The 56,781-nt window shown below is 66.1% G+C and carries 49 protein-coding genes, 3 tRNA genes and 1 pseudogene (1 of these 53 only partly in view); 17 read left to right on the top strand and 36 right to left on the bottom strand.

The genetic code is table 11. From position 1 onward, the window contains the following. The 3 genes from AC07Q9_RS28035 to AC07Q9_RS28025 form a co-directional block, all read right to left on the bottom strand. On the bottom strand, positions 1-141 hold the start of the coding sequence (locus tag AC07Q9_RS28035; RefSeq protein WP_495312550.1) for a long-chain-fatty-acid--CoA ligase. Its footprint begins 1,572 nt before the window's first position; the window shows 141 of its 1,713 coding nt (coding positions 1-141); its start codon is at positions 139-141; its stop codon lies off the left edge, out of view. A gap of 40 nt (positions 142-181) precedes the next feature. Then, complete coding sequence (locus AC07Q9_RS28030) at positions 182-961, bottom strand: esterase/lipase family protein (protein ID WP_489057757.1); 780 nt, start codon at positions 959-961, stop codon at positions 182-184. A 536-nt stretch (positions 962-1,497) separates the two neighbouring features. Then, positions 1,498-2,538: an AraC family transcriptional regulator gene (locus AC07Q9_RS28025; protein ID WP_495312549.1), complete on the bottom strand. Its 1,041-nt coding sequence runs from the start codon at positions 2,536-2,538 to the stop codon at positions 1,498-1,500. Positions 2,539-2,835: 297 nt separating this feature from the next. Between AC07Q9_RS28025 and AC07Q9_RS28020 the strand changes: the two genes are divergently transcribed. Together AC07Q9_RS28020 and AC07Q9_RS28015 are read left to right on the top strand one after the other, a co-directional pair. Continuing rightward, entirely contained in the window at positions 2,836-3,750 is a 915-nt protein-coding gene (locus tag AC07Q9_RS28020) for an alpha/beta fold hydrolase (RefSeq protein WP_495312548.1), read from the top strand. Between the two features lie 120 nt (positions 3,751-3,870). Continuing rightward, a complete protein-coding gene (locus AC07Q9_RS28015; protein WP_495312547.1) occupies positions 3,871-4,281 on the top strand; it encodes a hypothetical protein in 411 nt (136 codons plus the stop codon). Positions 4,282-4,302: 21 nt separating this feature from the next. Here the strand turns inward: AC07Q9_RS28015 and AC07Q9_RS28010 are convergent, their stop codons facing one another. The 13 genes from AC07Q9_RS28010 to AC07Q9_RS27950 all read right to left on the bottom strand — a co-directional run bounded on the left by AC07Q9_RS28010 (position 4,303) and on the right by AC07Q9_RS27950 (position 19,338). Then, positions 4,303-4,998: an HAD family hydrolase gene (locus tag AC07Q9_RS28010; protein WP_495312546.1), complete on the bottom strand. Its 696-nt coding sequence runs from the start codon at positions 4,996-4,998 to the stop codon at positions 4,303-4,305. 31 nt (positions 4,999-5,029) lie between these two features. Beyond that, the gene (gene dhaL / locus AC07Q9_RS28005; protein WP_495312623.1) at positions 5,030-6,793 is read right to left on the bottom strand and encodes a dihydroxyacetone kinase subunit DhaL; all 1,764 of its coding nucleotides are present in this window, start codon (positions 6,791-6,793) and stop codon (positions 5,030-5,032) included. A gap of 71 nt (positions 6,794-6,864) precedes the next feature. Next, a complete protein-coding gene (locus tag AC07Q9_RS28000; protein ID WP_495312545.1) occupies positions 6,865-8,610 on the bottom strand; it encodes a glycerol-3-phosphate dehydrogenase/oxidase in 1,746 nt (581 codons plus the stop codon). Next, positions 8,607-10,211 (bottom strand): FGGY family carbohydrate kinase, encoded by a 1,605-nt coding sequence (locus AC07Q9_RS27995; protein WP_495312544.1) that lies wholly within the window; start codon positions 10,209-10,211, stop codon positions 8,607-8,609. Before AC07Q9_RS27995 ends, AC07Q9_RS28000 begins: the two co-directional genes overlap by 4 nt. Before the next feature lie 40 nt (positions 10,212-10,251). Beyond that, entirely contained in the window at positions 10,252-10,716 is a 465-nt protein-coding gene (derI, locus tag AC07Q9_RS27990; RefSeq protein WP_489057743.1) for a D-erythrulose-4-phosphate isomerase, read from the bottom strand. Positions 10,717-10,782: 66 nt separating this feature from the next. Then, a complete protein-coding gene (locus tag AC07Q9_RS27985; RefSeq protein WP_495312543.1) occupies positions 10,783-11,736 on the bottom strand; it encodes a D-ribose ABC transporter substrate-binding protein in 954 nt (317 codons plus the stop codon). An 86-nt stretch (positions 11,737-11,822) separates the two neighbouring features. After that, positions 11,823-12,938, bottom strand: a complete 1,116-nt coding sequence (locus AC07Q9_RS27980; protein WP_495312542.1) for an ABC transporter permease — start codon at positions 12,936-12,938, stop codon at positions 11,823-11,825. Between the two features lie 21 nt (positions 12,939-12,959). Continuing rightward, positions 12,960-14,495, bottom strand: coding sequence for a sugar ABC transporter ATP-binding protein (locus AC07Q9_RS27975; protein WP_495312541.1), 1,536 nt, complete (start codon positions 14,493-14,495; stop codon positions 12,960-12,962). Continuing rightward, a complete protein-coding gene (locus AC07Q9_RS27970; RefSeq protein ID WP_495312540.1) occupies positions 14,492-15,148 on the bottom strand; it encodes a DUF2291 family protein in 657 nt (218 codons plus the stop codon). The genes AC07Q9_RS27975 and AC07Q9_RS27970 overlap by 4 nt, the downstream gene beginning before the upstream one ends. A gap of 102 nt (positions 15,149-15,250) precedes the next feature. Next, the gene (locus AC07Q9_RS27965; RefSeq protein ID WP_495312539.1) at positions 15,251-16,216 is read right to left on the bottom strand and encodes a sugar-binding transcriptional regulator; all 966 of its coding nucleotides are present in this window, start codon (positions 16,214-16,216) and stop codon (positions 15,251-15,253) included. Positions 16,217-16,440: 224 nt separating this feature from the next. Further along, entirely contained in the window at positions 16,441-18,312 is a 1,872-nt protein-coding gene (locus AC07Q9_RS27960) for an ATP-binding response regulator (RefSeq protein WP_495312538.1), read from the bottom strand. Position 18,313: 1 nt separating this feature from the next. Further along, positions 18,314-18,922, bottom strand: coding sequence for a response regulator transcription factor (locus tag AC07Q9_RS27955; RefSeq protein ID WP_495312537.1), 609 nt, complete (start codon positions 18,920-18,922; stop codon positions 18,314-18,316). A 104-nt stretch (positions 18,923-19,026) separates the two neighbouring features. Continuing rightward, positions 19,027-19,338, bottom strand: coding sequence for a hypothetical protein (locus AC07Q9_RS27950; protein ID WP_495312536.1), 312 nt, complete (start codon positions 19,336-19,338; stop codon positions 19,027-19,029). Positions 19,339-19,586: 248 nt separating this feature from the next. On the opposite strand from AC07Q9_RS27950, the gene AC07Q9_RS27945 reads away from it, so the two are divergent. Then, complete coding sequence (locus AC07Q9_RS27945) at positions 19,587-21,272, top strand: InlB B-repeat-containing protein (RefSeq protein ID WP_495312535.1); 1,686 nt, start codon at positions 19,587-19,589, stop codon at positions 21,270-21,272. Positions 21,273-21,332: 60 nt separating this feature from the next. Here AC07Q9_RS27945 and AC07Q9_RS27940 read toward each other — a convergent pair. From AC07Q9_RS27940 to AC07Q9_RS27915, 6 genes are all read right to left on the bottom strand, one after another. Next, a tRNA-Ser gene (locus AC07Q9_RS27940) sits at positions 21,333-21,420 on the bottom strand. A gap of 32 nt (positions 21,421-21,452) precedes the next feature. Next, positions 21,453-22,715 carry a radical SAM family heme chaperone HemW gene (gene hemW / locus AC07Q9_RS27935; RefSeq protein WP_495312534.1) on the bottom strand — a complete coding sequence of 421 codons (1,263 nt, stop codon included), beginning with the start codon at positions 22,713-22,715 and terminating at the stop codon, positions 21,453-21,455. Between the two features lie 3 nt (positions 22,716-22,718). Beyond that, positions 22,719-23,318 (bottom strand): non-canonical purine NTP pyrophosphatase, encoded by a 600-nt coding sequence (locus AC07Q9_RS27930; RefSeq protein ID WP_070062009.1) that lies wholly within the window; start codon positions 23,316-23,318, stop codon positions 22,719-22,721. A gap of 74 nt (positions 23,319-23,392) precedes the next feature. Then, positions 23,393-24,124, bottom strand: a complete 732-nt coding sequence (gene rph / locus AC07Q9_RS27925) for a ribonuclease PH (RefSeq protein WP_369629988.1) — start codon at positions 24,122-24,124, stop codon at positions 23,393-23,395. A gap of 56 nt (positions 24,125-24,180) precedes the next feature. Next, positions 24,181-25,089, bottom strand: coding sequence for a PP2C family protein-serine/threonine phosphatase (locus tag AC07Q9_RS27920; RefSeq protein WP_062476311.1), 909 nt, complete (start codon positions 25,087-25,089; stop codon positions 24,181-24,183). Positions 25,090-25,094: 5 nt separating this feature from the next. Further along, positions 25,095-26,102 carry a serine/threonine protein kinase gene (locus AC07Q9_RS27915; RefSeq protein WP_056573330.1) on the bottom strand — a complete coding sequence of 336 codons (1,008 nt, stop codon included), beginning with the start codon at positions 26,100-26,102 and terminating at the stop codon, positions 25,095-25,097. Positions 26,103-26,193: 91 nt separating this feature from the next. Between AC07Q9_RS27915 and AC07Q9_RS27910 the strand changes: the two genes are divergently transcribed. The 4 genes from AC07Q9_RS27910 to AC07Q9_RS27895 all read left to right on the top strand — a co-directional run bounded on the left by AC07Q9_RS27910 (position 26,194) and on the right by AC07Q9_RS27895 (position 30,327). After that, positions 26,194-27,117, top strand: coding sequence for a YicC/YloC family endoribonuclease (locus tag AC07Q9_RS27910; protein ID WP_489057731.1), 924 nt, complete (start codon positions 26,194-26,196; stop codon positions 27,115-27,117). 14 nt (positions 27,118-27,131) lie between these two features. Further along, positions 27,132-27,752: a guanylate kinase gene (gmk, locus tag AC07Q9_RS27905; protein ID WP_056573336.1), complete on the top strand. Its 621-nt coding sequence runs from the start codon at positions 27,132-27,134 to the stop codon at positions 27,750-27,752. Between the two features lie 31 nt (positions 27,753-27,783). Then, entirely contained in the window at positions 27,784-27,987 is a 204-nt protein-coding gene (gene rpoZ, locus AC07Q9_RS27900) for a DNA-directed RNA polymerase subunit omega (RefSeq protein ID WP_013543330.1), read from the top strand. 96 nt (positions 27,988-28,083) lie between these two features. Beyond that, positions 28,084-30,327: a RelA/SpoT family protein gene (locus AC07Q9_RS27895; RefSeq protein WP_495305083.1), complete on the top strand. Its 2,244-nt coding sequence runs from the start codon at positions 28,084-28,086 to the stop codon at positions 30,325-30,327. Between the two features lie 9 nt (positions 30,328-30,336). Here AC07Q9_RS27895 and greB read toward each other — a convergent pair whose 3' ends face one another. Continuing rightward, complete coding sequence (greB, locus tag AC07Q9_RS27890; RefSeq protein ID WP_495312533.1) at positions 30,337-30,918, bottom strand: transcription elongation factor GreB; 582 nt, start codon at positions 30,916-30,918, stop codon at positions 30,337-30,339. Between the two features lie 98 nt (positions 30,919-31,016). On the opposite strand from greB, the gene AC07Q9_RS27885 reads away from it, so the two are divergent. After that, on the top strand, positions 31,017-31,577 hold the full coding sequence (locus AC07Q9_RS27885) for a thermonuclease family protein (protein ID WP_495312532.1): 561 nt from the start codon (positions 31,017-31,019) through the stop codon (positions 31,575-31,577). Between the two features lie 69 nt (positions 31,578-31,646). On the opposite strand, the gene AC07Q9_RS27880 is transcribed toward AC07Q9_RS27885, so the two are convergent. After that, positions 31,647-31,723: transfer RNA gene (locus AC07Q9_RS27880), tRNA-Arg, on the bottom strand. Between the two features lie 216 nt (positions 31,724-31,939). Between AC07Q9_RS27880 and AC07Q9_RS27875 the strand changes: the two genes are divergently transcribed. Continuing rightward, entirely contained in the window at positions 31,940-32,365 is a 426-nt protein-coding gene (locus AC07Q9_RS27875) for an HU family DNA-binding protein (RefSeq protein WP_062476298.1), read from the top strand. 189 nt (positions 32,366-32,554) lie between these two features. Here the strand turns inward: AC07Q9_RS27875 and AC07Q9_RS27870 are convergent. The 3 genes from AC07Q9_RS27870 to AC07Q9_RS27860 form a co-directional block, all read right to left on the bottom strand. Next, positions 32,555-32,631: transfer RNA gene (locus AC07Q9_RS27870), tRNA-Arg, on the bottom strand. Positions 32,632-32,713: 82 nt separating this feature from the next. Beyond that, entirely contained in the window at positions 32,714-35,848 is a 3,135-nt protein-coding gene (locus AC07Q9_RS27865) for an efflux RND transporter permease subunit (protein WP_495312531.1), read from the bottom strand. 19 nt (positions 35,849-35,867) lie between these two features. Further along, the gene (locus AC07Q9_RS27860; RefSeq protein ID WP_495312530.1) at positions 35,868-37,031 is read right to left on the bottom strand and encodes an efflux RND transporter periplasmic adaptor subunit; all 1,164 of its coding nucleotides are present in this window, start codon (positions 37,029-37,031) and stop codon (positions 35,868-35,870) included. A 458-nt stretch (positions 37,032-37,489) separates the two neighbouring features. Between AC07Q9_RS27860 and AC07Q9_RS27855 the strand changes: the two genes are divergently transcribed. Both AC07Q9_RS27855 and AC07Q9_RS27850 read left to right on the top strand, forming a co-directional pair. Further along, positions 37,490-37,744, top strand: coding sequence for an Arm DNA-binding domain-containing protein (locus AC07Q9_RS27855; RefSeq protein ID WP_495312529.1), 255 nt, complete (start codon positions 37,490-37,492; stop codon positions 37,742-37,744). Between the two features lie 100 nt (positions 37,745-37,844). Further along, positions 37,845-38,102: pseudogene (locus AC07Q9_RS27850) on the top strand (helix-turn-helix domain-containing protein); the annotation flags it as partial. Positions 38,103-38,212: 110 nt separating this feature from the next. Here the strand turns inward: AC07Q9_RS27850 and AC07Q9_RS27845 are convergent. The 8 genes from AC07Q9_RS27845 to AC07Q9_RS27810 form a co-directional block, all read right to left on the bottom strand. Continuing rightward, the gene (locus AC07Q9_RS27845; RefSeq protein ID WP_495312528.1) at positions 38,213-38,800 is read right to left on the bottom strand and encodes a helix-turn-helix domain-containing protein; all 588 of its coding nucleotides are present in this window, start codon (positions 38,798-38,800) and stop codon (positions 38,213-38,215) included. 478 nt (positions 38,801-39,278) lie between these two features. After that, positions 39,279-40,280 carry a formylglycine-generating enzyme family protein gene (locus AC07Q9_RS27840; protein WP_495312527.1) on the bottom strand — a complete coding sequence of 334 codons (1,002 nt, stop codon included), beginning with the start codon at positions 40,278-40,280 and terminating at the stop codon, positions 39,279-39,281. A gap of 207 nt (positions 40,281-40,487) precedes the next feature. After that, entirely contained in the window at positions 40,488-41,885 is a 1,398-nt protein-coding gene (locus AC07Q9_RS27835; RefSeq protein ID WP_495312526.1) for a cytidine/deoxycytidylate deaminase family protein, read from the bottom strand. Positions 41,886-41,928: 43 nt separating this feature from the next. Next, a complete protein-coding gene (locus tag AC07Q9_RS27830; protein ID WP_495312525.1) occupies positions 41,929-43,059 on the bottom strand; it encodes a porin in 1,131 nt (376 codons plus the stop codon). A 72-nt stretch (positions 43,060-43,131) separates the two neighbouring features. Further along, positions 43,132-44,196 carry a nucleoside hydrolase gene (locus AC07Q9_RS27825; RefSeq protein ID WP_495312524.1) on the bottom strand — a complete coding sequence of 355 codons (1,065 nt, stop codon included), beginning with the start codon at positions 44,194-44,196 and terminating at the stop codon, positions 43,132-43,134. Between the two features lie 8 nt (positions 44,197-44,204). Beyond that, the gene (locus tag AC07Q9_RS27820; RefSeq protein ID WP_495312523.1) at positions 44,205-46,445 is read right to left on the bottom strand and encodes a sulfatase-like hydrolase/transferase; all 2,241 of its coding nucleotides are present in this window, start codon (positions 46,443-46,445) and stop codon (positions 44,205-44,207) included. A 57-nt stretch (positions 46,446-46,502) separates the two neighbouring features. Then, on the bottom strand, positions 46,503-47,501 hold the full coding sequence (locus AC07Q9_RS27815) for a Bug family tripartite tricarboxylate transporter substrate binding protein (protein ID WP_495312522.1): 999 nt from the start codon (positions 47,499-47,501) through the stop codon (positions 46,503-46,505). 81 nt (positions 47,502-47,582) lie between these two features. Beyond that, complete coding sequence (locus AC07Q9_RS27810) at positions 47,583-48,464, bottom strand: ribokinase (protein WP_495312521.1); 882 nt, start codon at positions 48,462-48,464, stop codon at positions 47,583-47,585. A 254-nt stretch (positions 48,465-48,718) separates the two neighbouring features. Between AC07Q9_RS27810 and AC07Q9_RS27805 the strand changes: the two genes are divergently transcribed. Together AC07Q9_RS27805 and AC07Q9_RS27800 are read left to right on the top strand one after the other, a co-directional pair. After that, the gene (locus AC07Q9_RS27805; protein WP_495312520.1) at positions 48,719-50,200 is read left to right on the top strand and encodes a sulfatase family protein; all 1,482 of its coding nucleotides are present in this window, start codon (positions 48,719-48,721) and stop codon (positions 50,198-50,200) included. A gap of 130 nt (positions 50,201-50,330) precedes the next feature. Continuing rightward, positions 50,331-51,074: a GntR family transcriptional regulator gene (locus AC07Q9_RS27800; protein WP_495312519.1), complete on the top strand. Its 744-nt coding sequence runs from the start codon at positions 50,331-50,333 to the stop codon at positions 51,072-51,074. A gap of 536 nt (positions 51,075-51,610) precedes the next feature. Here the strand turns inward: AC07Q9_RS27800 and AC07Q9_RS27795 are convergent. Continuing rightward, positions 51,611-52,540, bottom strand: a complete 930-nt coding sequence (locus tag AC07Q9_RS27795; protein WP_495312518.1) for a helix-turn-helix transcriptional regulator — start codon at positions 52,538-52,540, stop codon at positions 51,611-51,613. 235 nt (positions 52,541-52,775) lie between these two features. On the opposite strand from AC07Q9_RS27795, the gene AC07Q9_RS27790 reads away from it, so the two are divergent. From AC07Q9_RS27790 to AC07Q9_RS27775, 4 genes are all read left to right on the top strand, one after another. Next, entirely contained in the window at positions 52,776-54,083 is a 1,308-nt protein-coding gene (locus tag AC07Q9_RS27790) for a porin (protein WP_495312517.1), read from the top strand. Between the two features lie 190 nt (positions 54,084-54,273). Then, entirely contained in the window at positions 54,274-55,476 is a 1,203-nt protein-coding gene (locus tag AC07Q9_RS27785) for a cytochrome P450 (protein WP_495312516.1), read from the top strand. A gap of 12 nt (positions 55,477-55,488) precedes the next feature. Next, a complete protein-coding gene (locus tag AC07Q9_RS27780; RefSeq protein ID WP_495312515.1) occupies positions 55,489-55,701 on the top strand; it encodes a ferredoxin in 213 nt (70 codons plus the stop codon). Further along, entirely contained in the window at positions 55,694-56,698 is a 1,005-nt protein-coding gene (locus tag AC07Q9_RS27775) for a PDR/VanB family oxidoreductase (RefSeq protein WP_495312514.1), read from the top strand. The genes AC07Q9_RS27780 and AC07Q9_RS27775 overlap by 8 nt, the downstream gene beginning before the upstream one ends. Positions 56,699-56,781: the final 83 nt, after the last annotated feature.

The raw sequence follows: 56,781 nt of genomic DNA, 5'->3' as shown, positions 1-56,781 counted from the left end.
CTTGCCCATGAAGTCGATGGCCGGCCGGTCGGGAAAACCGGCCACGGCATCGGCCAGGATCTGCTGGACCGAGGTGGGCGTGATCGCGTGGTCCCACGCCACGCCTTCGGGGTAGGAAGCCAGCCAGGGCTTGCTGTTCATGTGCGTCTCCAGGAAGTGAACGGGTGGGTGAAGCGGCGCGTCAGGCGGCCTTGCGCACGTCGCGGTGCGGATCGAGGTACAGCAGGCGGCGCAGGCCTTCGCGGCGGAACGGCTTCCACTGGCCTTCGGGCTGCGCGAGCCGGTCGGCAATGGCGTAGAGCACCACCGGGTTGTGGCCGAGGCCGCAGTGGCTGCCCTCGACCTCGATGTTTTCCGAGGTCGCGGTCTCGCGTTCGCGGCAGCCCTGCCAGGCCACGATGCCGTCGCTGCGGCTGTAGATGGCGCTGGCCGGCACGGGTGGCGGCGTGCGCATGCGTTCGCGCTCGGGCCAGTCCTCGACCTTGCGCTCGCTCACCCTCTCGTACAGCCGCCACGCGTTGCTCGCGCGCGGCTCGCCGGCGAACGGGCTGCCCAGCGTGATGACACTGCGCACCTGCGACGGTGCGCGGCGCGCCAGCTCGCGTGCGAACACACCGCCCAGGCTCCAACCGACGATGCTCACCTTGCGCTGGTAGCGCTCGTGCAGCTCGGCCAGGCGCTCCTGCATCTGGTCTTCCACGCCGGGGCGCGGGCCGAAGTTGGGACCGAGCTTCCATCCGTGCGCTCGGTAGCCGCGGTCGCGCAGGAAGGCGCGCAGCGGCTGCGTCGAGGCGTCGCTCGCCGAGAGGCCGGGCAGCACGAGCACGGGATGCCCGTCGCCCGCGGGCGCCATGCGCAGCATCGGGGCCATGGTGAAGAACGCGGACAGCTCCGCCACGGCGCGCCACTCGAGCATCAGCAGGCGGCGGGACGGCGGGGCCATCGAAGAAGATTCGGTCATGGTCATCTCGGGAGTGGAGGGAAAGAGAAAGAGAAAAAAAGTGAGGCGAAGAAAAAGCCCGACGTGCAGACGCGATGCACACGGCTACCCGGTCGGGCGGTCGTTCGAGAGAGGATCGAGATCGGGGAAAAGGGGTGAAGGCGCCGCGCAACGGCGGCGCCCGGCCTGTGAGTCGGCTCGCATGCATGGTGTGAACCCGCCGCGTACGTCCAGTCCGTGCCGGGCATGCCGGCACGCGCGAGGTGCATCCATGTGTTGTCTCCTGTCGGCCTCGTCCGGGCCTTCAGCGAGGCTCGGATCGGGCACTTTGTTGTCGTTGCTCTGGGCGCCATCTTTTCGCGGCGACGTCGACAAGAAAAGGTGCGATGCGACCACTTCGCGGTGATTTCGGGACGCGTGTGGAAACGACGCGCAGGCGCGGCTCTCAACTGCGAACAGCGGTGTGGATCGACAGCCACGCGAACGCTGCGCGACGGCGCGCGCACGTGGTTCAGCAGTGATTCACGATGCCCGATGCGGTATCGCGCAGGCGTGGCTCAGGCCTTCGCCGCGCGGTAGTCCTGCGGGCTGCGACCGGTCCAGCGCACGAAGGCGTGGCGGAAGTTCGAGGCGTCGCTGTAGCCCAGTCGCTCGGCGATTTCCTCGGTGGTCATGCGCGTGGTGCGCAGGTACTCGATGGCCAGCACGCGGCGCACATCGGCCAGGATGCCGCGGTAGGTCGTGCCTTCGGTCTCGAGGCGTCGGCGCAAGGTGCGCGGATGGATCGACAGCTCCGAGGCCATCGGCTCGATGGTCGGAAAGCGCCACGGCATGTGGTCGATCAGCGTGCGCCGCACCACCGACGAGACACCGCCCGAGCGCGGCAGGTCGGCCAGCACCTGCTGGCACATCTCGCTCACCATCGCATGCGTGACCGAGTCGGGCAGCCGCGACGGATGGCCCACCCACGGCGAGCCCACATGCAGTTCGTCGCGCGGCTGGCCGAACGCCACGGGGCAGCCGAACAGCGTGCGGTAGGCGCTCAAATCTTCGGGCTCGGCGAAGCGCACATGCAGTGCGGAAAGACCGAACGACGGACCGAAGAGATCGCGGCCCAGCCGCAGGTGCACCGCAAACGCGAACTCGAGCGCGAAGCGGTACAGCGGGTCTTGCGGGTCGGACGACAGCAGCACCTCGTAGGGCAGCACCGCGGTGCCGCCGCTGCAGGTGTACGACACCGGCCCGGCCACGGGGCCCATGACGCGGTTGTACTTGATGGTGAAGTCCATCAGGTCGGCATGCGTGGGGCTGCTCAGCAGCCCGTAGCCGTACATGCCGTAGGCCGTGAGGTGCATGCGGATGCCCGCGCGAAAGGCGATGCTGGGACCGGGTGCCAGACGCACCGCGTTGCGGAAGACCACGGCCGCCTGCTCGTAGGAGATCCGCGTTGCCGGTGCGCGCAGCTGGTCTTCCGTCAGGCCACTTCCGCTCAGGGTGTGTTCCGGTGCGATGCCTTCTTCGACCAGGGTGGCGACGATGGCTGCGACGCGCTGGGGTCCGTAGACGCGTGACGCGAAGTCGGGTGGCGAACGATGCACGACGATTCAATCCCTTCAGAACACGTGCCTTCGATTGCGAGCCGCCACGGGCTTCGCACTCCAAGGTCGTCGCAGGATATCGAAGCGTTCTGCAGGCGCAGACTCGGAGTTTCCCGATAGTGCCAAATTGTCCCGAAGTCACTCGCGGTTGGTCTGAACGAACCTTTCTCGCTGCGGGGCCCCACGGAAAGATCGTCCACGAAACACCGTCCCGGCCGCAGGGCACAAAGCGCAACGCGCGACGGTTGCCTTTCGCTTCTCTTCCTTTCTCTCCCCTTCCTTTCACCTCCACGCACCATGCATCGCGACCCCGCCTCCACCCTGTTCGCTTCGTCCAATGGCATCGAGCTGGCGTATGACTGCTTCGGCGATCCGGCCGCGCCACCGCTGCTGTTGATCATGGGCCTGGGCACGCAGATGATTGCGTGGGACGAGGCCTTTTGTGAACGCCTCGCCGCGCGCGGCTACCGCGTCATCCGTTTCGACAACCGCGACATCGGGCTGTCCACGCGCCTGACCATCGCGGGTATTCCCGATGTGGCGAAGCTGCTGGGGCAGGCGCTGGCCGGCGTGCCCGTGAGCGCATCGCAGGTGCCGTACACACTGGCCCACATGGCCGACGATGCCGTCGGCCTGCTCGATGCGCTCGATATCGAGAGTGCCCACATCGTCGGCGCCTCGATGGGCGGGGCCATCGGCCAGGAGATCGCGTTGCGCCACCCGGCACGCGTGCGCACGCTGGTGTCGATCATGGCGACCAGCGGCGCCCCCGACCTGCCGCCGCCCCAACCCCAGGCGCTGCAGGTGCTGCTCACGCCCACGCCGCTGGACCGCGCCGGCTACATCGCGCGCCAGCAGCAGGTGATGAAGGTGCTGCGCGCCGGCTCGCATCCCGAGGAAGAAGCACTCGACGCCGCGCGCGCGGAACGCACGTTCGAACGCGGCCTGCACCCGGCCGGCTACGCGCGCCAGCTCGCGGCGATCATCGCCTCGGGCAGCCGCAGGGAGCGGCTGGCGTCGCTGAAGGTGCCGACGCTGGTGATCCACGGCGATGTCGATCCGCTGGTGCCGATCGAGTGCGGGAAGGATGTGGCGCGCCACGTGCCCGGTGCCCGGATGGTGACCATCGAGGGCATGGGCCACGCGCTGCCGAAGGTGACGTGGACGCCGGTGATCGATGCGATTGCGGGGCACGCAGTCGCGGGCCGCTGATCAACTCCATCGCCGCAGGAGCGCCAGTTTGCGCGAGCGACTTCTGCGCAGGACGCGGCGCGCCATGGAATGCCCAGCCGCATACCCGACTGGCGCGGCCGGAATTCGCACGCATCGGCCATGGCGCATGAGAAGCTGGTGGCGCTTCATCCCTTCGAGAGCGCAATGGCCAAAAAGACACCTGAACAGAAAGCGGCAGAGGAGCTTCGCTACATCGCTGCCAGTGGCGCGGCCCATGCGGCTGAACTCGAGCCCTTCTTGACGGACCCCAATCAGTCCATCCGCGCCGTGGCGGCCATGAACCCGGATGCAGACGCAGAGATCCTGGATCGTTTTGCGAATGACAAATTCTGGGGCGTGCGCGTGGAAGTGGTGCGCCATGCCAACGTCAGCGAGGCCACGCTGCGCAGGCTGCTGGAGTCCGACACCCGCAAACGCGGCGTGGTGCATCACGCCGCGCGCGAGAAGCTGGAAGCGCGCGGTGTGGCGTTTGGTGCGGATGGCATGCCGCACGCCTTCGCGGCCGGCTGAGCCCCGCGCGTTGGCAGCCCCTCAGCGCTGCCTTGCCAACTGGGCGGCGCCCGCGCGCGCCACGAGGTCGAGGTTGAATTCCGTCATCTCGGCAATGCGCACATCGGCCAGGGCAAGCACCTCGTCGGTGAGCGGAAACTCCGGCCCCGGCGCCGCGATGATGCCCATGCCGGCCGCATGCAGCGAACGGATGCCGTTGCCGGAGTCTTCAACGCCGACGGCCTGCGCGGGCGCCACGCCGATCTTCTTCAGCACGTCGAGGTAGATGTCGGGGGCGGGCTTGCCGTGCGCCACGTCGTCGCCATAGGTCGCGGCCAGAAAGACCTGGTCCAGGCCGGTCACCTTCATCACATGCGCGGCCAGTTCGTTCGGCGAACCGGAGGCCAGCGCGACCTTGTAGCGGGTCGCGGCCAGACGCACTGCAGCGATGGCGCCTTCGCGCTCGGGCAGGTGCGCTTCGTACTTCGCCAGCAGCCGGCCCTTGATCTCGCCGGCGATCGCCGCCTCGTCCATGCCGAGCCTGGCGCGCAGGTCGAGTCGCTCGACCATGAGGCGCGACCACATGCGGGTGTTGCAGCCCATGGTCGATTCCTGGTCTTCGGCACTCCAGGTCATGCCGTGGTCGGCGGCGAATTCTTCGCGGGCCTGGCGCCAGAGCACTTCGGAGTCGATGAGGATGCCGTCCATGTCGAAAACGACGGCCTGGATGGAAGTCATGAGAAGGGGTTCCTCGTTGCGGTGATGGGGTTCAATGGGCCAGCTGGCGCTGCAGCGACGTCGCCAGCGTCTGCAGGATCAGGCAGCACGAGGTGGCGCCCGCGTCGAGCACGCCGATCGACCGTGCGCCCAGCCGCGCCGAGCGGCCGATGCGGGCCTGCAGGTCCTTGGTGGCGTCGCGCCCCTGCTGGGCTGCGGCGCTCATCACCGACAGGCAGGCCGCAAAGCCACCGCCCCCGGCGAGCGCGGTGCGGTAGGCATCGCGCGCCGGCACGAGCGTGTCGATCAGGGTCTTGTCGCCGACCTGCGCATGGCCCATGGCCTGCACGTTGGCGACGGCCACTGCCAGCGCATCGCCGAACAGCGCCGCATCGAGGCGCTCATGCGTTGCCAGCGTGTCGACGAAGCCGAGAAAGAAGTGGCCGTACAGCGGCCCCATCGAACCGCCGATGTCGTCCATCAGCGCCTGCGAGAGCTGCTCGAACGCGAGCGGCAGCGACTGGGCCTTGGGCCCGAGCGCATCGAGCCGCGTGCCGCAGCCGGTGAAGCCCTTGGCCATGTTGATGCCGTGGTCGCCGTCGCCGATCAGGCCGTCGATCTCGCTCAGGTACTGCCGGTTCGCCACGATGGCGTCGATCAGGTCGCGCACCACGCCGCCGGCGTCTGCGAGGACCACCGCCGGGCCATGGACCGTTCGCGGAGCCGCGCCGGCGACGGAAGGCTCGACGGCCGATGCGATGGCCGCTGTGGCCGCATGAAGGCTCCCGCTGTAGGTGCGGGCGTTGGCGGCATCGCCGGGCACGCTCAGGCCGACGCTGCGGCACGGGTGCTTCAGGCAGACCTCGAGTTCGTCGTCGAGCTTCATGACGGTGAGCGTCACACCCATCATCTCCAGCGAGGTGAACAGGTTGCCGACCTGGTTGAACGCGACCGTGATGCCCTGGGCCGAGAGGCGCCGCGCCACCTCGCCATAGAGGATGTACTGCTCCATCACCGGCGTCGCGCCCAGCCCCGAGATCAGCACCGCGACCCGGTCGCCCGCGCCGAACGGCAGGTCGGGCAGCACGACGTCGAGCATGAGCTGCGCCATCTCGGCGGCGCTGGCCGTCGCGCGCACGTCGATGCCGGGTTCGCCGTGGTGGCCGATGCCGACCTCCATCGTGCCCGGCTCGATGTGGAAATTGGCCTTGCCGACCGCCGGGATCACACAGGCCGACAAGCCCACGCCGATGCTGCGCGTGTTGGCGATGGCCTTTTGCGCCGCGGCGATCACCTCGTCGAGCGAGCCGCCGAGCGCGGCCTTGGCGGCGCCGACCTTCCACATGAAGATTTCCCCGGCCACGCCGCGCCGCCGCGCCTCGTCGCCCTTGGCAGCCGAGGGCACGTCGTCGTTGGCGACCACGGTCTTGACCACGATGCCCTCGCGCTCGGCCATCTGGCGGGCCATGCCGACGTTCATGTTGTCGCCGGCGTAGTTGCCGTAGAGGCAGGCCACGCCCGCACCGCCGTCCGCGGCGCGGATCGCGTCGAGAAAGCTCCGGGCCGTGGGAGAAGAGAAGATTTCGCCGACCGCGACGGCATCGACCATGCCGTCGCCCACGTAGCCGAGAAAGCCCGGCTCGTGCCCCGATCCGCCCCCGGTCACGACACCCACCTTGCCGCGCTCGGGCGCCAGGGTGCGCTTGACGACGCGCGCGTTGCCGGGCAGCGCCGCCACGCTGTCGGGATGGGCCAGAAGCCAGCCCCCGAGCATGTCTTCGACGACGAGGTCGGGGTTGTTGATGACGCGGTTCATGCTCACGGGACGGGTCTCCTCAGAGGGATGGGGCCGGGTGCGGCCCGAGCGGGTGGGCCGGACGGATGGTTTCAAAGGGGCACGGCAGCCGCCGCGGCAGGCACTGCGGTCGCCACAGGCTCGGCACTGGTGCCGCGCAGCGCGGCGCGCTCTGCCGCGATGAGTTCGCCATAGGCGGCAATCTGCCGGCCTGTTTCGTCGGCCGACCAGCCCAGGTGCGGCGCGATGCGAACGGCGACCCAGGGCGCCAATGCCAAGGCGCCGTCGGCGAGTTCGATCGACAGATGGGTGCGTCGCGTCATCACGTCGGTGAGCGTCTGTGCGCCCTCCGCAACGACGGCATGCACGAGTTCAGCGACCAGGTAGTGCGGCGCACCGGGCAGGGTCGTGCCCAACGCGGGGTCGGACGCGGCCAGTGCCATGAGGTCGCGCACCCGGTCGCCATGACGCTGCAGCAGGCGGCCCGCATCGCCAAGGGTCATGCCGAAGTGCCGCGCCAGGTCGCCCGCGCTGTCGCGCACCGCCAGCCAGTTCGCGGCCCCGACCAGCGGCAGCGTGGCGGTCGACGACGCGGTGCGCACGCCCAGGGGCCTCACGGCGGCATCGACCGCATCGGCCGCCATGCGACGGTAGGTCGTGTACTTGCCGCCGACGACGGTGGTGAGGCCGGGCGGCCCGTCGATCACCGCGTGGTCGCGCAGCAGCGCCGAGGTCGCGTCGCTGGTGCCGACCGACTTCAGCAGCGGACGCAGGCCCGCGAAGGTGCCCAGCACATCGGCGCGGCTGACCTTGCGCTCGAGGTAGGCGTTGAGGTTGTCGAGCAGGTAGTCGACATCGGCCGCTTCGGCGACCGGGCGCGACTTGTCGCCGTTCCACGGGGTGTCGGTGGTGCCGACGAGCCAGTAGCCGTACCAGCGGCGCGCGATGATGACGGAATCGGTGGCGCGGGCGAGGATGCCGGTGTCGGACTGCAGCGCCTGCGGTCGCAGCAGGATGTGCACGCCCTTGGCGGGTTGCACGCGGAAGGTGTTGGCACCCGCGCGTTGCTGGATGTCGTCCGCCCAGATGCCGGTGGCGCTGATCACCGCACGCGCCGCCAGTCGATGCCGCTCGCCGGTCAGCCGGTCTTGCACGACGACGCCCGCGACGCGCTCGCCCTCCTTGATGAAGTCGACCATGGGCGCGCGGGTGATCACCTTGGCGCCGCGGCCGGCCGCGGTGCGCACGACGGCGAGGGTGTGGCGCGCGTCGTCCATGAGCGCGTCGTAGTACTGGACACCGCCGACCACGCGCTGTGCGTCGATCGACGGAATGTGCCGCTTGAGTGCTGCCCGGCCGAAGTGGCGCTGGCGCGGGACGGCGCCGCCCTTCAGGCCGAAGAGGTCGTAGAGCAGCACGCCGGCGCCGACATAGGGCCGCTCCCACCAGGCGTGCGTGAGCGGATAGAGGAACGACTCCGGGCGCGCAATGTGCGGGCACAGGACCTTGACCATCAGGTCGCGCTCCTCGATGGCGTGCGCGACCAGCTTGAAGTTGAGCTGCTCCAGGTAGCGCAGGCCCCCGTGAAAGGTCTTGCCCGATCGCGACGAGGTGCCGACGGCAATGTCGCCCGCATCGACCAGCACCACCGAGAGGCCGCGTGCGACGGCGTCGAGTGCCGCGCCCGCGCCGGTCACGCCGGCGCCGATCACGAGCACGTCGGCGACGCTGCGCGAGGCCTCGGCCAGGTCGCGCTGCCGCTGCGCGGGATGCAGCCAGGTCGCGTCGGCCTGCGCGAAGGCCCGCGCCAGGACGGCGGGCGAGACGAAGTCATTCATTGGGTTTCCTGGACAGGGACGGCAAGGTGGGCACGCCGGATTTCGGCCAAGGCTTGCCATGGCGCGCCCGCCCGCTGTGCGGTTTCGTGGTACTGCCGGTAGATCTGGTCGTAGAGACCGGTCTGGCCCGGGTCCGGCAGGGTGACGGCCTCGTCGAGGTAGGCATCGACCCACTGCGGCAGCATCTGGTGAATGCTCGCGTGGCTGTCGATCGACAGGGCGGCCATGATGGCCGCGCCCGCGGCGCCGCACTCTTCGCGGTTCGACACCCGCACCGGGCGCCCCGTGACCGACGCGACCATCTGCCGCAAGGCCAGGCTGCGCGCAGCACCGCCGGACAGCCGGATTTCTTCGGGCAGCGCGCCGAGCGCGGCATAACAGTCGCGGGTGGCCATCGCGATGCCCTCGAAGACCGCCCGCGCCAGCCCCGCCACGCCCAGCGTGGCGCTGAAGCCGCTGAGCTGCGCACGCGCATTCGCATCGACAAAAGGCCCGCGCTCGCCGCTTTCCGCAATGTAGGGGTGATAGACGGCCTGCGCCGGCGCGGTGGACAGCACCAGCGCGTCGAGCCGTTCGAGCATGCGGGCGCGTGGCAGGGCCGTACCGCCCGCGAGTTCGGCGGCGCTGCCGAGCAGGCCGACCAGCCAGTCGATGTTCAGCGTGGCCGCCATGTGCGAGACGAGCCGCACGCGCAGGCCCGGCGACGGCATGGCGATGGTGTAGCCGGCCTCGGCACTGGGCACGATCGCCGCCACGTTGTCGGTCACCCAGCCGTGCATGCCGGTGCTGCCCAGCACCGAGCAGCCGACATGCCGCAACGCCCCCTGCGCATCGAACGCCACGCCGCCGGCACCGAGCACGCACAAGGGCACATCCATCAGCGGGAGCACCACGGGCAGGCCTTCGGGCAGCCCGGTTTCAGCGGCGGCGCTGCGGCTCAGGGGCGCATGGCTGCGGGTGCCGTCGACGATCGGGGGCAAGAGGTGCTTCAGGTCGGCCAGGCCGAGCCAGGCCAGCGCCTCGTCGTCATAGGCCAGGCTTCTGAAGTCGCCGAAGGTGTAGACGCCTTCGCAGGGGCTGGTCGCCCGCACACCGGTGGCCTTGAAGAAGAGCCAGTCCTTGCAATGCATCGCCGATGCGGCCCGCGCCAGACGTTCGGGCTGATGCGCGCGCAACCACAGCAACTGACCGCTTTGCATCGACAGGCTGAGCGCGTTGCCGGTGCGCGCGGCGAGCCGACGCGACGCTGGTGTCTCGCGCAGCGCCTGCACCTCCCGGCTGGCGCGCGCGTCGAGCCACAGCATCGCGGGGCCGACAGGCCGCCCTTCTGCGTCGATCAGCCAGGTGCCGTCGCCCTGGCCGGTGGCAGCCAACGCCACCGCACGCGCGGCCAGGTCGGGCACGCGCTCGGCGAGTGCGCGCAGGGTGGCGGCGGTGTGGGCCCATGTGCCATCGAGGTCCTGTTCGGCCGCGCCGTCGGGGCCGAGCAGCACCTGGTTCGGCACGCTGGCCATCGCCACCTGGCGCCCTTCGAGATCGAAAGCCACGGCCTTGATGACGGAGGTGCCGGCATCCACGCCGATGATGAGGTCGCGTTTCATCGATGCCCGGTCTGCCGGTCGAACGCTGCGGCCATGTCGGTCAGCATTTCGCGTGGTACTTCGCGTCCAGGGCATCGATCGCCCGGACGTTGCTCGCCGACTTGCCGTTCGGGTCGAAGCTGGACGCCAGGTAGGCCTCGGCCACGGACTTGGCCAGTTCGGGCCCGATCACCCGCGCACCCATCGTGATGACCTGCGCGTTGTTCGAGAGCGCGGCGCGTTCGGCGGAGTAGGTGTCGTGCGTCTGCGCCGCACGGATGCCGGGCACCTTGTTGGCCGAGAGGCACACGCCGATGCCGGTCCCGCACACCAGGATGGCGCGGTCGTAGGTGCCCGTGAGAATGCCCTGGCACACCCGGTCCGAGAGGTCGGCATAGAAGAACTCGGTGCCCTCCTCCGGCAATCCGATGTGGGTCACTTCGAGACCGTCCCGGCCTGCGAAGTGCCTGGCGAGGATCTCGGCAAGGGGCGCGCCGGCGGTGTCCGCGGCAATGGCGAGTTTCATGTGCGTTCCGTTTCTTCGCGCCGACGTGGCCGTCGGGGCGTCTCGTGGCGGGTGGCCCGGCCTTGCTTACTTGGCCAGGACGAACGGTGCCGTGTACTTGGCAGCGTTGCTCTTGGTGATCAGCAGGCAATCGAACAGCTGCTTCTCGGTCTTCGCGCCGGTCTTGCCGGTGCGGATGAACGAATCGGCCTGTTGCACGGCGGCGGCAGCGAACACGGCGACCGGTTGCAGCACCGTGTAGGCCAGCTCGCCGGCCTTGATGGAGGCCACCGAATCGGGCGACCCGTCGAAGCCGCCAACGACGACGCCGCTGAACTTGCCCGCTTTCTTCAGCGCCGCGATGGCGCCGAGGGCCATTTCGTCGTTGCCGCTGATGACGCCCTTGACGTCGGGGTTCGCCTGCATCAGCGACTGCATCTTGTTGTGCCCTTGCGTCCGGTTCCAGTTGGCGACTTCCGAGCCGGCCTTGGCCAGGTCGGGGTACTGGCTCAGCACGGTCTTGAACCCATTCGAGCGGGTCGCGGCGTTGTTGTCGGACGGCGCGCCGACGAGTTCGACGTACTTGCCCTTGTTGCCCATCAACTCGGCCCAATGCTGCGCGCCGAGTGCGGCGCCCTGGGCGTTGTTCGACACCAGCTGCGCCTGTGCCAGGCCTTCCTTGTTGATCTCGGCGTTCACGAGGATCACGGGAATCTTGGCGGCCACGGCCTTCTGCACGGCACCGACGGAGCCACTGGCATTCGCCGGGTCGAGGATGATGGCGACCGACTTGTTGGTGATGGCCGTGTCGACGAGCCGGCTTTCGTTGTTGGTGTCGCCGGTGTGCGCCACGACGACCGCGGTGTAGCCCATCTTCTGCGCCGTGGCCTTCGCCACCTCGCCCTCGGTGAGCCAGTACGGATTGGCCGGGTCGTTCACGATGATCGTGATCAGGCCCTTGCCCTGGCCCCATGCCGGAACGGTCATGAGCGGTGTGAGCGAGAGTGCGGCGAGCAGCGTGCGACGGGTGGTTTTCAACATGACTTCATCTCCCTTGGGTTGGCTTTTCTTCAACAGATGCCGCGGATGCGGCGGACGGAACAGGTCTTCATTCCTCGCAGAGCGCGTCAGGCTTTGGTGGCCGCGGGCCGGGGAGGATGAGATGCAGCAGCAGCAGCGGCAGGGACTGCGGAACGCGCGGGCCGACGGCCGTACCGGATGGAATTCAGCAGCACCGCGAGCACGATCACCGCGCCCGTGAAGACGGTCTGCCAGTACGAGGACACGCCGATGATCACGAGCCCGTCCGACAGGAAGCCGATGACGAAGGCACCGAGCAGCGTGCCCTGCACGTTGCCACGTCCGCCAGTCAGTGCCGCGCCGCCGACCACGACCGCAGCGATCGCGGTGAGTTCGTAGGTGGTGCCTGCCGTCGGGCCGGCCGAGGTCAGTTGCGACGACAGGACCAGCCCCGCAATGGCGGCGCACACGCCCGACAGCACGTAGACGGTGATGGTCGTGAATCGCACCGGCACGCCCGACAGCTCGGCGGCGCGCGCGTTGCCGCCGGTCGAATACACCCAGCGCCCGAAGGCCGTGCGCTTGAGCAGAACGACGGCCACCAGAGCGACCATGGTGAGCACCAGCACGCCCACCGGCATGCCGAAGACCTGATCGAAGCCGAGCCAGTTGAAACCCGTGTTGCCGAGCTCGGGACGGCCGCCCAGGTCGTTGAAGGTCAGGCCGTTGGTGATCAACAGCGCCACGCCGCGCGCAACATAGAGCACACCCAGCGTCGCCACGAAGGCCGGCACCTTGAAGCAGGCGATCAGCACGCCGTTGACGGCCCCGACGAAAGCGCCCAGTGCGCAGGTCAGCAGCACCACGGCCCAGACCGGCAGGTAGAGCACCAGGCCGAGCGCGTCGATGGTCACGCCCTGCATCAGGTAGCCGGCCACGACCCCGCACAGGCCGAGGGTCGAGCCGACCGACAGGTCGATGCCGCCGGTCAGGATCACGATCATCATGCCGATCGCCAGCAGCCCGAAGATGGCGACGTGCGAGGACATGATGAGGAAGTTGCCCGTCGAGAAGTACACCGGCGACAGCAACGAGAACACGGCCACGATCGCGATCAGCGCGAAGAAGGCGCGCCCTTCGAGCAGCAGGCGGACGATGTCGAAGCCGCCGCCCTCCACGTTGGCAGGACGGGAAGGCAGGGCTGTGGATGTGGCTTCGCTCATGGGGATGTCCGCTCGAGGGCTTCAGGCAACCATGGCTTCGCCGGAGGCGGCCATGATCATTTCTTTGGTGGCGTCGGCGCCGAACTGGGCCGAGATCCGCCCCCGTCGCATGACGACGATCCGATGCGCGACGCCCAGGCATTCGCTCACCTCCGAGGTCGAGAAGACGACGGCGAGCCCTTGTCGCGCGCGCTCGGCGAGCAGGCGGAACACCTCGGCCTTGGCACCGATGTCGATGCCCCGGCTGGGCTCGTCGAGCAGCAAGACCTTCGGGTGCGTGGCCAGCATCTTTCCGATGACCACCTTCTGCTGGTTGCCGCCGGACAGCGACCCGATGTCCGCCTGGCCGCTACTGGTCTTGACCGTGACGCGACGGATCGACTCGTCGACCAGTGCACGTTCCCGGAACTTCGACGTGAACAACCCGCGCACGAATGCGCCGATGCTGGCCAGTGAGAGGTTCTGGCCGACGCTCATCGTCTGCACGAGGCCGTCGCGCTGGCGGTCTTCGGGCACCAGGGCGAGGCCCTTTGCGATGCGCTGCGCGATGCTCAGGTGCGACACGTCCTGACCTTCGAGCAGCACGCGACCGCCATCGAGTGCGGACCGGCCGGCCGCGGCCTCCAGCAGCTCGGTGCGGCCCGCGCCCATCAGGCCGTAGATGCAGACGATTTCGCCCGCGCGCACATCGAGCGACACGTGGTCGACCACGTCGACCCCGGCGCTTTCGGTGAGGACGGCGTTCTCGATCGCCAGCGCCACCGGGCCGAAGGGGTAGCCTGTCGGCGGACTGCCGAGATCGAAGTTCTCGCCGACCATGTGACGCACGATCCATTCGAGATCGATCTCGTCGCGCGGCGCCTTCGCCGTCATGGCACCGTCGCGCAGCACCACCGCATGGTCGGTGATCTGCAGCGCCTCCTCCAGGTGGTGCGAGATGTAGACGATGGACACGCCGCGCGAGGTGAGGTCGCGGATCACCTTGAACAGCGCTTCCACCTCCACCGCCGAGAGCGCCGACGTGGGCTCGTCCATGATCAGGATGCGGCTGTTGACGGACAGCGCACGCGCGATCTCGACGATCTGCTGTTGTCCCAGGCGCAGGTCTTCGACGAGCGTCAGCGGATCGATCACCTCTTCGAGCTCGGCCATCAGTGCCTGCGTGCGCCGCGCCTCTTCGGCAAAGTCGACCCCGGTGAGGGTGCGCAGCTCGCGCCCCATGAAGACGTTGTCGCGCACCGAAAGGTTCGGTGCCAGGCTCAGCTCCTGGTGAATGATCGAGATGCCGCGTTCGCGTGCGTCCGCGGCCGAAGCCAGGACGACCGGCACGCCGTCAAGCACGATCTCGCCCGACGTGGGCGTGACCACCCCCGAGAGAATTTTCATCAGCGTGGACTTGCCGGCGCCGTTCTCGCCGAACAGCGTTGTGACCTGCCCGCGGTGGATGTCGAAGTTCACGCCCTTGAGCGCCTGCACGCTGCCGTACGACTTGGCGATGTTTCGCGCCGACAGCACGATCCCGTGGCCGGGATGCGGGGTGACGCAAGCGGCGCTCATTGCACGCTCAGCCGCACGGGCGTGACAAGCCAGCCCGACGGATTGATGAGTTGGAACACACCGACGACCTCGACCTTCTTGCCGGTGAGTGCGTTGCGGTCGAGCGTGCCGAGCACCTGCGTCTTGACCTCGTTGTTCAGCGCCGAGCCCGCGTCCTGGTAGTCGATCTGGTTGGTGAACTGGCCGAAGGCGACGGTGCCCGTCGCGTCGCGCACGTCGGTGCCGTTGATGGCCGGCCCGGTTTGCACGCGCAGTTGCAGGCCTTCAGGCAGGCCGTCGACCGCCACGGTGAAGATGCCTGCACGCCCCTCGCCGACCGTCCCGATGAACCGGACCGGAAAGATCGGTCCGACGCTCCCCGGCTTGCCGTACGTTTCGCCCGCGGCCGCCTTGTCCGCCGCGAGGGCCCGCGCCAGCACCTGGGCGTCGACGGCTGCCTTCTCGATCAGCGACTGGATGGGCGCAAACGCCTTCTTGCCGTAGGCCTCGGCCGAAAACGCGTCGGCCCGTGCGTCTTCTTTGGAGCCGATGCGGACCGCCTTGGTGTCCAGTGCCATCGCCACGAGCAACAGCAGAAGCACCGCCGTCCACACGCAGGCCGACGTGCGCAAACGGAACGGTTGGCGCGCGGGAATTCCGAGCTGAGCACCCATGTGAACCTCCTGCCTGTTGATCTTGTGGACTTGTCTGTGTGTTCCGGTCGGCGTTGGCGCGCTACGGGCACCGACTCCGACGGCCGGAAGATGCGGGCGCGGTCACTGGGCCGGCCCCGCCTGAAGGCGCAGGCACAGCTGCGCGGTCGCCTCGTCGACGATCAGTTCGGTGATCAGGCCGGTGTTGAGCACCGCGCAGATCGCCTCGGCCTTGTACGTGCCGCCGGCCACCGCGAGCACGTCGCGCCCGCGCAAGTCGTCCAGGGAGGCACCGACCGCGCGTTCGTTCATTTCGCACGTCACCGGCTTGCCGTTCGACGCCACGAAACAGCCGGCGAGTTCGCCGACAGCCCCCGCCTTGCGCAGCGCCGCCAGCTCGTCGGCCGTGACCGACTGGGTGCGCAGCAGATGGGTGTCGGGGCCCAGGTCGCCGACGCCGACAACGCAGAGCTGGCACTCGCGCACGAGCTCGAGCACGTGCTGCACGCCGCGCTGGGCGCGCAGCACCTGTGCATCCGCCCGGCTGTCGGCCAGGAACGGCACCGGCATGAAGTAGCACTCGCCGCCTGTGCGCTCGGCCAGCTTGGCGATCAGGTCGAAGGGGTTGGCCGCCGAGCGGCGCGTGAGGCTGCCCAGCAGCGAGACGAAACGGGTGTCGCGGCGAATCGCTGCGGGCATCCGCTCCACCATGGCCGCCAGCGTGCGGCCATGGCCGACGCCGAGGGTGCGCACCTCGCCGGCATCGAGCACACGGGTCAACTGGCGGGCCGCAGCCACCGCCAGTGCGGGGATTGCGTCGGTCGCGTCGTCCAGCGCGACCTGCGTGTCGGGAACGACCACGCAGCGCTTGAGGCCGAAGGCCTGCACCAGCTTGTCTTCGAGCGCCATGCACTCGGCCGGCACACCTTCCACGAAGAACTTGATCAATCCGCTTTGCATGGCCGAGGCGATCAGCCGTTGCACCTTGACGCGAGAGACACCCAGGCGCTCGGCGATTTGCTCCTGCGTGTGGCCGCCCACGTAGGCCAGCCATGCGGCGCGGATGGAAAGGCTCAGTTCGGGGTCCATGTCGTGTATTTTGTGAACATTTGATCTTCAACTGCTCAATTGATCAGTCGATCGAACTTTAGGGATTGCGAGTTGCGCAGTCAATGAACGCGACGTCGGTGTTTTCCCGCGTCATCGCAAGCGCGGAACCTTGCCCAGGCGAGGCATCTGATGGGGTCGCGTGACGCAGCGCGAAGTCGCCGCGTATGTCCGAGGGGCGGAGTGAATCGCGCCGAGGCTTTCAGCTAATCGTTCGAGACACCCGCTCGTGCCCAGGCCTGCGCATGGCCCAGGAAGGCGCGCAGCTGCGAAGGCCGCACCGGCTTGACGAGCACCGGCAGGCCGGCCTCGCGTGCCGCCGCCAGGTAGTCGCCTCCCACATCGCCGGTCACGATCAACGCGGGCAGTTCCGCCTCGTTCAATGCGAGGCGCAGGTCTGCGATGGCCTGGATGCCGCTGGCCTGCGCGCCGAGCCGCAAATCGACCACGAGCGCATCGGGCCGGAAGCCCGCCTGCAGGCAGCCCAGCGCACCCGCCATGTCGCTCGCGGCGCGGACCTCCGCGCCCCAGGAGGCCAGCAGCCCTTGCAGCGCCTGCAACGAACTCTGGTCGTCGTCGAGCACGAGCACGCGCGCGGCCAATGCGGCGGTCGATGACGCGACGAGCCGTTCGGCGTCATCCGTCCGGCCGCCCTCGCTCGCATCGGCCAACGGTACCTGCACGTCGAACACGCTGCCCTGCCCCGGCTGCGAGCGCACGGTCACGCCCAGGTCGAGCAGCTCGCTCAATCGCTTGACAGTTGCGAGGCCGAGGCCGTAGCCCAGGCGGCGGTCGCGCGCCGGGTTATCGATTTGATAGAACTCGTCGAAGATGTGCGGCAGGTGCTCGGGCGTGATGCCGATGCCCGTGTCTTCGATGGCCAGGCGCAGCCGGCCGTTGTCGACCGAGCCGCCGATGCGCACCGTGCCCTTGCGGGTGTAGCGGATGGCGTTCGCCAGCAGGTTGGTGAGCACGCGCGTGAGCAAGGCGCGGTCGCTGCGGACGGTGGCAGGGTCGATCGCCATCTCGAACTTCAGCCCCTTGGCTGCGGCCACCGCCTGGTGCGGCCGGCAGCAGTCGCGCAGCAACTCGTCGATGGCGAAGAGCGACCACTGCGGGCTGATCGATCCGGCATCGGCGCGCGTGATGTCGAGCAGGTCGTCGACCACGTCGGTCATGCCGTCGGCGCAAGCTACCAGCTGCTCCGAGAGCTGTTGCACCTGCGGTTGCGTGCTGACCGTGTGCAGGGTCTGCGCCAGCAGCGCCATCGCGTTGAGTGGCTGGCGAAGGTCGTGGTTGGCCGAGGCGAAGAAGCGCATGCGTGCCGCCACGGCCTCTTCGGCGGTCTGGCGGGCCGAGCGGCTGCGTTCGTTTTCGGCGCTCAGCGCGGTCACCAGTTCGGCATTGCGCCGGCGCTGCGCCTGTATCTCGTGCAGCGCGCGCGAGAGCTCCCTGGAACTCAGCAGCGTGTAGACGCCGATGAGCGTCACGATCAACGCCATGGCCAGGTGGTAGCTGCCGCCGAACCAGATGTCGCGCAGCACCAGCGGGCCGAGGATGAGCACCACATAGGCCATGGCCGCCCGCCCGATCGTCGAGAGGCGGATCGCCCCGCCGAGCGACACCGTCACCATCGCGATGTGAAGAATGGCCTCGGCCTGCGCCGGCCCTTCGTGCCACAGCAGCGCACTGAGCACGCCCCAGAGCAAGGCCAGCAGCTGGTTGCTGGCCATGACGGGCCACACCATCGCCGCCAGGTTCGCGCGCAGCCCGGGCCGCACCGCCCAGGCCAGCCAGAGGCCCATCCGCGCGGCGATGACCAGGCCATAGACGACGACCCACGCCCGCACCCGCGGGCCATCGGGCCCCGCTGCGTATTCGAGGTAGCAGAGCAACCCGCCGACCGCGGCCAGCATCCACGACCACGGCGTGGAGCGGATCATCTGCGTCAGCTGCTCAAGTTGCAGGTCCGACAGGGCCGACCACGCGCGGAGGCGTGCGTGCGGGGCGGGTGCCACGGCCTCCTCCGCCACCACGTCGGCGTTGGAAGGCGCCTGCACCGGGGACGACGCGCTCATCTCATTCCTGCGCCAGCCACAGCCCCGCGCGCCGCGCCTGGACCAGCAGGTGGGTGCGGTTGCGCGCGTCCATCGTGTCGAGCAGCGCCGTGATGTGGAGCTTGACCGTGCGCTCCGCGATCGCCAGCTCGGCGGCGATCTGCTTGTTCTGACGGCCTTGGGCCACCAGCAGCAGCACTTCGAGCTGGCGCGGCGTAAGGCTCGCGACCGGCAGGCCGGTGCGCGAGGTCAGCACGTCGAAAGACTCGCCGCCCGCGGCCACCTCGTCTAGCGCCGCTGCGATGTGCGCCACCGAGCGCGACTTGCCGATGAAGCCGGCCGCACCCGCGGCGCGTGCGCGTGCGGCGAGTGCCGGTTCCTCGTCGCCCGAGATCATCAGACGCGACACGAGGGGATGCCGGGCACCGAAGAGGCGCAGGCCTTCGAGGCCATCTTCACCGCCCAGGCGGTAGTCGATCAGCACGATGTCGGGCGCGCATTGCGAGGCCCGCGCTACGCCCTCGGCCAGCGAGAGCGCGGTCTGCACGTCGAAGTCGGGACGGGCGTGCGTCAGCGCATGCGCAAAGCCGACACCGAACAGCGGGTGATCGTCGACAAGCAGGAGTTTCATGGTGCCGTGATCCTCGGGTGCGGGCCCGGCCCGCGCCCTCTCCTCGTAGGGCGCCATTGTTGTCTACGCCGGCGCATCGGTGCCGCACCGGCTGTCGCGAAGCCTCAGTTGCAACGACCGGCCGCGCGCAGCAGCGCATTGCAGGCCGGTGCGGGGCCCGTCGCCGGCCGCGTGGCGGGGCGGCGCGCGGACGCGGGGGCGTCGCTCTGGCGCATCTCCTGGCAGATGGCATCGCTGACCACCCGGCCCGCGACCGACACCGAACCCTCCACGTAGCAGCTGTAGACCCGTCCACCGTCGGTGCGCGCCTGGAAGGTCGTCTGCACACCGCTGTCGGCCCGGTTCGAAATCGTGAACGCCTGCGGCGGCAGGCCCAGCGCCCGAGAGGTGTTCGTGACGATGGCGTCGTCGGTCACGGCCTGCGAAGCGCATCCAGCTGCCAGAGCGGCAGCGATGAGAAGCAAGGGCGAGCAGAGGCGCGTTCGTGAAGAGGTCATGTAGCGAGCCTATCGGGACACCTTGCACCGGCCCATAGCACCTTCGGGCAGGTGCCCGAAGGTGCTATGGGCCGCACGCGCAGCCGTCCCTACGATCCGGCCCTCTTGAACGAACAAGCACAGAAGGCGCCGGGCCCCGGTGCCAGCGGACGAGGAGGAACACGGACATGACGAAGACGAACAGCTACGGACGGTGGATGGTGTGGACGGGCGCACTGGCCCTGCTGGCGGCCTGTGGTGGTGGTGGCGGATCAGGCGGCGGCACGTTGCCACCCCTGGGCCTCTTTCCGCCCGCGCCCCCGCCGGCGACAGTGACGCATCGCCTGGAGGTCGGCATCACCGGCAACGGCCGCGTCGGATCGCAGCCTGCGGGCATCGACTGCACCGATCGCTGCAGTGCCGATTTCAACGCGGGCACCGAGATCGTCCTCGCGGCCACGCCAGCGGCAGGACAGGTGCTCGGCAGTTGGGGCGGCGCCTGCAGCGGCAACGCCGGCACCTGCACCGTGCGGATGGACGCCGCGCTCGGCGTGACGGCCACCTTCGTGGCCGCGCCGCCCGTGATCGGCTGGGGCGATGCGTCGGCGCTGTCGGCCGGCGGCGCCAGCCTGCCGAAGACCGCGATCGATGCGCAGGGGCGCGCGCTGGTCGTGTGGCGCCAGATCGAAGGCAACCCCCAGGTGGATCGCCTGTGGGGCAGTCGCTACCTGCCCGGCAGCGGCTGGACCGCGCCGCAGCGCCTCGAGGCCAACGCCGGCGGCGTGCGCGACATCCGCGTCGCCATCGACAAGCCCAGCGGCCGCGCCGTCGTGCTGTGGACCCAGCTGAGCTCCGTGACCGGCTACGACCTGTGGGCGCTGCCCGTCGACCCCGCGGGCGGCTGGGGCAGCCCCGCACTGCTGGAGACCGGCACCGGCATCGTCGGCAACGCCAGCGTGGGCATCGACGCCAACGGCAACGCCGTCGCCGTGTGGTCGCAGATCGGGCCGGCCACGCGCTTCAGCATCTACGCCAACCGCTACACCCCGGCCGGCGGCTGGGGCACCGCTGCGCTCATCGAGACCAACGAAGTCGTGGGCAGCGTCGACGGTGACCCGGCCGTCGTGGTCGCGGGGTCCGGCGAATCGGTCGCCGTGTGGAAGCGCTCCGACGGCGGCAGCGCCTCGCTCTGGACCAACCGCACCAACGCAAGCGGCACCTGGACCACGGCCACCGAACTCGTGCCCGACACCGGCACCGGCCACTCCATCGGCGCCCACGACCTGGTGATCGACGCCGCCGGCAACGCACTGCTCGCCTGGGGCCAGGCCGACCTGCCCGGCGGCAGCAACCAGTGGGAGAGCGCCGTGTGGTTCAAGCGCTTCTCGGCGGGGGCATGGCAGAGCGGCACCGCGCGGGTGGGTGCTCCGTTCGTCGCCACGCAAGCATTGCTGAGCACGCCCGTGCTGCGCATGAATGCAGCGGGTGCGGCGGTCGTGAGCTGGGGGCGGCTGGACAACGCGCTCATGGCGGCGACGGCGGCGCCGGGGGCTGCGTTCGGCGCGGACCGTGCGGTGCGGGCGGCGGCTTCGCAGGCGTTGGCGAGCTTGCCTGCATTGGGTGTGGACGATGCGACCAATGCGCTGGTGGCGTGGGCGCAGGGCAATGGGGTGGGGACGAGCGATCTCTATGCGGCTCGGCACACGCTGGCGGATGGCTGGGGGGCGCCGGTGGCTCAGGAGGGCACGGACGAAATTGCGGTTTCGCCGGATCTGGCGATGAATGAAGTGGGGAATGCGGTGCTGGCTTGGCAGCAGTTTGAGGCTGCGGCAGGGACGCGCATTTTGGTGCGGCGGTACGGGTCGGGGAGGTAGGTTGCGTGAAGGGGCAAATGGCTTGCCCCCGATCGCGAGCCTGCATGAACAGCGGGCTGATGGCGGAGAGTGTGAGATTCGAACTCACGGACGCTTTCACGTCGGCAGTTTTCAAGACTGCTGGTTTAAACCACTCACCCAACTCTCCGGAACCGTCGATTTTAAGCTGACGGCGCAGCCTTACTCGTCGTCGGGCAGGAACAGCGTCTGCAGGTCGCTCAGGAAGTCGAGGCCGCGCTCGGTCGGCCACACGCGAAACAGGTCACGTGCGACGAGCCCCTTGCGTTCGGCCTCTTCCATGCCGCGCTGGATCGACGTCATCGCCAGGCCCGTGCGCTCGCTGAACTGGGGCAGCGTGAAGCCCTGCCTCAGCCGCAGCGCGTTGAGCATGAACTCGAACGGCAGGTCGGCCAGCGCCACTTCGTCGCTCTGCGACACGGCCATGCCGGCACGCGCGTTCTCCATGTACAGGCGCGGTTCGCGATAACGCACCTGCCGCACGATGCGGTGCGCGAAGCTCAGCTTGCTGTGCGCACCGGCGCCGATGCCGAGGTAGTCGCCGAACTGCCAGTAGTTGAGGTTGTGCGCGCACTGGTGCCCGTCGCGTGCATAGGCCGAGACCTCGTAGCGCGACATGCCGCTCGCGCCCGTGCGCTCGGTGATGCGGTCGAGCATGGCGTAGGCGATGTCGTCCTCGGGCAGCGTAGGCGGGAACTTGGCGAACCAGGTGTTGGGCTCGATGGTGAGGTGGTAGATCGAGATGTGCGGCGGCGCAAGCGCCAAAGCCTGGGTCAGGTCGGCGTCGAGGCCTTCCATGGTCTGGCCCGGCAGGGCGTACATCAGGTCGAGGTTGAAGGTGTCGAAGGCGCTCGCGGCCTCTTCCACCGCGGCGATGGCCTGGGCGCGGTCGTGCACGCGGCCCAGCGCCGTGAGGTGCTCGTCGTTGAAGCTCTGCACGCCCACCGACAGGCGCGTGACGCCGGCTGCACGGTAGGCGCGGAAGCGGTTGCGCTCGAAGGTGCCGGGGTTGGCCTCGAGCGTGATCTCGCACTCGGGCGCGAGCTTGAGGCGTGCGCGCACGTCGCCCAGCAACCGGTCGATGGCTTGTGGCGAGAACAGGCTGGGCGTGCCGCCGCCGATGAAGATGGTGTGGACGGTGCGGCCCCAGATCAGCGGCAGCGCGGCGTCGAGGTCGGCGATCAGCGCGTCGATGTAGGCGGCTTCGGGAAGGCCGTCGATGTCGGCCTCGCTCGTGGCGCGCCACTCGTGCGAGTTGAAGTCGCAGTAAGGGCACTTGCGCAGGCACCACGGCAGGTGGATGTACAGCGACAGCGGCGGCAGCGCGGCGAGTTGCAGCGGGCCGGGGCGCATCCAGTGCAGCACGTCATTGGCCTGGGGGGCGCCGCCGGCTTGGGCGGGCTGGATCGGGAAGACGGTGGCCATGGGTCAGAACCAGCGCTCGCGCATCAGGGCGAGCATGGCCTGCGCGGCGCGGCCGCGGTGGCTGTTGGCGTTCTTCACGTCGGGCGGCAGCTGGGCGAAGGTCTTGCCGAAGGTCGGCAGGTACATGACGGGGTCGAAGCCGAAGCCGTTGTCGCCGATGGGCGCAGGCGCGATCTCGCCGACCACGCGGCCGACGGCAATGAGCGGCTCGGGGTCGTCGTGGCGGCGCAGCGCGACCAGCGTGCTGACCAGCGCGGCGCGGCGGTTGACCACGCCGTCGAGCTGTTCGAGCAGCGCCTTCACGTTGTTGGCGTCGCCCTTGGCGTAGCCGAACTGCGTGGCGTAGTAGGCGGTGTCGACGCCCGGCAGGCCGCCGAAGGCGTCGACGCACAGGCCGGCGTCGTCGGCGATGGCCGGCAGGCCGGTGGCGGCGCTGGCGTGGCGCGCCTTGGTCAGCGCGTTCTCGACGAAGGTGCGGAAGGGTTCTTCAGCCTCGCCCACGCCCAGTGCCGACTGCGGCACCAGGGTGACGGACAGCTCGGCAAACAGCTGCTGGAGTTCGGCGAGCTTGCCCGCGTTGTTGGAAGCCAGAACCAGTTTCATGGAAAGTCAAAGATGGCTGTGATGCCCGATGAATGAACGGGCGCCAGTAGCTCGTGGTTGTGGTCGTCGGTCGTTCAGTTCGAAAGCAGGGCCTGCTGCTGCAGGCTCACGAGTTCGCCGATGCCCTTCTCGGCCAGGCCGAGCAGGAGGTTCATTTCGTCGCGCGTGAAGGCCACGCCTTCGGCCGTGCCCTGCACTTCGACGAAGTGGCCGGCGCCGGTCATGACGACGTTCATGTCGGTGTCGCAGGCCGAGTCTTCGGTGTATTCGAGGTCGAGCAGCGGCGTGCCGTCGACGATGCCCACCGAGATGGCGGCCACCTGACCCTTGATGGGCGAGGTCTTGAGCGCCCCCGAGGCCAGCAGCTTGTCGACGGCGTCCTGTGCGGCCACGAAGGCGCCGGTGATGGCCGCGGTGCGCGTGCCGCCGTCGGCCTGCAGCACGTCGCAGTCGAGGTGGATGGTGCGTTCGCCGAGCGCGGCGAGGTCGAACACGGCGCGCATCGAGCGGCCGATGAGGCGCTGGATTTCCTGCGTGCGACCGGTCTGCTTGCCCTTGGCGGCTTCGCGGCTGCTGCGGGTGTGGGTGGCGCGCGGCAGCATGCCGTATTCGGCCGTCACCCAGCCTTCGCCGCTGCCCTTCTTGTGCGGCGGCACTTTTTCTTCGACCGAGGCGGTGCACAGCACGCGGGTCTGGCCGAACTCGATGAGCACGGAGCCCTCGGCGTGGATGGTGAAGCCGCGGGTGATGCGCACGGGGCGCAGCTGGTCGGCGGCGCGGCCGCCGCTTCGTGTGAAAGCAGTCATGTGTCTGGAGGAAACCGAAAAAGAAAAAAGAAAAACCGCGAGACCCGATCAGGAGATCAGGTCTTGCGGGCGGCAGAGCGGCGAATGGCTTCGTTGATCTCGGCGATGGAGCGCTCGATGGCGTCTTCGTCGAGGTCGTCGATCTCGCTGTCGGACGGCATGCCGGCCTGGATGGTCGAGGCGAACACGCCGTCGTCGATGGTTTCGGTGGACACGCCGCGGTCGTCGCCGGGCGTCTCGGGCATTTCCCATTCGAGCGCGATCAGCGTCACGTTGTCGCTGTGGGCGCCGCCCTTGCGCAGCGCCATTTCGGCCAGGTCGGGCGCGGCGTCGGACACGGGCTTGCCGGACGAGAGGGTGTGCACGATGACGGCGTCGTCGAGCACGCCCCAGACGCCGTCGGAGCACAGCATGAGGCGGTCGCCGCGCTGCAGCGGCAACGGCGCCGACACGTCGAACAGCGGCGTGGTGGGCGAGCCCAGGCAGGTCAGCAGCAGGTTGCGGTTGACGGGCGCGTCGGTCGCGCCGTGGGGCTTGGGGCGCTCGGCATGCGAGTGGTCGCGCGTGCGGGTCAGCAGGCGGCCGTCGCGCACGACGTACAGGCGCGAGTCGCCGCAATGCAGCCAGGTGGCGGTGGCGTTCTGCAGCACGGCCGCGACCACGGTGGTGCGGGGCGTGTCGAGCATCGCCTTGTGGCTCGCGTAGCGCATGATCTGTTGGTGCGCCGACATGGCCGACTCGGCCAGGAAGGCCTTCACGTCCTTCACGGTGGGGCGGGCCTCGCGCTGGTACAGCGCGGCGATGGTCTGCAGCGCCAGCTGGGCCGCCACTTCGCCTTCAGGATGGCCGCCCATGCCGTCGGCGAGCACGAACAGACCCGACTCCCGCGTGTAGCAATAGCCCATGCGGTCTTCGTTCTTGAGACGGCCGCCCTTGCGGCTGACCTGGAACACGGAGAACTTCATGTCGATCAGGCCGGACGGGTGGTGGGCGCGGCGGCGCGCGGCAGGCTCTTCTTGTCGAAGGAGCGGATGTTGTCGATCGACAGGCGCACCTTTTCGCCGACCGTGAGCTTGGTGTAGCGGCGCTCGCCTTCGCGGCTGAGTTCCTTTTGCAGCGCGAAGACCGACTGCGGGCGCGAGAGCGGGTCGAGCGACATGCACCACTCGACCACCTCGATGAGGTTGTCGGAGTACACGCCGCGCAGGCGCGAGAGCGACAGGCTCAGGCGGTCTTTCTCGATGCGCCGGGGCGCGTCGTTGGGCGGATAGCCCTGCATGCAGGCGTAGATGCAGGCGCCGATGGCGTAGATGTCGGTCCAGGGGCCCATCGACGAGTCGCGCCGGTACATCTCGGGGGCGGCGAAGCCGGGCGTGTACATGGGGCGGATGAAGATGCCCTCTTTGCTGAGCACTTCGCGCGCGGCGCCGAAGTCGATCAGCACGGCGCGGTCGTCGTCGGTGACGAAGATGTTGGCGGGCTTGATGTCCAGGTGCAGCATCTTGTACTGGTGGACGATGCGCAGGCCGCGCAGGATTTCGTCGAACAGCGAACGGATGGTCGATTCGCGGAACACCTTCTGTCGCTTCAGGTCGCGCGCCGTGACCACGAAATCCTGCAGGGTCGCGCCCTCCAGGTAGTTCATGACCATGTAGACGGTTTCGTTCTCGCGGAAGAAATTGAGCACGCTGACCACCGACGCATGCGAAATTTGCGCGAGCGAACGGCCTTCTTCGAAGAAGCTCTTGAGCCCCAGGCGGTACAGCGACAGCTTCTCGGGCGGCACCTGCGGCGCCAGCTCGCCGGGGCCCCGCGTGGCGAGCGACGAAGGCAGGTATTCCTTGACGGCCACCTGCTGGCCGTTCGGGTCGATGGCGAGGTAGACCACGCCGAAACCGCCCGCGGAAAGCCGGCGAACAACGCGATATCCGCCAATGACCGTATCGGGCAACAGGGGCGTAGGCTTGACCTTTGACATAATCCGGGAGTTTCGCCCGAAGGCGATGGTGCGGCAAGCGAACGCTGTACCGACGCCTCGGTGCTTGCAAGCAAAACCACAGTGAGGCGCAATGCCAGTTTACAGCATGACCGGCTATGCCAGCGGCCAGAACGGCCCCGCAGGCAGCCACTCCGAAGCCGATGCACGGCCCTCCGCCGCGGGCCGACTCGGGGTCGAAATCCGCTCGGTCAACAGCCGCTTTCTCGACCTCACCTTCAAGCTCCCCGAGGAGCTGCGCCAGCATGAGACCGCGCTGCGCGAGCTGCTCACGGCCAAGCTCAAGCGCGGCAAGGTCGAGGTGCGCGCGGCCATCGAGAACACGGCCCAGGCGGGCGTGGTCGAGCCCTCCGTCAAGCTGCTTCAGCGGCTGAACGGCGTGCAGGACGGCATCCGTGCCTGGCTGCCCGGCGCCCGCGAGCTCAGCGTGGCCGACGTGCTGCGGCTGGCCGGCGGCGACGGCGCCACGCGTGGCGACTGGGGCCCCGACCTGCTCGACGTGGCAGGCAAGGCGCTGGAGGCGCTGATGTCCGCCCGCCAGCGCGAAGGCGCCCGGCTGGCCAAGATGCTCGAGGCCCATCTGGCCCAGCTGCGCACTCTGGTGCAGCAGGCCGGCCCGCTGGTGCCACAGCTGGTCGAACAGCAACGCAACCGCTTCCTGGAGCGCTGGCAGGAGGCCATGGGCCTGACCGCCGGCACGGGTGGCACGCTGCCCGAAGCCGCCCAGGACCGTGCCCTCACCGAAGCCACGGCCTTCGCGATCCGCATCGACGTGGCGGAAGAGCTCACGCGGCTGAATTCGCACCTCGACGAGATCGAGCGGCTGCTCAAGAAGGGCGGCGACATCGGCAAGCGGCTGGACTTCCTGATCCAGGAACTGCACCGCGAAGCCAACACCCTGGGCTCCAAGTCGGCGGCCCTGGAGCTCACGCGCATCGGCGTGGACATGAAGGTCCTCATCGAACAGATGCGCGAGCAGGTGCAGAACATCGAATGACGACGAGCCTACCCATGGACTACCCCGGCAATATCTTCGTGGTCGCCGCACCCAGCGGCGCTGGCAAATCGAGCCTGGTCAAGGCGCTCATGGAGCTCGACTCGGCCGTTCAACCCTCGGTGTCCCACACCACGCGCCCCCCGCGCGGGCAGGAAAAGCACGGCCGGGAGTACTTTTTCGCCTCCCCGACCGAGTTCGACGCCCTGATTGCGGCCGATGGCTTCGTGGAATGGGCCCACGTGCACGGCCACCGCTACGGCACGTCGAAGAAGGCGGTCGAGGAACGGGTGGCCCTGGGCACCGACGTGATCCTCGAAATCGACTTCCAGGGCGCGCTGCAGATCCGCAAGACCTTTGCCAATGCGGTCATGATCTTCATCCTCCCGCCCAGCTGGGAAGAGCTGCGCTCCCGGCTGGAGCGGCGCGGCGAAGACAGCGCGGCGGTGATCGAACTGCGCCTGAAGAACGCGGCCGAAGAGATGGCCCAGGCCGGAAAATTCGATTTCGTTATAATCAACGAGTTATTTGAGCGCGCACTTTTCGATCTCAAGGCGATCGTCCACGCGCAGCGGCTCCGGTATTCCGCACAGCGCAGAGCACGTGCCGATACGTTCGCCGCACTGAACATCCCTTGAAATCCCCGCTCACCGACCGAAAGAATTCATCATGGCCCGCATCACCGTCGAAGATTGTCTCGTTCAGATCCCGAACCGTTTCCAGCTCGTTCTCGCCGCCACGTACCGTGCGCGCATGCTGAGCCAAGGCCACGCCCCCAAGATCGAGAGCAAGAACAAGCCCGCCGTCACGGCCCTGCGCGAAATCGCCGAAGGCAAGATCGGCATCGAGATGCTCAAGAAAGTGCCGGGCTGATCTTCTGACGCAGCCCTGCAACGAAAAGGCACCGCATTGCGGTGCTTTTTTTACGTCTGGACGCGCCCACAGAGCGGTCACGCTAAAGTGGTAGCCATGAGCGCGGTCGCCAAACCTACGTCCCCTACGCCGAAACCGAGTCCGGCGGCGTTGAACGCGGCCGCCGCGAGTTTTGCCGCGCTGACGGCCCGCCTCGACTACCTGAGCCCCGAAGACACCGAGCTGGTTCGCCGGGCCTACCGCTTCGCCGACGAGGCCCACCTCGGGCAGCTGCGCAACAGCGGCGAGCCGTACATCACCCATCCCATCGCCGTGGCGGCGCAGTGCGCCGAATGGAAGCTCGACGCCCAGGCGCTCATGGCCGCGCTGCTGCACGACGCCATCGAGGACTGCGGGGTCACCAAGCCGGAACTCATCGAGCGCTTCGGCGCCCCGGTTGCCGAGCTGGTCGACGGGCTCACCAAGCTCGACAAGCTGCAGTTCAACACGCGCGAAGAAAACCAGGCCGAGTCCTTCCGCAAGATGCTGCTGGCCATGGCGCGCGACGTGCGCGTCATCCTGGTCAAGCTGGCCGACCGCACGCACAACATGCGCACGCTGGCCGATGCGCCGCGCGAAAAGTGGGCCCGCATCTCGCGTGAAACGCTCGAGATCTACGCCCCCATCGCGCACCGGCTGGGCCTGAACCAGACCTACCGCGAGCTGCAGGACCTGTCGTTCCGGCACCTCAAGCCCTGGCGCTACGCCACGCTGGCCAAGGCCGTCGCCAAGGCGCGCGGACGACGACGCGACCTGATCCAGAAGGTGCAGAAAGAGGTCGAGACGGCCTTCTCCGCCGCCAGCATGACGCTGCGCATCGCGGGCCGCGAGAAAACGCTCTATTCCATCTACCGCAAGATGGAAGAAAAACACCTGAGCTTCGCGCAGGTCACCGACATCTACGGCTTCCGGCTCATCGTGCCGAACGTGATCGCCTGCTACACCGGCCTGGGCATCCTGCACCAGATGTACAAGCCGCTGCCGGGCAAGTTCAAGGACCACATCGCGATCGCCAAGCTCAACGGCTACCAGTCGCTGCACACCACGCTGGTGGGCCCGGCCGGCGTGAGCGTGGAGTTCCAGCTGCGCACCGAGGCCATGCACGTCGTGGCCGAATCGGGCGTGGCGGCGCACTGGCTCTACAAGGCCGCCGAGCCCAATGCCGCGAGCAACGACCGGCTGGGCACCAAGTGGCTGCAGTCGCTGCTCGACATCCAGGACGAGACACGCGACGCCGCCGAGTTCTGGGACCACGTCAAGGTCGACCTGTTCCCCGACGCGGTCTACGTCTTCACGCCCAAGAGCCAGATCATGGCGCTGCCGCGTGGCGCCACGGTGGTCGACTTCGCGTATGCCATCCACAGCAACATCGGTGACCACACCTCGGCCGCGCGCATCAACGGCGACCAGGTCCCGCTGCGCACCGAGCTGAAGAACGGCGACGTGGTCGAAGTGATCACGGCGCCGGTGTCCACACCCAACCCCGCGTGGCTGGGCTTCGTGCGCACCGGCCGGGCACGCTCCAAGATCCGCCACTACCTGAAGACGCTGGCGCATGCCGAGTCCGAAGGCCTGGGCGAGAAGCTGCTGGCGCAGGCGCTGCGCGCCGAAGGCCTGGGCAAGCTGCCCGAGGAAGACGACGAACACCAGGCGCTGTGGGAGAAGCTGCTGCGCTTCACCGGCAACCGCACCCGCGCCGAGCTGCTGACCGACATCGGCCTGGGCAAGCGCATCGCGAGCATCGTCGCCAAGCGGCTCATGGCGCTGCTGGCCGAGATCGGCGAGCGCCCCGACGCCCTCCTCCTGAGCCGCGAGCGCTTCACCTCGCACGAGGCCGTGTCGCAAGGCGCGGTGACGCTCGACGGCAGCGAGAACTCCTCCGTGCGCTTCGCGCAGTGCTGCCGGCCCATTCCCGGCGACCAGATCGTCGGCTACCTCGGGCACGGCGAAGGACTTGTAGTGCACACCGACGACTGCGGCGTGGGCCAACGCCTGCGCAACAAGGACAGCGAGCGCTTCTTCGCGGTCGAATGGGCTGACGAACCCACGCGTGCCTTCGAAACCGGCGTGGTCATCACGGTGCGCAACGACAAGGGCGTGCTGGCACGCGTGGCGGCCACCCTGGCCGACGCCGAGGCCGACATCACGCACGTGGAAATGGCCGACGAGACCCCGCAGGACTCGACCGACCTGCGCTTCGTGATCGCCGTGCGCGACCGCACGCACCTCGATGCCGTGCTGCGCGCCGCGCGCCGGACCGCGTCGGTGCTGACCGCGGCGCGGACGATTCCGGCGCCCTGACCTTCTTCGTCAGTTCGCCGGTGTGCGCGGCGTCGGGTAGCTCACCGACAGGATCTCCACCTCGTGCGCCCCGCCCGGCGTCACGAGCTTCACCACGTCGCCTTCGCGCGCCTTGAGCAGTGCGCGCGCGATGGGAGAGATCCAGCTGACCTCCGACTTGGCGCTCTCGGCCTCGTCGATGCCGAGGATCGTGACGCTGCGCTCCTCGCCGGTCTCGTCGACATAGCGGACCGTGGCGCCGAAGAAGACCTGATCACGCCCGTGGTGCACCGACGGATCGGTGATCTCCGCAATCTCGAGCCGCTTGCCGAGGAAGCGGATGCGCCGGTCGATCTCTCGCAGGCGCTTCTTGCCGTAGAGATAGTCGCCGTTCTCGGAGCGGTCGCCGTTCTTCGCGGCCCAGTGCACGGCCTCGACGACCTTGGGGCGCTCCTCGTCCATCAGCTGCAGCAGCTCGTCGCGCAGGCGCGCGTAGCCCTCGGGCGTGATGTAGTTCTTGCTGCCCGCAGGCAGCGGGGGCGCCGCGCCGCCTGCGCCGTCATCGTCGTCGTCCGCATCGGCGTCCGACTCCTTGGTGAATGCCTTGTTCAATGCAGAGCCCTTCAAATCGGAAATACTGGGCGCCCTTGCCGCGCCGCACGAGCCGGTGAGTTTGCCGCAACCGCCATGCCCAGGAGACAGGAGCCCCCGTGACCGCCACCGGACATTTCCCCTGCCGTCGCCATGCCTCGGCGGGGCTTCATTTGTACGCTCTCGCGGTCCTTGCTGCCGCACTGGGCTTTCCTCCCTTCGACACCCACGCCAGAACGCAGACCTGCTTCGTCGTGAGCATCCACAGCGGCGACACCATGACCGCCCGATGCGGCGACGCGGCCAGTGCCAATGCGTGGCGTCGCGTGCGCCTGCAGGGCATCGAGGCGCCAAAGTCCGGGCAGCCCTTCGCAGAGCAAGCTCGGCAGAAGATGCACGACATGGTTCGCCTGAAGCCGGCGGACGTCGACTGCGACGATCCCACATCCCACGCCCACGAACGCGTCTGCCGCGTGATGGTGCCGCCGGATTCAGCCCCCAATGGCCCGAGGACGCTCGACGCAGGCTTGGCACTACTGACCGTCGGATTGGCACGCTGGCAACCCGCGCAGGCGCAGCGCCTGTCGCCCCAGGAGCGCGGGCAGTACGAATTCGCGGAGGAAGAAGCCAGGGCCAAGCGGGCCGGCCTCTGGAAGGACGCACGACCGGCGCGTCCTTGATACGGGCTCGGTGCAATGACCAGCCAAAGAAAAAGGGTTAGCTCGAAAAACGAGCTAACCCTTGAAGAGTGGTGCGGCTGGCAGGAATTGAACCCACGACCCCTTGGTTCGTAGCCAAGTACTCTATCCAACTGAGCTACAGCCGCACAGCTTTCGATTATAGCGTGTTTTTTCGCCCGTCCCAACCTTTGTGATCGAAAGCTGAAAATACGGACGACGACCGCCCGCAATGAGGCTTGTTGCAACGCATCCGGCCCGTGCCGTTCCAAAGAGGCCCTTCCGACCCGGTACACTCCGCCCCGCCCGGAATAAGCCTGGGCCGCCGTAGGCAACACGGCGCCATACCATCCAAGGAATACTGAATGAACCGCATCGAACTGGTCGAGAAGATCGCCACCACCCACAACCTGAGCAAGGCCGAGGCCGCACGCGTCCTCGAAACGATCACCAGCAGCGTCGTCGCTGCCGTGAAGAAGGGCGATTCGGTCCAGCTGGTCGGCTTCGGTACTTTCAAGCAAGTCGCACGCGCTGCACGCTCGGGCTTCAACCCCCAGGCCGGCACCAAGATCAAGATCGCCGCCACCAAGGTGCCGAAGTTCGTCGCCGGCGCTGCCTTCAAGGCCGCCATCGACCCCAAGGCCGCCAAGCGCAAGGCTGAAAAGGCCGCTGCTGCACCCGCTGCCAAGAAGGCCGCCGCTCCGAAGAAGGCAGCTGTCACCAAGGCTGCTGTCACGAAGGCAGTCGTCGCCAAGGCTCCCGCCAAGAAGGCCGTCGCCAAGAAGAAGTAAGACCGACGGTGCAACGACAGTTGCACAGGCTTGGCCTGGCAGTTGTCTGTATCGACGTCAAAAAGCCGCCCTCGGGCGGCTTTTTTGTGGGCGCTTGCCGCGCAGCGAATGCGGGCAGCGAAACCCTCCCTGCGAGGGCCCCAAACGAAAATAGCCTGGAAGAGAAACTCTTCCAGGCTATTCGAGAGATGGTGCGGCTGGCAGGAATTGAACCCACGACCCCTTGGTTCGTAGCCAAGTACTCTATCCAACTGAGCTACAGCCGCGCAGCCTTGAATTCTACCCTGCCGAAAGCGCTGTTCCGGCGAGGCCTCCAAAAAAGCTTCACGGCCCTGCGATGCGACGGCCTCAGGCCACCTGTTCGCCGCCCTCCTCCACCTTGCGCCCCATCAGCCTTGCGGCCACGCGCTTCACCAGCAGGTAGAACAGCGGCACGAAGAAGATGCCCAGTGCCGTCGCCGCGAGCACGCCGCCGAACACCCCGGTGCCGATCGCGACCTGGCTGCCCGAGCCCGCGCCGGTGGCCACCGCCAGCGGGATCACGCCTGCCAGGAAGGCCAGCGAGGTCATCAGGATCGGCCGCAGCCGCAGGCGTGCGCCCTCGGCCACCGCTTCCAGCAGCGGCACGCCACGGCGCAGCGCGGCCTCCGCGAACTCGATGATCAGGATCGCGTTCTTGGCCGACAGCCCGATGGTCGCGAGCAGCCCCACCTGGAAGTAGATGTCGTTCGACAACCCGCGCAGCGCCGCCGCGATCACCGCGCCGAGCACGCCCAGCGGAATCACCAGCATCACCGACACCGGCACCGACCAGCTCTCGTACAGCGCCGCCAGGCACAGGAAGACCACGAGGATCGACAGTGCGAACAGCAGCGGCGCCTGCCCGCCCGACAGCCGCTCCTGGTACGACAGGCCACTCCAGGCCTGGCCCGTGCCGCTCTGCTTCTTGGCGAGGGTCTCGATGGCCGCCATGGCCGTGCCCGAGCTGGTGCCCTGTGCGGCCGCGCCCTGGATCTGCACCGCGGGCAGGCCGTTGTAGCGCTCCAGCTGCGACGCGCCCTGCGACCAGTGCGTGGTCGCAAAGGCAGAGAACGGCGTCATCGCGCCCGTGCTGCCGCGCACGAACCACTGACTGATGTCGTCCGGTGCCGAGCGGTACGGCGCATCGGCCTGCACGTACACGCGCTTCACGCGGCCGCGGTCGATGAAGTCGTTGACGTAGCTGCCGCCCCAGGCGATGCCCAGCGTGGTGTTCACGTCGTCCAGCGACAGCCGCAGCGCCGAGGCCTTCAGCTGGTCGATGTCGACCTGCAGCTGCGGCGTGCCGGCCACGCTGTTGGCGCGCACCGACTGCAAGCGCGGGTCCTTGTTCGCGTCGCGCACCAGCTTTTCGCGCGCCTGCAGCAGCCGCTCGGCGCCCATGCCCGAGGTGTCCTGCAGCCAGAACTCGAAGCCGTTGGATTCGCCCAGCCCCTCGATGGGCGGCGGCACCATGCCGAAGACCTCGGCGTCGCGCTGCTGCTTGGCCAGCGCCTTGCCGGCACGCTCGACGATGGCGTGCGCGCGCTTGTCGGCGCTGGCGCGTTCGGACCAGTCCTTCAGCGAGACAAACGCCATGCCCATGTTCTGCCCCGAGCCGCTGTAGCTCCATCCGGTGAGCGTGAAGATGGTGTCGGTCGTGTCCTTCTCGGTCTCGAGAAAGTGCTTTTCGATGGCGCGGTTCACTTCGTCGGTGCGGCCCGAGGTGGCGCCGGCCGGCAGCGTCGCGATCACCATCACGCTGCCCTGGTCCTCTTCCGGCAGGAAGCCGCCGGGCAGGCTCAGGTACAGCAGGCCCATGCCGGCCACGATGGCGACATACACCGCCGTGAAGCGCAGCGGCTTGCGCAGGATGCGGCCCAGCGTGCTCACATAGCGGCCTTGCGCGGCATCGAAACGACGATTGAAGGCCCCCAGGAAGCCACGCGTGCGCGGTGGCACGCCAGGCTTCAGGAAGCGTGCGCACAGCGCCGGGATGAGCACGATGGCCACCACCACCGACAGCGCCATCGACGCGATGATGGTCACCGAGAACTGCCGGTAGATCACGCCCACCGAGCCGCCGAAGAAGGCCATGGGCAGGAACACCGCCGACACCACCACCGCGATGCCGACCAGCGCACCGGTGATCTCTTGCATCGACTTGATCGTGGCCGCCTTCGCATCGAGCCCCTCTTCGTGCATGACCCGCTCGACGTTCTCCACCACCACGATCGCGTCGTCCACCAGCAGGCCGATGGCCAGCACCATGCCGAACAGCGTGAGCACGTTGATCGAATAGCCGAAAGCCGCCAGCACGCCGAAGGTGCCCAGCAGCACCACCGGCACGGTGATCGCGGGGATCACCGTGGCGCGCCAGTTCTGCAGGAAGAGGAACATCACGACCACCACCAGCGCGATGGCCTCCAGCAGCGTCCGGATGACCGACTGGATCGAGATCTTGACGAAGCGCGTCGTGTCCTCCGCGTAGGCCACGCGCAGGCCCGCGGGCAGCGAGCGCTCGAGCTCGGCGATGCGCGCCTTCACCGCGCTGGCGGTGGTCAGCGCGTTGGCGCCGGGCGCCAGCATCACGGCCGAGCCCGCGGCCGGGTGGCCGTTCAGGCGCGTGGTCTCGGCATACGACTCGCTGCCGATCTCCACGCGCGCCACGTCGCCCAGCCGCACCACGGCGCCGTCGGCCTGCGTCTTGAGCACGATGGCCTTGAACTGGTCGGGCGTCTGCAGCCGCGACATCGCGGTGACGGTGGCGTTCAGGTGCTGCGTCGGCGCCGACGGCCGCGCGCCGATCTCGCCCACCGACACCTGCGTGTTCTGCGCGGTGATGGCGGCCGTGACGTCGGACGGCATCAGCTGGTAGCTGGCCAGGCGGTGCGGATCGAGCCAGATGCGCATGGCGTACGCCGCGCCGAAGGCCTGCACCGAGCCCACGCCGTCCACGCGGCTGATCGGGTCGCGCAGGTTGCTGGCCATCCAGTCGGCGATGTCGGTGTCGGTGCGCTGGCCGGTCTCGTCGTAGAGCGCCACGATCAGCAGGAAGTTGTTCTGCGACTTCGCGACCGTCACGCCCTGCTGCTGCACCGCCTGCGGCAGCCGGCTGGTGGCCTGGCTGACCTTGTTCTGCACCTGCACCTGCGCGGTGTCGGGGTCGATGCCCTGGCGGAAGGTGACGTTGATCTCGGCCCAGCCGGCGGCGCTGCTGGTCGACTTGAAATACATCAGGCCGTCGATGCCCTTGAGCTGCTGCTCGAGCACCTGCGTCACGCTGTTTTCCACCGCCTGCGCCGAGGCGCCGGGGTAGTTGGCCGACACGACCACGGTCGGCGGCGCGATGTCCGGGTACTGCGACACCGGCAGCGTGCGAATGGCCACGCCGCCGGCCAGCATGATGAGGATGGCGATGACCCAGGCGAAGACGGGCCGCTGGATGAAGAAATGAGCGATCACGGGAGGTTGTCGCTTCTCATCAATCGGCCGGCGAAGGCGCGACGGCGGACGATGCGCCCGCCGTGGACACCGGCACCGGCTTCACTTTTTCGCCGGGGCGCGCGCGTTGCAGGCCGTCGACCACGAGGCGGTCGCCTTCGCGCAGGCCCCGGGTCACGACCCAGTGCTCGCCCTCGGTGCTGCGCACTTCAAGCGCGCGCAGCTCGACCTTGTTGTCGGCCGCCACCACCAGCGCGGTCGGCTCGCCCTTCTCGTTGCGGGCCACGCCGCGCTGCGGCGCCAGGATGGCCTGGCGCTCCACGCCGGACTCGACCTGCGCGCGCACGTACATGCCCGGCAGCAGCAGCCCTTGCGGGTTCGGGAATTCCGCGCGCAGCGTGACCGAGCCGGTGGCCTCGTCGACGGCCACTTCGGAGAACTTCAGCGTGCCGGCATGCGGGTAAGGCAGGCCATCCTCCATGCGCAGGCTCACCTTGGTGCTGGCCGGCGCCATGTCGCCCGAGATGAAGCGGCGCTTGAGTTTCGTGAGCTCCAGGCTCGACTGCACCACGTCGACGTAGATCGGGTCGAGCCGCTGGATCGTGGCCAGCGCCATCGCCTGGCCCGGCGCCACGAGCGCGCCTTCGGTCACGGCGGAACGGCCGATGCGTCCCGCGATGGGTGCGGTGATGCGCGTGAAGTCGAGGTTGATGCGCGCCGCCTTCACGGCCGCCTGCGCGGCCTTCACGCCGGCTTGCGCCTGCACCAGCGCGGCCTGCGCCTCTTCGTGTTCCTGCCTGCTCACGGCGTTGGCCTTGACCAGTTCGCCGAAGCGATCGGCCTTGCCGCGCAGGCTGGCAATGGTGGCCTGCGAAGTGGCCAGCGCGGCCTGCGCCTGCTCGTGCGCGGCCTCGAACGGGCCGGGCTCGATCTCGTACAGCACCTGGCCCGCGCGGACCATGCCGCCCTCTTCGAACAGCCGCTTGCGCACGATGCCGTTGACCTGTGGCCTCACCTCGGAGACGCGGTAGGCGGCCGTGCGGCCCGCGAGCTCGGTGTGCACAGCCACGTCGCTGGCGTGCAGCGCCACCACGCCGACTTCGGGCGGCGCGTCGTCGGTGGTGGAGGCCTGCTTGGCGCCGCATGCAGCGAGCGCGAGCAGGGACAACGGAAGCAGGAGCTTGAAAAGCGGGGTCATGGCCATCGGGAATCGCAGTGCGGCGCGCGCAGGGATCACCCGGCTCGTTACATTTGCACTCAAATGGTGCATTTTGCCTTCGATGTTGCATTGCAACCTGAAGGAATCCTGTGTTTGCCGTAGGTGAAATCGGCGGCGGCCGCTGGCCTCGCTCGCGCCCCCGCAGCTGCAAAGAAAAAGGCCGCGCAATGCGGCCTTCGTCGGAGTGTCTACAGAGGGGGAATGTGTGGTGGTAGGCCGTGAGTGGCTTGAACACTCGACCAACGGATTATGAGTCGGGAAAAATTGAAGTTGATCGACAGTGATCCAAGTTGCCCTTACCAATGAAAATCAACGATTTTTCCCTCTGAAACTCGCCATCTGAGCGAACGAAGGGTTGAGTAGAATTGATCAACATTCCAAAAATTTCCTTACATCGGCCAGTACATCGGCCTCGGATGTAAGACAGTCCTATCCGCTTACCGATGGCACGAGTCAACTTCACTACCGGCCGACTTGCCGCATTCGCTTGCCCGCCCGACAAGGCGCAAGCATTCCTCTGGGACAGCGGCGTCACAGGGCTCGGCATTCGTGCGACGCCGCGCGGTGCGCCCAGCTACATCTTCCAGCGCGAGTTCCAAGGGAAAACACCCCGAATCACGATCGGGGCAGTGGCTGACTGGTCGATCCCAGGCGCACGGGAACGCGCACGGGAGATGCAGCGAGACATTGATTGTTGATTGCCGCCGAAAATTGACCCAGCTAACGCAGTAATTTCCGTCTAAGACTGACCCACGTAAAACCCTACCCTGCTCATTTTTAAAGCAGGGGATCCTAGGAGTGATAGACGTGGCGACATTGAGTGTCATCAGACGCTGGGCCCTGCGTGAGCAGATGTCCATTCGCGAGATTGCAAGGCGTACAGGCCTGTCTCGCAACACCGTAAAGAAGTACCTGCGAGCCGGCGATGAAGAGCCGCGCTACGCCAAGCGGGCGAGTTCAAGCAAGCTCGATCCCTATGCCGAGAAGCTCGCGACCTGGCTCGCGATCGAGGCAACCAAATCGCGCAAACAGCGGCGCAATCTGCGGCAGATCCACACAGCGTCTAGTCAGGCGCGGGTTAACCTCTGGTACGAGTTCTACTTTGGTCGACCTTACGAGATCTTGCGAAGTGCGCGCGAAGGAGTTGTTCGATTCCTCATGCCAATCTACAAAGCAGGCGCTCCTTCGAAAGCAGTAGACATGGCAAGCGTTCTGTACTTGCTTGGAGTCAGGCCCTTGCGTTTGAGGAAGTGCCGATTGAAGTTCGAGACATTGTTGAACCCGACGTCGTAGCAGACGCTGGAAATCTGGCGCTCCGTATGAAGCAGGAGCTGGCAGGCCTTGGCAATCCGAAGTTCCGTCACAAAGTCGGTGAAGGTGCTGCCGGTGACCTTGCGAAACTGCCTGGAGAGCGCGGTTTCATGCATCCCGACCATGGCGCTGATTTCAGGAAGGCTGAATTCCTGCATGTAGTTGATCCTGAGATAGTTTAGGACCGTGCAGATCCGTCCAGATGGCGCACCGTTAGTTGCCCTGGACTCCTTGAACCTTTCGGCAGTGAGTACGTGAAAGTCCTGCCAGTGTGCAAGCTCGCACAGAAGCGCTGCGAAGGCCGAAAAGCGTTCGAGCCCCCGGCTGTCTTTGATCTGGTCCAGCCGTTCCATGGCACGCTCTCGAAAGCCTACAAACTCAATGCCCTGCCGGGCGCGATTGAGCAGTGGTTCTGCTTCTCGCAAGTCCGGCAACAGATCCATGCTTCGCCGGAATGGAACATCGGAAAATCGAAGTACCGAGCCAGGCGTTGCCCTGCGCTCCCCCCGTGCACCGGAGAACTCGAAGTTGTGAGGCAGAAGCGGTCCGATGAGGACCACATTTCCTGGTACGAGCCTGTGCACCTCGTCGCCTATGAACGCACGTCGAAACGGTGAAACGAACGTATGCAATTCATAGTCTTGGTGATAGCGCCAACGACCGGGTTGCCAGTGCACGCCGACATCCGAAAAGGATACGCAAGAAGTTACGTCGAGCAATGCCTGGTGCTCTTGCGAGCGAAAGTTCGACAAACCCTCGCACTCTGGAAGTTGCAACAACGGGGCGCTATCGACCCATCTGACGGGTGGTTCCAATGTCTGGGTTCTCATCTGCTTGGTCCATGAACGAGCGCTGTAGAACGAATTGTTTGACGCCTTCGCGAGGCGGTCACATCTGGAAATTCAACGGAAAAAAAAGCGCTCAGGGGACACGCTTCACGCAGCGAAAGCCGACGTGGGACGTCGAGGTGTCGACCGCCTGGGGGTAGCGCGCTGCAGGCCGATAGCGCTGGCAGTAGCTCGGAGCGCACAGGTGCGATCCGCCCTTGAGCACGCGCCGGCCAAGCTGTGTCGACGCATCACGCAGATCGCGGCTTTCTTCCTGTTGGGCACCACGCGGGTTGCTCGGCGTGCAGCCACAGCCGGGGACTTTGGTCGCCAGATGTGCGGCGGGTGCGTACCAATCTTCGGTCCACTCCCAGACGTTGCCGATCATGTCAAAAAGGCCGAAGCCATTCGGCGGGTATGAACGAACGGGAGAAGTTCGTAGAAAGCCGTCATCCAATGTGTTGCGCCAGGGGAAATCACCCTGCCAATAGTTGGCCAACATCCGACCACCCGGCGCAAGCTCATCGCCCCACGCGTATTCGGCGTTGTCCAGGCCACCGCGAGCAGCGCACTCCCATTCCGCCTCACTGGGCAACGACTTGCCCGCCCAGGCGGCATAGGCAGCGGCATCCTGGTACGTCACATGAACAACGGGATGACTGTCCAGGCCCTGGAGCGAACTGTCCGGGCCGTAAGGCTGATGCCACTGCGCGCCGATGCACCATTTCCACCATCGCCTGGCGTCGTCTAACCGCACGGGGTGCGTGGGTGGGAAAAAAACGAGGGACCCAGCATGCAGCAGCTCTGGAAGAGTGTTCGGATAGTCATTCGGATCGGGGGCCTGTTCTGCAGATGTGCGGTAGCCCGTGGATAGAACAAACTCCGCGAACATCGCGTTCGTGACAGGGACCTCATCGATCCAGAATCCGTCCACTCGGACTTGCCGAGCAGGGGCCTCTTCGGGGTAGAACCGATCCGAACCCATTCGAAAGACGCCGCCAGGGATCCATCGCATGCCTTGCTGTGCTTGCGCGGCTTCCCCGGCTCCCGAAGGGGCGGAAGTCGGGTTCGTCGAAATCGAGTTGAGCGTGCTCATGGCGGCAGTGAGTTCGGATATCGAAATTTGAGGAGAGGCGGGTGTTCTGCAATCACACGGCCCGATCACCGGGGAACAAGTTTCTCGAGCCGTCCAGAAAGTACTGCCAACGCAGGCTGGCTGCAACGGTTTCAAACAGCGCTCCTGCAGGCAAGATGGACTTCCTTGCGAGAAAAAGCGCGCGTTGACGCGCGACGACTGCTGGAGTCAAACCGGTGGTGAAATCGGAGCCGCGAACGCAGCCAGCACGCGGCTGTCGACGACCTGCTCCGGGAAGTACTTCGCAAAGGAACCTTTGTACAGAGGTGGCATGCTTTCGAAGTATCGAAGCAGCGCGGTGTCATCGAGCGTCGAACGCTGGATGTATCGCAGCCGGCGTTGCGTGCCCGCGGTCACACCACCGTATGCGCCCAGGCTGAGCAGGTCCTCCGAGCTGTCGTTGGGGCAGCGCAGAAAGACAAACGTGGCATGTTTGGGATGGCACAGCAGTAGATCGGCGTCCTTGATTCCTGCTTTGAATGCCTTCCAGCGGACGGCCATGTATCCCCGAAGCGTTTCCAGCAAGGTCGTTCTGATGGGCGATGCGGCAAGGTGCCCTGGCAAGGACATGAGCACATTGCCAAACGCGTCCAGCATCAGCACGGCATCTCCGCGGCCGCCATTTTTCTTGTCTTGCAACGAGGTCGCCTGAAGCAGATCAATGAGCTCGGCTCCCGGCGAGGCGGGGTTCGTCCGTACGGAGAGTGCGGGTGCGTAAGCTGCTTGCAGCATTTTTGCCAGGGGATGCTCAGGCGCCAGCTTCGATGGGTCCTTCAGCATTTGAGGATCGGCAGCGTCTCGAATGCTTGCCTGAACCTGATTTTGATTGCCGCGAAAGAGGTTGGCATTCAACGCGTGAGCCCGCTCGCTGATCTTCTGCGCGGAAAAGATCTTCGGAAGCGCAGCCCCGCTGGGCGCGCGCGCATAGCTCGTTGCCCCTGCGCATTCGACATAGCTGAACTGGCGGCGAAGCTTTTCGCCGGTTCCTCGAAGGCCAGCAAAGGCGGCCGTCCGGTCATAGTTCACGCCGGCGAAATCGTCGTATGCAATCACGACGACTTGGAAGCCTGCGACGAGCAAAGAGCCCGTGCACATGAGGCAAGGGTCCAGCGAAGTGATACAGATCACTTCGTGTGGAGGTGGCAACTTCTCGCCACGGCTGCGCATGTGGAAATACCAGTCCACCAGTTGGCGTTCTCCATGCGCCGTCGTGTCAAAGGCGAGTCCTTCGCGAACGACGGCATTCCTCATCGATTGGAGGATGCGGCCTTTGGAATCCAACAGCAATCCGCCGACACCGAACGTGCCGGCGCTTTGTGCCGCAATGGCCTGGTCCGCAGCCAGCAAGGCCGCTTCCTCGACCTTGTCGACCAGAACTGCCTCCTGTCCTTTGCCAAGGCCTTGCCCTTCAAACAATCCGGCGGGATCGGTCTCGCGTGCATGCGCTTTCGCTGGCAGAAGCCAATGCGCAACCAAGGCGGCAGAGCTTGCCGTGGCGCCGCGCAGGACGGAGCGTCGGCGGGAGCTGAAAGCGGGAAGGGCGTGGTCGAGAATCTTGTAGGTCATGTTGTCGCCTCAAAGTGGTGGAAATCAATCGCTCGGCGCTGCTTCAGAAGAAGTGGCGAATGCCGAAGTCATATCCAGTCGACGAACCTCCGCGAGCTGATCCCGTGTTTGCAGAGGGGCTCAAACGGAAGTTGGCAACGCCTTCGTTTGAGATCCGGGCCCATGTCGCAAAGAGTGCCGTTCTTGCAGACAGGTTGTAGACGTAGCTGAGACCGTAGCTTTTGGAGTCGGTGCCGACCACCGCATTTCCGTTCCCGGTGGTCACGGCATAGCTGATTCGCAGGACATGCTGCTGCACCGGAATCACCGCACCCAGGACAACCTCCCGCTGGTTCAACGCCCCGTAGCCGAGCTTGGCGACATAGCCGCTGAGCCTGACGTACCCCAGGTCATAGGAAGCACCCATGTTGCGAACCGTGTAGTCAGGTTGGCCGGGAGTTGTCTTCCCTCGTCCTGCTGCGATCCCGAGGTCCAGAGGGCCTGAAACGTAGCCAAAGCGCGCGCCCTTGTAGCCCTTGTTCTTCTCACCTTCGCCGGCCGTGACTTGCACGTGGCCGGTGAATCCGCCGAGGTTCCTCGGCAAGAAGTAGCTGACGGCATTGTCATTGCGGTACAGGTAATCGGTGTCCGTACCCAGTGTGCTGAGCACTTTCATGGCCTGGAGATAACCGTTGTTGACCACGGGATCGTAGATCGCCATGTTGGTGAAAGTCGGCGCGACGAGTCTTCCCAGGCCGATTTCGCCCCAAGGTCCCCCTACATAGACGGCCGATGTCCGACTCCAGTATTTCCCCAGGGCACCAACGGCGCCTGTGTCGGGCTGCATGGTGCTTTCCAGCCAGAAGCCGGAGTACAAGCCGCCTCCAAGGTCCTCGCGGCCGCGAAACCGAAACAGGCTTCCCGTGATGCCATTCGCATGCAGTTCCGACGTGGTGCTCGAGATGCCTGCGGCGTTCTTGTTCTTGACCCGTCCGACGGCGAGATCGACCGCCCCGCTGAAAGAGACCGCACTTCCGCTCAGACCGCTCTGATCCAGAGACTGCGCACAAAGCGTGAGCGGCCCTCCCAGTAAGGTCAGGCCCAGGAACAGGCGTTCATGAACGCGGATCGGACTTTTCTTTCGGCACACGGCGTGCTGTTTGTCCCTGGTCTCAGTGAAGCATCCGGTAGGCATGTCTATGTCTCCTTTATTATGTCGGACGTCCAACATCTGTTGGCAGGCCGATGGTTGTTGAATTGCTGCTTTTCACTCTCGCGTTGCGGCTTCTCGATCACGGGCCTCGATGCATGCCTTCGTGAGCAAGGCAACGGCGAAATCCTCGGTTCTTGCGTCGTCGATGGCTCGGACCACTCGGACGGGGCGCTCACCCAGGCCGGGGCCTTTGCCGGGCTCCCAACTCAGTGTGTTTCCGTAGCCGGCGTTGAACGACGTATCCGCGTCGACGAGAAGCGTCTCTTCTTCTCGCGCAAGGGAGGGCTCAAGCCATAGAGCGGCGGCAACTTCGTCCCACATGGGCAGTTGCTTTCCGTAGGTGCCGAAGTACGCCGCAAGGCCTCCTCCAATCTGGCTCAGCGTCTGCTGGTGTTTTGCCGACCAGAATGTCTGCGTGGTCGCATCCACCGGAATCTGGGTGATCTGTGCCCAGGCCTCCTTGAGGACGAGAGATGCAGCCTCGGGGTCCCAGCGCATGTTGAATTCCAACCGTGGTGCGTGTTTGTATTCCAGCGAAAAATGGCTCGGTCCCGCCTTGGGGGCGTAGCTGCCGCCCATGTAGAACAACTCCCTGGCGAGCGAGGCGAAGTTCGGGTCGAGACGGCAAGCCAGCGCGAGATTGGTCATTGGCCCCCCGGCCCAGATGCTCACCTCGCCCGGGAATTGCCGCACCGTCCGGCATAGGAATTCGGCGGCAGTCCCCTCGGCCGCCGTCAGGCTGGGGTTGCCTTCCTTCAATACCGGAACGGAGAAGGGTTCGGCATGGTGTTCGCCCTCTCGGTAGCGGCCATCATGGAAGTATTCAGTCCAGGCGCCTTTCCAGAAAAGCTTGCCATACAGCGCCTCCCATTGACGGGTGCGAGACATCGAGTTCAACAGAGGCAGCGCGGCACCTCGATAGACCGGAATGTCGGGTCGCCCGATCAATTCGAGAAAGCGCAACGTATGCGCCACGTTCTCGTCGCACCAGCCGTCGCCGCTGACCACGCAGATGCCCAGCACGTCCACCTCGGGCGCTGCGATGAGCATGGCGATGGATTGCAGGTTCGTGGATGCCGGGCCGTGAGCATCCTGATCAACAATGATTTTGCGTCGCATGTCGTGACCTATTCGCTCTTTGAAATCACGGCGGCTGTCGTGACCGCCGACGCGGCATCCAGGAACTCGATTCGAATCTTGTCCACGCCCGTCTGTGGGTAGTCGAAGGTGCCTTCGTATGCGGTGCCGACCTGCGATGTCGCGTCGCGACACACCGACAGACCGAAGAATGAAAGATGGCTCGAGGTGTATGGAATGGTCACGCTCCCCACGACTTCGCCGTCCTGCCAAAGCTCGGCAGAGCCTTCGTGGCCGTCCTGTGCGCGCCGCAGCCGCAAGCCGACGGCACTCGCCCCGAGTGGCGCCGCGCGTTCGCTGATGCAGCGCACCCGCTGGCCGAGGCAGACATGTTCAAAACACAAGCGGTTGTCGCGGATGTAGAGCACGTATCCGCCACCGATGCTGCCGCTGGCGACCAGAACGCCTTCATCGAGGTCCGCTCGGTTGCACAGGTCCACATGAATGACGAAAGAGCGATCGGTGCCGGTGAGTCGCGTCGAAAAGGGCACGATGCTTTGGTCAGGCCGAAGAACAATCGCCTGGCGGTTGTGCGAACTGAGCGGCGTGCGCAGACGGATGAGTTCCACCAGCGAACGATCGTCGATGGGCAGGACCTCGTTGGCCCGTGCCTGTTCCCACCACAGGCTGGCAAGACGCTTCACGATTTCCGGATGCGATTCACTGAGGTCTTGCGCTTCCGAGAAGTCGACCCGCGTGTCGTACAGCCGCCATTTGTCTTCTTCCAGCGACTGCCCCATCACGTGTTCGGTGACGGCCTTCCAACCTTCGTGCCAGATTGCGCGGTGACCCATCATTTCCCAGTACTGAACACCTCGTGGTGATGCAGCCTGAGGTTGGGCGAACGTATGGGAGAAGTCTCGACCATCGAGATCGGGCTCCATGGGCTGACCCACCAGCGACAACACGGTCGGCGCAATGTCGATCGCATGGACGAATTGGTTGCGAACCTCGCCGGGTGTGGAAATGCCACGCGGCCAGCTGACGACCAGCGGCGAACGTACGCCGCCCAGATCGACAAGTTGCTTGTATCGCCGGAAGGGCGTATTTCCAACCATGGCCCATCCCTCGGGATAGTGAGCGGGGCCCAGAGGACCGCCGATCTCATCGAGGCGCTTGAGCTGCTCTTCCACTGTTTCCCGGCGCCCGCTGTAAGGGCCATTCACATCCACGGCACCGTCCTTGCCGCCCTCCCGGCTGGCGCCGTTGTCCGACATCACGATGACAACCGTGTCATCGGAAATTCCCATGCGTTCAAGCGCAGACAGCAGCCTGCCCAGTTGTTGATCCGCGTGGGTCAGAAAGCCGGCGTAGGCCGCTTGCAGGTGGGTATAGAGCAGACGCTCCTGCGCTGTGAGCGAACTCCAGGCCGGCACGCCTGTATTCCGCTCGGTCAACATCGTGTCGCTGGGCAGCAGCCCCAGGCTTTTTTGTCGTTCCAGCCGATCGATTCGGGTTTGATCCCAGCCCTTCTCAAAGATCGAGATGTAGGGGGCAATGGTCTCGCGAGGCGCTTGAAACGGCGCGTGCGTCGCACCAAACGCGAGCTGAAGAAAGAAGGGCCTGCCACCACCGAAACTCTGCTGGTCGGCGATGAAGCGGATCGCGCGGTCAGCGAGGTCCGCACTGAGGTGATAGCCCTCCTCGGGTGCCAGCTCGATGGGTTGATTGTCTTGAACCAGCTCGGGGGCGTACTGATCGGTGGCCCCGTCGAGAAAGCCGTAGAACTTTTCGAAGCCCTTGCCGAGAGGCCAGTTGTGGAACGGCCCCGCCGGGGTCATTTCGTGCCGGGGCGCAAGGTGCCACTTGCCCACCATGAACGTTCCGAATCCCTCCGGCTGCAGCCGCTGGGGCAGCGTTCTCACGTCGTTGCGAATGAAGCCGCGCGAGTTCGGAAAGCCCGTGTCGACGTCGGAAAGAAAGCGCATCCCGATGGCGTGATGGTTGCGACCGGTCAACAGGCACGCCCGCGTGGGCGAGCACAGCGGCGTGACGTGGAAGTTGGAATAGCGCAAACCGCGCTGCGCCAGCGCATCGATGTGCGGCGTGGCAATTTCGGAGCCAAAGCAGCCGAAGTCCGACCACCCGGTGTCGTCAAACACGACCAGCAAGATGTTGGGTTGGCTGCCGCGATTCGCTTCTTCGGCGGGGTTCGGCCAGTGCGGCGCGCTGTCGGCAACCGTTTCTCCAATGCGGCCACTGAATGGTCGCTGATGCTTGTCGTTTGACACCTGTTTTCCTATCTAGAGGGTGTTCGGATTCGTGCGTGCTGACACCGCGGCCATGCCCTAGCGCAGGGATGGCTTGAGCGCTTCGATGACGGGTTGGAGGCGTCGTGCCTCGCTGGCGACCAGCGCACCCAACTCGGTGGGGGAGAGCACCAGCGGCTCCTGTGCCTGCGCGAGCATTGCCGCGCGGACGTCGGGCTGCTGCAGCACGGCGTTGATCTTTTCATTGAGAGCACTGACCACCTCGGCGGGCGTGCCCTTGAGGACGAAGTAGCCCGTATAGCCACTCAGAACAAAGTCCTTCAGCCCCAACTCCACGAAGGTGGGCACATCAGGAAGCAGGGGAGAGCGCTTCGCCGCCGCGATGCCGATCAGCTTGATCTTTGCCGACTTCAGCTGATTGATCACTGCGGGCAGACTCACCCATCCCAGTTCGAGCTGGTCTCCCTGGAGATCCTGGACGACAGGAATCTCTCCCTTGTAGGGAACGGGCGTGAGGCTGACGCCAAGTTCCCGAGACATCCATTCGCCAGCCAGATGGGGAATGCTGCCTGGTCCCCAGGTGCCGTAGCTGATAGCGCCGGGCCGGGCCTTGGCAAGCGCCACCAGTTCCTTCAGGTTCTTCGCGGGAAAGTCGGCACGTGCCACCAACACGGGAGGCGACGTGCTCAGGCCCGCAACCGGAACAAAGTCGGCGTCCGAGTAGCGCGCTGCGGCATTGAGATTCGGCGTCAACGTAAGGAGTGCAATGCCGGCGTGAAGCAACGTGTATCCGTCCGGCGGCAAGGCTTTCACGAAGTTCGCCGCCAAAACGCCGCTGGCGCCGGGACGGTTTTCAATGATCACCGGCTGTCCGAGAGACTGTTGAAGCTTGTTGGCGACCAGGCGCGCCATGCCATCCGCGCCACCGCCGGGCGGGAACATGAGAACGGTCTTCAATGGCTTGCTGGGGAAGCCTGGGGCCGCCATCAAGTGCGGGCTCATGACGAGGGCGGACAGAGCGCCCAATACGCTGCGGCGGTTGATCGGCGCGCTGCCGGTGCGAACAAGCTGGTTCATGGTTTTCATTCCTGTAATGCCCACTTTTCGGTTGAGCCCGAACGTCCGGGCCAAAACAAGGTGCGCGAAGACTTCCCGACGTCAAACCGGAGGCCGGGCGCCTCGATAGGTGACCGCCTCGGCGCCTGCATCACTTGCAAGAACGCAAGCCTCCCGCAAGGAGAGACCCCGACTCAGTGCACCGGCCAATGAGCCGATATAGGCGTCGCCGGCCCCAGTGGTGTCCACCGTCGAAACTTCCCTGGCCGGGATGAACGCCGTTCCTTGCGCGTCATGCAGGCAGGAGCCTCGTCTTCCGAGGGTCAGCACGACCGACTTCGCACCTGAAAGCTGGTGCAGCTTGAGTGCAAGCTCCTTCGGCTCGGTGCAGCTCGTGGAATCGGCCATCTGAGAGGCTTCGGTCTCGTTCACCACCAACGGGTCTGCGAACGACAGAGTCTGTTCGCTCAACTTGATGCATGGACCGTTGTTCACGACCACTCGAGCCTTGAACTCGTGCGCGACGCGCGCCGCCTGCTCGATGACTTCGACAGCCAGCTCTGTTTGCAGGATCACCACCGATTCCGACTTACATAGCTGCGAGAGCGCGCGCACCACAGTCGAAGCGTCGACTCTGGCATTCGCACCAGGAACGACAACGATGGAGTTTTGACCGTCAGACGTCACGGAAATAAAGGCCTGCCCGGTGGTCGTGTCGCTCACCGTGGCGACGTGCGCCACATCAACCCCGCCCGATACAAGCGACGCGAGTTGCGCTCTGCCAGCCGCATCGTCACCCACTGCTCCCACCAGCGCCACCTTCGCGCCGCCCCGACTGGCGGCCGCGGCTTGGTTGGCACCCTTTCCCCCAGCGTATAGACACAGAGATTGGGCGAGGATGGTCTCGCCACCCTCGGGAAAGCGCTCTACTTGGACGACGGAATCCTGATTGATGGCTCCGACGACGATCACATCACTTGTCATTGCAATACTCTTGTCATGTTGGACGTCCAACAACGATACGGCAACATTCACCGGAACGCAAGCTTTCGTCTGCGCGAACCCGCCCCCGTGAAAACCCGGAGACTGAAGGGCAATCGCATCATTAACATTGGACGTCCAACGTCAAAATTCTCTGACGCTTGAATCCTTCGTCGACGACTGGGCCGGATTCGGATCGGTCCTCTCCCGAGGTTCTGACGCCAGTTCGCCACCTCCAAACTTCACTGGAAGTTCTCATGCCAACGCGACGCAATATCCTTCTCTACACCGCTGCCATGGTTGGGGCGAAATCTGCACTGCCTGCATTTGCGCAGCGCAGCGTCGTTTCAAAGCGGCCGAATATCCTGCTGCTCATTGCCGATGATTGGGGAAGGTTTGGAGCGCAAGCGCTCGACGAGCTCGGTGCGAGCATGCCGACAATGAAGCGGTTGCGCGAAGGGGGTGTTTCCTTCAGCAACGCTTTTGTGACGGCGCCATCTTGTACCCCCTCGCGCGCGTCGATCCTCACCGGCAAGCTGCCTTGGCAATTGGAAGAGGGGGTGAATCTGCAAGGCACTCTTCCCAGCAAGTTCGCGACCTACACCGAATTGCTCGAGCAAGGCGGCTATCACGTCGGATTCATGGAAAAGGGTTGGGGGCCCGGCAAGCTTGAGCCGGGAGGTCGAACTCGCAATCCGGCAGGCAACAAGTTTTCGTCACTCGACGCCTTTCTTTCTGCGCGGCCCGAGCAAACGCCCCTTTGCTTTTGGTATGGCGCATTCAAGCCGCACCGTCCCTTTGAGGCCGGAATTGGCGCCAAGCACGGCATCGATGCGGCAAGCATCACGGTCCCTGCATTCCTGCCGGACACGCCCGCGGTCCGCAGCGACCTCGCAGACTTTCGCTATTACCTGGAACAGTTCGATCGCGAGGCGGGCCTGCTGCTGGACGAATTGGAGCGAAGGGGCGAGCTGGAAAATACATTCGTGGTCCTGACAGGTGACAACGGTCCGCCATTTCCTCGCGCAAAAGCCAATCTCTACGACGCGGGCTGCCACGTGCCTCTTGTCGTGATGTTTCAGCGCCACGTGCCTTCCGGTGTGAAAAGCGACGCGATGATCTCGTTGGTGGACCTGGCTGCGACGTTCCTGGAACTCGCCCGTTTGCCCCAGCCGCCGGACCTCGAATCGAGATCACTCATGCCTCTGCTGAAAGGCGGAAGCGCCGATCGGACATTCGTGCTGGCGGGACGCGAGCGACATCTGGACGGGCGAGAAGTTGCTGGGCAAGGTTATCCGTCACGAAGCCTGCGCACCTCGAGATACCTTCTGATCCGCAACTTCCGGCCAGACAGGTGGCCAGCGGGCGCGCCGCCCAGGCGAGCGGTGGATCGCCGAATACTTGACAGTGATGTGTACTCGGCCTTTGCAGATATCGACAAGGGCACGACAAAGACGGAGCTCGTGCTGCGTGGCGACGAACCTGGCTTCAGACGAGCGTTGGCACTTGCGACCGCAAAGCGCCCGGCGCTTGAACTCTACGATGTCAAGGCCGATCCCTACCAGCTCGTCAATCTGGCGGCCAAACCACGGTTCGGGCCACTTTTGAAGCGTTTGGATCGATTGCTCGGCGAAGAGCTCAAGCGCACGAACGATCCGCTCATCCTGGGCAATACGGACATCTTCGATTCCTACCCTACCTACGCAGATCCGGGATTCGGCCGGCCAGCAAATTTCTAGGTCACGCGAAGGCTGCTCAACAGGGGGGCGAAGACACGGTAGCATGCTGCTCATTTGCGGAACAAATCGCGGAAATGAGCATGCGCGAAAATAAGCCCGCTTCCCCCGTTTGTGATTTAGCCAAGCCCATATGAACTCCATTCGCGGTACAAGAACAACTGGATCACTTGTCGATCAAATAGCCGAGCAGTTCAGGAAGAATATTTCATCCGGCGAATGGAAGGTCGGTGCAACCATTCCTTCAGAAACAGCATTGGCTCAATTGCTAGAAGTTTCTCGAAACACGGTAAGAGAGGCTGTCGCGCGGCTCTTGGTTGAAGAGCGGTTGCGGATTCGACGCGGAATAGGCACGATCGTTCTGGAACCACCATCCCCTCCGGTGCCTATTGCCGTCGGCCTTTATCAGTCGCTCACGAACGCAATCACAAGTTCAGGCCATTTGCCCTCCTTCAAGCTGCATAAAATAAAAATAGAAGAAGCAAAAATTGAAGAAGCAAAAGAGCTCGGGTTGAGTGAGGGCGAACCGATTATTTACGTGGAACGAGAAATCCGCAGCGATGATCAGTTGCTGAGCTTCAGCTACGAATACTATCCTTGTCGATTCTTTGGCGAAGATACGTCTCTTGCGATTTTCGAAAATTCATTCTTTGAAATATTCAAGCATTTCAATATTGAAGTCGACTCCGTCCAAGTGAAGTTCCGAGCGATTCACTCGAAGAAGATAGGCTGGAAGAAAAATGTATCCCCCGACGATCTTTTCCTTTTGCTCGATCGAACTCATCTGAAAGCAGGGAGCGCCGTATTTCACGCGAAGACCTACTGCATTGAAGGTCGACACAATGTGTTCACGACTGCGTCTCGGATCTCGTCATAGTTGAAATTTTCGAATTCCAGTTGAACGGACGATGTCCCCATCATCCGAATGTCATTGATCCGTGAATGAGAACCGACTCTCTGCCGATCGTGTCGCAGTATCCCGATTGAAGGGGTGAGTCCATGCGTAAGCTGCGTGGTCGCAAAAATTGGAAGAACCTTGAGATGCTCATGCATCTCTTGTAAGCGCCAAACATTGCGGCGGCAAGCATTTTTAAAAACCGCTATCCAGCCAAGCGCTATCTAACCACCTGCGAGCGCCTCGAGCTGCGGAATTGGGCAAATGAGCAGCGCGCTACTGCACAATCGTGCGACGTGAGAGTGGCATGTTGGTCGCACGCAAGCTGCCTTTTGCCGACGACCGCTTTTGATCGAAAGTGCCTATTCAATTGGCGGGCGCGTGCGGCAGCAATCGCTGCATAGCCGCCCTTCGGGTATGCTCCCTTCAAACGGGTTGCCGATGAAATCGGTGAACTGCGGCATCCAGGTGCATCGAACGCGCGGCTGGGGACGAGCTGCCGACTTGGGCGCAGTGCGCTACGCTTTCTGGAGCCCGCGCGCCTCTCGGGGTTGCACCCCGCGGTTGCGCTTGAAGGCGATCGAGAACGCGGCTTCCGACCGATAGCCGACCTGGCGGGAGATCCGTCCGATCGGCAGCGATGTTTCCTGCAGCAAGCGGGCGGCCTCGTGCATGCGGTGGCGCGTCATGTAGTTGAACAAGCCTTCGCCCAGCTCTGTCTGTGCGGCCGCGATCAACCGGGAGCGCGAGGTGCCGGCCGCGTCGGCGAGAAGGTCCAAGGTCCAGGAGCGCGCGATGTCGCCATGGAACGCGCGCAACGCGGCTGCCACCCGCGAGCCACCGGGGAGTGACGCCCAGCGAGGCACCGCCTCTGCGTGCGACGCAATGTAGTCGCGCACGAGCCCGATGACCGCCAGCTCCGCCTGGCGGGCGACGACGGAGCGGAAGCCGGGGCGCTGCGACAGCAGCTCGTCGCGGATCGACGCCTGGGCCTGAACCAGCCATGCGGGCATTTCATCGAAGTCCACGATCAGCGCGTCGGGAAGTGCGTCGAACAGCAGCGGGTTGCCGCTCTCGGCCGGCGCCATGCCGAGGTAGAAAGTCGACGTCGCGCCGGGGATGTCCTGCCCGTCCTGAACGATCGAGCGGAAACGATGGACGCTGGCTGCGGAGCGCAGTTCGACAGGCGGTTCGGGGGGGCTCAGCGCGGCGTCCTGGACGACATGCGCGTGGCCGCGCAGCACCAGGCAGGCGCTGTTGTGCCGCAGTGCGTTGCGAGTGCCCAGCCCCTCGATGGACAGGTTGCACGGGGCGCCGTGAATGACGTACAGGATCATCGGCCAGACATTGCGCGGCATGCGCACGCCCCACGGTGCGCTCAGCCGCGCGTCTCCAGCCTCGATCTCGGTGAATCGGCAGTAGTCGAGTGCGGTGGTGATCGGGTCCATGGGCAAATTGCATTTTCCGACGCTGGCGGGAACAGGCGCATCGCGCGCTGATCCGGACAAACCCGTGCTGGTCCTCTCGCAAAAGAATCCGGTCCCTTCGCATGGACGGGCCTGCCAATACTCCGCCCCAGCCCGCAGCCGCACCGGCTTCGGGCGCAGGAGACAAGACAGCGGGGCATGCCAGGCCGAAGGTCGGCGGCTCCGCACGTCGCCCCCATCGATCCGGAGCCTCACCATGAAAAGAACTTCCGTGGCGCCTGTCGCCGCACGCCGCCATGCCGTTGCCGCGTTCGCCGCAGCGGCCGCCCTGGGTACCCCAGCGCTGGCCTTGGCGCAATCGTCCGTGAGCCTCTTCGGCATTCTGGACACCGCCGTCAGCCACTACAGCACGAAGAGCGACAGCCAGGGGCTTGCGTCCGCAAGCCTGCCATTGGGGCTGCCGCCAGGCGTCCGGCAGCGTCAGACGGCGCTGTCGAGTGCTTCGCTGGTCGGTTTCCGCGGGACCGAAGACCTGGGCGGCGGGCTGGCCGCCGGTTTCTGGCTGGAGTCGCAGGTGACCAACGACGACGGCGAGCTCGGCCTGGGCAATTTTGCGAGGCGCTCCACCGTCAGTCTCTCTGGCAGCTTCGGCGAGCTTCGCCTGGGGCGTGACTACACCCCAATCTTCTGGATCGACACGCTGTACGACCCCTTCATCAACATCGGTGTGGGCGGGAACCTGGTCGGCATGGTCGGTGCGTTGCTGGCGGCGAACGCTGCGTTCTCCGGTGGCGGCCTGCTCAATGGCGGCTTGCCTGGCGGTCCCGACAACTACGTGCGCACCAGCAACAGCATCGGCTACTTCCTGCCGCCGTCGCTGGGCGGCATCTACGGCCAGTTCCAGTACGCGTTGCACGAGAACCCGAAGCTCGATGGCGCGCGGTACAGCCCTTCCACGCGTGGGCGGGAAATCGGCGCACGCCTGGGCTATGCCAACGGCCCGATCGACGTGTCTACCGCCTACACGGTGAGCACGGCCGCGGACAGCGTGCTGCCGGACAGCGCGCGCAGCCTGCGCCGAATCCGCAGCCTGGCCCTGGGCGCCTCGTACGACTTCGGCCCGGTGAAGCTGCATGGCGAGCTGTCCCAGGTCCGGGACGAGACGCGCAGTGCAGGCGCGGTCGATGCGCTGCCGATCGCAACGACCGATCGCTACAACGGTGCGATGGTCGGGTTGACCGTCCCTGTCGGTGCGGGCCTGGTGCGCACGACCTGGTCGCGGGTTCGCTTCGGGGGTGATCCGGGATCTCTGGTGCCAGCCGTTTCGACGCCGCGCGCCAGCGGCAGTGCCACCGCAACCAAGCTGGCGCTGGGCTACGTGCACTTCCTGTCGAAACGCACATCGGTGTACCTGACAGCCGCGCACATCCGCATCCGCAACGGCCACAACAACCCGATGGTCAAGGGCGTTCCGATCGGCGGGTCCGCATCGTATGTCGGGACTAGCGGCCTTGGACCGCGATCGGCCACGGGCTATGACATCGGCATCCGCCATCTGTTCTGAGCAGGCCGCACGACCGGACTTGCATACAGCCTAGCGTGGTCCTTTCGCGCAAGAAAGCGAGTCCATTGCATTGAAGCCTCTCCAGATACTTGGATCCACTGGAGGCCTTCGGCCTGCTAGCAACAAGAGACAAGGGCAGCACCAGGCTGCCGAACGCATCGATCAACGCTTTCCGATACCGAGAACACGCATGCCCCCCATCCCCGACATCGCATCGGCCGCTTTTCTGGCGGATCGCTATCCGACCTACCGACTGCTGCGCGACGAGCACCCACAATTTCGCACCGTCATCAACGGCGAACCATGCATCGTCCTGACCCGCTACAACGACGTCGACGAGGTGCTGCGCAATCCGCAGGCCACGGTGCAGCCGGAGCCCGGCAAGTTTCCCGAGCGCATCGGCGAGGGCGCGGCGGCGCGCTTTTACAAGGAGTCGTTGCCCAACGTCGACGCGCCCGATCACACACGCATTCGTCGCGTCGTCACGCCGGCCTTCAATCCGCAGACCGTCGCGAAGATGCGCGCGTGGGTGGAGGAGGTGATCGAGCGCCATCTGTTCAGGCTCCAGGCCCACGACGAGGTCGATTTCGTTACCGCGTTCGCCGACCCGGTGCCGGCCGAGATCGCATGCCGGCTACTGCATGTGCCGGTCGAGGACGCGGGAGCGCTCTTCGCGAAGCAGCATGCGCTGAACGCGGTGCTGAGTGTCTCGGACCTGACGCCGGAGCGCCTGGCTGGCGCCGACGATGCGGCCGGCTACTACTACGCCTACATGAACGACGTGCTCGAGACCCTGAAGGGCAAGCTTCCGCAGGACGACTTCGTCGGCGCGCTGATGGCCACGGAGGGCAGCCCCAACGGGCTGACGCGCTCCGAACTGATCACGACGCTGATCGGCTTTCTCGTCGCGAGCTATCACACCACCAAGGTGGCGCTGACCCACACGGTGCTGGCCTTCCTGAATCACCCGGACCAGAGGGCGCGACTGGTGGCCCAGCCCGAACTGGCCCGCTCGGCCTGGGAGGAGGTGCTGCGCTACGACGCGCCGATCCACTTCCTGCATCGCTACGCCAGCCAACCCCTCACTGTGGGCGGCGTGCCGGTGCCCGTGGGCAGCCGGTTGCTGCTGGGCCTGCATGCGGCCAACCACGACGAGCGCCGCTTCGCGCAGGCCGACCGCTTCCTCATCGACCGGCAGGACAACCGGCACCTTGCGTTTGCCGGTGGCGGTCATTTCTGTCTCGGTTCGCAGCTTTCGCGGCTGGAGGGCGACGTGCTGCTGCGGCGCATCTTCCAGCGCTTTCCGAACATGACGCTGCGCGAGACGCGCTTCGACCGATTCCCCGACCTGACTTTCCCGACGCTGCTGCGGCTGGACATCGGCCTGCACTGAGGGAGCCGGATCATGCGTCAACCTCATGTCCGCATCCAGACCGACGTGTGCTGCGGCTTCGGCAACTGCGCGCTGGTGTGCCCCGACGTTTTCGTGCTCGATCACGAATCCAATCGGGCGCGGCTCGCCGAGGGCGCGCCGATCGCCGTGCAGCGCGAACAGGTCGCGCGCGCGGTGCAGGAGTGTCCGACCCAGGCCATCGCGATGGTCGACGCCGATGCCTGAGCTGGCCGTCGATGCTTCCACGGCATGGCGACCGATGCGCGTCGCGGATCGCTACCCATTGGCGCAGGACGTGCACGCGCTGGTGCTGACCGGCATAGCTGGCATGACAGGCGACGCCGAGGCGCTGCCGGCATTCGCGCCGGGCGCACACCTGGAGATCGAAGTCCCCGGCGGTGTGCGGGCCTACTCGCTGTGCAATCGCCCCGGACCGATCGACCACTACCTGATCGCGGTCCACGACGCCCCCGCCGGGCGCGGCGGCGCGCGCCATCTCTGCCAGGTCCAGCCGGTCGGTGGGATGCTCAACGTGCGCGGCCCGCACAACACCTTTGCGCTATCGACGATGCATCCGCGCGTGGTGCTGGTGGCGGGCGGCATCGGCATCACGCCCATCATTGCGATGGCCGAGCACCTGGCCCTGAGCGGCGTGGCGTTTGCGCTGCACTATGCGGCGCGCACCCGTGCGGGTGCTGCGTTCGTCGATCGGCTTGCACAGTCGGCCTGCCGCGAGCGGTCGCATCTCTACTTCGGCGACGAGCCGCTGACCGGGCGCCTGGACCTGGCGCGGCTGTTCACCCAACTGGAGGACGACCAGCATGTCTACCTGTGCGGGCCGGGCGGCATGTTGGCCGAAGCGCTGTCACTGGGCGCGCGTCTGGGGCTGGAAGAACGCCTGCATTGCGAGCGCTTCGGCCGCAGCGAGCCGGTGGTCGCACCCGACGCGGCAAACGCACGCTTCGACGTGATCGCCGGCCGCGGCGGCCCACGCGTTCCTGTGCCCGCCGACTGTTCGATCGCAACAGCGCTGGGCCGCGCCGGCATCCAGATCCCGCTGTCGTGCGAGCAAGGCATCTGCGGCATGTGCATGACGCGCGTGATCGACGGCATTCCGGATCACCGCGACGAGTTCCTGTCAGCGGCCGAACGCGCCGGCAACGCGGTGATCTTGCCCTGCGTGTCGCGTGCGCACACGGCCACGCTGACGTTGGACATCTGACTTGGATGTTGGATTCCGCCAATCTCTGACCCTAGATTTCCGTCGAATACTGACCCACCCGCTTTGTGAGCCTGAAGGCTTCA

The organism is Variovorax sp. GW821-FHT09A10, from assembly GCF_059418385.1.
The sequence above is the reverse complement of the archived record's forward strand: the minus strand, read 5'-3'. Positions and strand labels throughout refer to the sequence as shown.

Excerpts from the sequence above, each read along its gene's own strand:
- hemW (WP_495312534.1), bottom strand. The coding sequence starts at position 22,715 with ATGGCCACCGTCTTCCCGATCCAGCCCGCCCAAGCCGGCGGCGCCCCC.
- AC07Q9_RS27945 (WP_495312535.1), top strand. The coding sequence starts at position 19,587 with ATGACGAAGACGAACAGCTACGGACGGTGGATGGTGTGGACGGGCGCA.
- AC07Q9_RS27855 (WP_495312529.1), top strand. The coding sequence starts at position 37,490 with ATGGCACGAGTCAACTTCACTACCGGCCGACTTGCCGCATTCGCTTGC.
- AC07Q9_RS27955 (WP_495312537.1), bottom strand. The coding sequence starts at position 18,922 with ATGAAACTCCTGCTTGTCGACGATCACCCGCTGTTCGGTGTCGGCTTT.
- AC07Q9_RS28010 (WP_495312546.1), bottom strand. The coding sequence starts at position 4,998 with ATGACTTCCATCCAGGCCGTCGTTTTCGACATGGACGGCATCCTCATC.
- AC07Q9_RS27860 (WP_495312530.1), bottom strand. The coding sequence starts at position 37,031 with ATGGCCATGACCCCGCTTTTCAAGCTCCTGCTTCCGTTGTCCCTGCTC.
- AC07Q9_RS27785 (WP_495312516.1), top strand. The coding sequence starts at position 54,274 with ATGCCCCCCATCCCCGACATCGCATCGGCCGCTTTTCTGGCGGATCGC.
- AC07Q9_RS27775 (WP_495312514.1), top strand. The coding sequence starts at position 55,694 with ATGCCTGAGCTGGCCGTCGATGCTTCCACGGCATGGCGACCGATGCGC.
- AC07Q9_RS27830 (WP_495312525.1), bottom strand. The coding sequence starts at position 43,059 with ATGCCTACCGGATGCTTCACTGAGACCAGGGACAAACAGCACGCCGTG.
- AC07Q9_RS27805 (WP_495312520.1), top strand. The coding sequence starts at position 48,719 with ATGCCAACGCGACGCAATATCCTTCTCTACACCGCTGCCATGGTTGGG.
- AC07Q9_RS27965 (WP_495312539.1), bottom strand. The coding sequence starts at position 16,216 with ATGGACCCCGAACTGAGCCTTTCCATCCGCGCCGCATGGCTGGCCTAC.
- rph (WP_369629988.1), bottom strand. The coding sequence starts at position 24,124 with ATGACTGCTTTCACACGAAGCGGCGGCCGCGCCGCCGACCAGCTGCGC.
- AC07Q9_RS27825 (WP_495312524.1), bottom strand. The coding sequence starts at position 44,196 with ATGCGACGCAAAATCATTGTTGATCAGGATGCTCACGGCCCGGCATCC.
- AC07Q9_RS27920 (WP_062476311.1), bottom strand. The coding sequence starts at position 25,089 with ATGAAGTTCTCCGTGTTCCAGGTCAGCCGCAAGGGCGGCCGTCTCAAG.
- rpoZ (WP_013543330.1), top strand. The coding sequence starts at position 27,784 with ATGGCCCGCATCACCGTCGAAGATTGTCTCGTTCAGATCCCGAACCGT.
- gmk (WP_056573336.1), top strand. The coding sequence starts at position 27,132 with ATGGACTACCCCGGCAATATCTTCGTGGTCGCCGCACCCAGCGGCGCT.
- AC07Q9_RS27980 (WP_495312542.1), bottom strand. The coding sequence starts at position 12,938 with ATGAGCGAAGCCACATCCACAGCCCTGCCTTCCCGTCCTGCCAACGTG.
- derI (WP_489057743.1), bottom strand. The coding sequence starts at position 10,716 with ATGAAACTCGCCATTGCCGCGGACACCGCCGGCGCGCCCCTTGCCGAG.
- AC07Q9_RS27875 (WP_062476298.1), top strand. The coding sequence starts at position 31,940 with ATGAACCGCATCGAACTGGTCGAGAAGATCGCCACCACCCACAACCTG.
- AC07Q9_RS27915 (WP_056573330.1), bottom strand. The coding sequence starts at position 26,102 with ATGTCAAAGGTCAAGCCTACGCCCCTGTTGCCCGATACGGTCATTGGC.
- AC07Q9_RS27910 (WP_489057731.1), top strand. The coding sequence starts at position 26,194 with ATGCCAGTTTACAGCATGACCGGCTATGCCAGCGGCCAGAACGGCCCC.
- AC07Q9_RS27845 (WP_495312528.1), bottom strand. The coding sequence starts at position 38,800 with ATGGATCTGTTGCCGGACTTGCGAGAAGCAGAACCACTGCTCAATCGC.
- AC07Q9_RS27995 (WP_495312544.1), bottom strand. The coding sequence starts at position 10,211 with ATGAAACGCGACCTCATCATCGGCGTGGATGCCGGCACCTCCGTCATC.
- AC07Q9_RS28030 (WP_489057757.1), bottom strand. The coding sequence starts at position 961 with ATGACCGAATCTTCTTCGATGGCCCCGCCGTCCCGCCGCCTGCTGATG.
- AC07Q9_RS28020 (WP_495312548.1), top strand. The coding sequence starts at position 2,836 with ATGCATCGCGACCCCGCCTCCACCCTGTTCGCTTCGTCCAATGGCATC.
- AC07Q9_RS27970 (WP_495312540.1), bottom strand. The coding sequence starts at position 15,148 with ATGGGTGCTCAGCTCGGAATTCCCGCGCGCCAACCGTTCCGTTTGCGC.
- AC07Q9_RS27780 (WP_495312515.1), top strand. The coding sequence starts at position 55,489 with ATGCGTCAACCTCATGTCCGCATCCAGACCGACGTGTGCTGCGGCTTC.
- AC07Q9_RS27840 (WP_495312527.1), bottom strand. The coding sequence starts at position 40,280 with ATGAGCACGCTCAACTCGATTTCGACGAACCCGACTTCCGCCCCTTCG.
- AC07Q9_RS27985 (WP_495312543.1), bottom strand. The coding sequence starts at position 11,736 with ATGTTGAAAACCACCCGTCGCACGCTGCTCGCCGCACTCTCGCTCACA.
- AC07Q9_RS27815 (WP_495312522.1), bottom strand. The coding sequence starts at position 47,501 with ATGAACCAGCTTGTTCGCACCGGCAGCGCGCCGATCAACCGCCGCAGC.
- AC07Q9_RS27975 (WP_495312541.1), bottom strand. The coding sequence starts at position 14,495 with ATGAGCGCCGCTTGCGTCACCCCGCATCCCGGCCACGGGATCGTGCTG.
- dhaL (WP_495312623.1), bottom strand. The coding sequence starts at position 6,793 with ATGAACCGCGTCATCAACAACCCCGACCTCGTCGTCGAAGACATGCTC.
- AC07Q9_RS27800 (WP_495312519.1), top strand. The coding sequence starts at position 50,331 with ATGAACTCCATTCGCGGTACAAGAACAACTGGATCACTTGTCGATCAA.
- AC07Q9_RS27930 (WP_070062009.1), bottom strand. The coding sequence starts at position 23,318 with ATGAAACTGGTTCTGGCTTCCAACAACGCGGGCAAGCTCGCCGAACTC.
- AC07Q9_RS28015 (WP_495312547.1), top strand. The coding sequence starts at position 3,871 with ATGGCGCATGAGAAGCTGGTGGCGCTTCATCCCTTCGAGAGCGCAATG.
- AC07Q9_RS28000 (WP_495312545.1), bottom strand. The coding sequence starts at position 8,610 with ATGAATGACTTCGTCTCGCCCGCCGTCCTGGCGCGGGCCTTCGCGCAG.
- AC07Q9_RS27790 (WP_495312517.1), top strand. The coding sequence starts at position 52,776 with ATGAAAAGAACTTCCGTGGCGCCTGTCGCCGCACGCCGCCATGCCGTT.
- AC07Q9_RS27960 (WP_495312538.1), bottom strand. The coding sequence starts at position 18,312 with ATGAGCGCGTCGTCCCCGGTGCAGGCGCCTTCCAACGCCGACGTGGTG.
- AC07Q9_RS27810 (WP_495312521.1), bottom strand. The coding sequence starts at position 48,464 with ATGACAAGTGATGTGATCGTCGTCGGAGCCATCAATCAGGATTCCGTC.
- AC07Q9_RS27795 (WP_495312518.1), bottom strand. The coding sequence starts at position 52,540 with ATGGACCCGATCACCACCGCACTCGACTACTGCCGATTCACCGAGATC.
- AC07Q9_RS27895 (WP_495305083.1), top strand. The coding sequence starts at position 28,084 with ATGAGCGCGGTCGCCAAACCTACGTCCCCTACGCCGAAACCGAGTCCG.
- AC07Q9_RS27835 (WP_495312526.1), bottom strand. The coding sequence starts at position 41,885 with ATGACCTACAAGATTCTCGACCACGCCCTTCCCGCTTTCAGCTCCCGC.